Source organism: Streptomyces sp. NPDC005485 (assembly GCF_040606085.1).
Taxonomy (GTDB): Bacteria; Actinomycetota; Actinomycetes; order Streptomycetales; family Streptomycetaceae; genus Streptomyces.
The window spans coordinates 1-54,822 of the sequence record NZ_JBEXDZ010000008.1 but is presented as its reverse complement, the minus strand read 5'-3'; the positions used below and the strand labels follow the sequence as shown (position 1 = coordinate 54,822).

Below are 54,822 nucleotides of genomic sequence, written 5' to 3'. Positions count from 1 at the left end.
TCAGATCACCGATGTTGATGGTGAACGCCTCAGGGTCGAAGGGCGCGTCCTCCCAGCCGCCCTCGTCGGTGAAGACCTGCAGCCCGCCCTTGCCCGCCTGCCGGTCCAGGATCGTCACCGTGCCGAAGTCGGTGTGCGGGCCGATACGGAACTGGCCCTCCTGAGGCTCGCCGACGACCTCCGTACCCGGGTACCAGTTGATGTTGAAGCCGTACGTCGGGTGGGCCATGTGCTTCGTGAAGAAGTCCGGCTCCAGGCCCAGTGCCTCGCCGAGGAGCGCGAGGAGGTGGTTCTCCAGCTCGCCCATGCGCGCGAGGTACTCCTCGCAGAGCTCTTGCAGTCCGGGCGTCTCGGCGGGCCAGACGTTCGGCGCGTACCACTCCGCGTTGGTCTCCGGGTCCTCGAACGGCTCGTGCGTCGCGAACGTCAGCGACTCCTTGAGGTCCGGCGGGGTCTGCGTGCCCTCCGAGTAGCCGTTGGCCTCGGCGCCGGGGCCCAGCCAGCCGCGGCCGCCGACCCGGGCGGCGTACCGCTCCTTCGTCCCGGCGGGAAGCACGAAGAACGCGCGGGCGGCCTCGCGGACGCGGGCGCGCAGCGACGGGTCCACGCCGTGGCCGGTGACGAGGAGGAAACCGGCGGTCTGCAGGGCGCGGTCGACGGTGCCGGCGATCCCGGCGCGGGCGGCCTTGTCCCCCGACACCCAGGGCCGGAGGTCGATCGTCGGGATGCGGGGGGTCCGGGGGCTGCTCGCCGGGCTACTCACCGATGTCCTCGTTCCACAGTTCCGGGTTGTTCCTGATGAAGTCGCGCATCAGGGCGGTGCACTCGGCATCGTCGAGGAGCACGATCTCCACGCCGTGCTCCGCCAGCCAGTCGTGGCCGCCGTGGAAGGTCGCCGCCTCGCCGACCACGACCCGTGAGATGCCGAACTGCCGCACCAGGCCGGAGCAGTACCAGCACGGCGACAGGGTCGTCACCATCGTCGTACCGCGATACGTCCGCTGCCGTCCCGCCGCGCGGAAGGCCGCCGTCTCCGCGTGCATCGAGGGGTCGTCGTCCTGGACGCGGAGGTTGTGGCCGCGGCCGAGGAGCGCGCCGTCCCTCCCGTACAGCGCGGCCCCGATGGGGATGCCGCCCTCCGCGAGCCCGGCGCGGGCCTCCTCGACGGCAGTCGCCAGCCAGCTGCGGGCCTGCGCCTGATCGATGTGCTCCATGCCTCCCACTCTGGACGAAACACCGGAGCGACGCAGGCAACCTCGCACACGAGATCCGCGCCGCCCGCTACGAGACCCGGTCGACGATGACGAAGGCCCGCACGCACCGCGCTGCCCCTCGCCACCGAGGACCCCGCGGATAGGCTTCGACCCCGTAGAGCGTGTGTGTGAGTGGAAGCCGGGGGAGTGCTGGTGGCCGAGGAAGCGATTGATCTGATTCGTCTGGCGGGTGAGGGCAACAGTGTTGTCCTGCGTGTCAGCGGGAAGGAACAGCGGTCCGGACCGGACTCGGGCGGGGCGTTGGCCGGGGAGTTCCTGGTCGATACGCCGTTCGTACGGGGGAGTCTCGAGGTCCGGGTGTTCCCAGAGGAGCTGCGGGAGTGGCAGGAGGCGCTGGACGCGCTCGATGCCGGGCAGGACATCGCCTGGCGGGAGGGTGCGCGCGGTGCCGAGCTGCACATCGAGCGGGACGCGGACGGGGAACGGGTCCACGTCACCGTCAGGGACGACTCGATGTCCCTGACAGCCGTGACGGTGACCGTTGCGCTGTCCGACGCCTGGTTCGACGACGCCTACGGGCGGCTGGAACTGGCCTGGAAGACCTGGCCGCCGGCGGAGAGCTGAGACCTCGGGCCGGCAGGGCCCTCAGCCCTCCACCCTCAGCAGCAGCTTCCCCGTGCTCGTCCGCGTCCCCATCAGCCGGTGGGCATCCGCCGCGTCCTCAAGCCCGAACTCCGCCGTCACCGGCAGGGACACCGCGCCCTCGACCACGGCCTTGAAGGACTCCTCGGCGATCGCACGCAGCTCGGCGGGAGCCGTCTGGGCGAGGGTGAGGATGGAGAACCCGGCGACCGAGAGGCCGATGGGGTACAGCTCCGGCTGGCCCACCTGCCAGGGCGCCGCCGAGCTCGCGTTGCCGAAGGAGACCAGCCGCCCGAACGGGGCGAGGGAGGCGAGGCTGCCGCGCAGGGTCTCACCGCCCACCGGGTCCAGCGCCACGTCCACGCCCCGGCCGGACGTCGCGTCGCGCACCTCGTCCACGAAGAAGGCCTTGTCGGAGGGGCCGGCGAAGACCTCGTCGTAGCCGTGGTCGAGCGCGTACTTCGCCTTCGCCGCGCTCGACACGACGCCGTACACCGTCGCCGCGCCCGCCGCCTTCGCCAACTGCCCCACAACCGTGCCCACTCCGCCCGCCGCGCCCTGGACGAGGACCGTCTCGCCGGGCTGCAGGCGGCCCACCTTGTGCAGGAGGGCGTACGCCGTCGGCAGCACGGTCGGCAGGGTGGCGCCGGTGCGCAGGTCCACGCCGGCCGGGAGCGGGAAGACGGTCACGGCGTCGGCCACGGCCACGTCCGCGTAGGCGCCGCCCTCGGTCAGGGCCGCCACCTCCTGGCCGGGTGCGAGGCCCGCGACACCGGCACCGACCGCCCGTACCCGTCCGGAGACCTCAAGTCCCGGCCGGAACGGCAGACCCGGCACGCGATACCCCTCCGAACGCGCCTTCAGGTCCGCGAAGTTCACCCCGACGTAGGCCACGTCGATGCTCACCTGCCCGGGGCCCGGCTCGGGGGCCTCCGCCTCCACCGTCCTGAGGACCTCGGGACCGCCGTACTCCTGGAACTCGATCGCGCGCATGCCACACACCCCTGGCTCGGCTGTTCAATGAAAAGCGAACACTCAGGAGTGTATGGTTTTCATCGAACACTCGGCAAGCGGGTACGGGGTAAGGAGCACGGCGTGTCTCAGCGCACCGGCGCCGGCGGTCATCGAGCGGCCCCCGAGCACACCCACCCCGACGACGTGCCCGTCCTCACCGCCCTCGGTGCCCTCGCGGATCCCGTACGCCTCAAGCTCGTACGGGAGTTGGCGGGCTCGGCCGAGTGGTCGCGCAGCTGCGGCAGCTTCGACGTGCCCGTCGGGAAGGCGACGCTGAGCCATCACTTCGCCGTGCTGCGGGGCGCGGGGCTGGTGGAGCAGCGGGACGAGGGGCCCAAGCGGGTCAACCGCCTGCGGAAGGACGAGTTCGGTGCCCGTTTCCCGGGGCTGCTGGAGCTGGTCCTGCGGGACGACCCGACCGCCTGAACCCTTCCGGCCCCTCCGGCGTCACAGTGGTGGGCGAAACGGAGGAGGGGCATGAAGAGGTACCTGTGGGCCGCCGTTGCCGCCGCGATCGTGGCCATGGCCGTCGCGGTCGCCCTGGCGCTGCACGGCCTCAGGAACCTGGGCGCCGACTCCGGTACCGACGCCCGGCCGAAGGCCGACACCGGCACGGAATGCACCGGCACCCGCCCCGTCGACAGCCTCCCCGAGGCCGACGACGGCTCCCCACCGGAGCGCGTCGTCACCCACATCGACAAGCTGGCGCACGGCAAGCGCTACTCCGACGTCTTCACCGGCCTGGCGCTCGACGAGGACCAGCACGCCGCCGACGTCTGGCGCACCCCCTCCGCCGCCTTCGACGACGAAGTCTGCGGATCCGCCGTCAAGGGCGTGACCGTAAGGCTGCACGACACCCACGTCGGCCGCAGGACGCTGGACGCCCTGGCCGACAGGATCGGCGACGACATGCGACGCTGGGACGGCACCTTCGGGATGCGCGAAGTCGGCCCGGACGAGCGGGGGTTCGTGCACGTCGGGGTCGACGACCCCGACAAGGCCGGGCCGATCGTCGAGAAGGCGTACGGGGAGAAGAACAGCCGGTACATCAAGGTCGAGTACGCCGAACAGGCCGAGGCCGCCGTCGGCTGACCCTCACCCGACCGCACCCCGCCGGGACCAGGTGTCATCGGCGCGGCCGATGAGGCCATCGGCAGGACGCCCCACTGGCGCGTGGACCGGCCGCACCGCCCGCTCGTAGCGTCGACGCCATGACCACAGAGAACAAGGGCACAGCCCAGTTGACGGCCGCGATGGTGCTCTCCGGCACCCTCGGCGTCTTCGTCGTCGAGTCCGGCGCCTCCCCCTTCAACGTCGTCTTCTTCCGCGTCCTGTTCGGTGCGCTCGCCCTCGGCACGTACGTCGTCGCCCGCGGCTGGCTGCGCGGCCACGGCTTCACCCCGCGCACCCTCGCACTCGCCGTCCTCGGCGGGGTGTTCATCGTCTTCAACTGGGTCTTCCTCTTCCAGTCGTACGAGAACACCTCGATCTCCGTCGCGACGGTCGTCTACCACACCCAGCCGTTCTACGTGGTCCTGCTCGGGGCGCTGCTCTTCCGCGAGCGGCTCACCGCCGCCAAGGTCGGCTGGATCGTCGTCGCCTTCGCGGGGCTGATCCTGGTCTCGGGGGTCACACCCGGCGACTTCACCAGCGGCGACAGCAGCTACCTGACGGGCGTCGGCCAGGCCCTCCTCGCCGCGCTCCTGTACGGACTGTCCACCCTGGTCACCAAGCGCATCACCGGCGTCCGCCCGCACCTCATCGCCCTCGTCCAGGTCCTCGTCGGCATCCCGCTGCTGCTCCCCTTCGCCGACTTCGGCGCGATGCGCGGCACCGGCGCGGACTGGGGCTGGCTGGTCGGCCTCGGGCTCATCCACACCGGCCTGATGTACGTCCTCATGTACTCCGCGTACGCCAAGCTCCCGACCGCGAAGATCGCCGTACTCGCCTTCACCTACCCGGCGGTCGCGATGGTGATGGACTGGGTGGTCTACGGCCACCACATCGGCCTCGTCCAGGCGCTCGGCGTCCCGCTGATCGTGACGGCGAGCCTGCGCGTCACCCTTGCTCGGACACCAGCCGCCGCGCCTGCTCCACAAACAGCCGGACATGGGCCGGAAGCCGCTTCCCGGACCGCCACGCCAGTTGCGTCACAAGGGTGAACGGCGGCTCCCAGAGCAGCTGTTGGAGCGTCCCCTCGGCAAGTTCGGCGGCGACCGTCACCTCGGGAAGCAGGGCGATCCCGAGACCGGCCGCCGCCGCGCGTTTGGTGGCCTCGATCGTGCCGAACTCCATGAACTGCACCGGGGCCGGCGAGTTGAGCTCCCGCTCGAACAAGTCCCGGTAGGCGCAGCCGGGTTCGGTGGCCAGCAGCGGTTCCCGTACGAGATCGGCGGTGCCCGCGGGCTTCCCGGCGAGCCGGTGCCCGGGCGCCGCGACCAGCGCGAGGGGCTCCACCGCGAGGACCGCGACCTCAAGACCCGGATGCTCGGTCTCCGCCTCCATCAGGAACCCGACGTCATAGGTCCCCTGCCGCAGCGCCTGCCGCGTCTCGTCGCCCAGCGTCGGGCGCATGGACAGCCGTACGCCCGGATAGCGGTGGTGGAACAGCTCAAGGAGCGGCGGCAGCCGGTAGGACGTCAGCGACTCCATCGTGCCGACCGTCAGGGTCCCGGCGAGCTCCTCGGTGCCGGTGACGGCCGCCCGCGCCTCCTCGTTCAGCTCGATGATCTGCCGGGCGTAGGGCAGCAGCCGCTCGCCGGCCTCCGTCAGCCGGATTCGGCTGCCGAGCCGGTCGAAGAGCTCCGCGCCGAGCGAGGACTCCAGCGCGCGGATCTGGCTGGTGACGCTGGACTGCGCGTACTTCAGCTCCGCCGCGGCCTGAGTGAAGCTCAGGACGGACGCGACCTTCTCGAAGGTGACGAGCAGCCGCAGCTCCATGTCAGGACTCGTCGTCCGTGCGGCCCTCGCGCCGCCGCAGCTCCTCCTCGCGGCGCCGCAGATCGGCCTCCCAGTCCTTCAGCAGCGACTCGTCCTTCTTGGCCTCGGCCTTCAGGGACTTCAGGAACTCGGGGTTGTCGTCGGGCGCGACGAACTCGGAGCGGTGGTTGCGGTGCCACTCGGAGGGCGTCGAGCCGCCCGCCGGACCGCGCCGCGACCTGCCCGCCGCGAGCCAGGCGATCGGGCCGATCAGCACCTCGCCGAAGAGCAGCACGATGATCACCCACACCACCTTGGGCAGGTGCCTGACCTCGTTCTCCGGAGTGTTGAGGCAGTCGATGAACGCGTAGATCCACAGCGCCAGGACCAGCAAATACGGCAGATACCGAAGCATGCCCGAACGTTCCCCCAGTGAGCGACGGCGGGGCGGCGTAGGGCCCCGGTGACGGCCACAGGGTAGCGGGTGCCCGCTGCGTCTTCCCGGGGGACAACCCCCGGACCCCCGGCCGAACAGCGGGGCGGGCGCAAGTGGCGAGTACACCTCGGCGATACTTGACACATGGCTTACGACGATCTTCGCTCGCTGCTGCGGGCGCTGGAGCGCGAGGGCGACCTCAAGCGCATCAAGGCCGAGGTGGACCCGTACCTGGAGGTCGGGGAGATCGTCGACCGGGTGCAGAAGGCCGGCGGGCCCGCGCTGCTCTTCGAGAACGTGCGCGGCTCGGCGATGCCCCTCGCGATGAACGTCTTCGGGACCGACCGGCGGCTGCTGAAGGCGCTCGGCCTGAAGTCGTACGGCGACATCTCCGACAAGATCGGCGGGCTGCTGCGGCCCGAGCTGCCGCACGGGTTCGTCGGCGTGCGCGAGGCCTTCGGGAAGCTCGGCGCGATGACGCACGTACCGCCGAAGAAGGTGAAGTCCGACAACGCGCCCGTCCAGGAAGTGGTGCTGCACGGTGACGACGTCGACCTCGACGCCCTCCCCGCCCTCTTCACCTGGCCGCAGGACGGCGGCTCCTTCTTCAACCTGGGGCTGACCCACACCAAGGACCCGGAGAGCGGTATCCGCAACCTCGGGCTCTACCGCCTCCAGCGCCACGACAAGCGCACCATCGGCATGCACTGGCAGATCCACAAGGACAGCCGCAACCACTACCAGGTCGCCGCCCGGCGCGGGGAGCGGCTGCCCGTCGCCATCGCCTTCGGCTGTCCGCCCGCCGTGACGTACGCCTCCACCGCGCCGCTGCCCGGTGACATCGACGAGTACCTGTTCGCCGGGTTCATCCAGGGCAAGCGGATCGAGATGGTCGACTGCAAGACCGTCCCGCTCCAGGTCCCCGCCAACGCCGAGGTCGTCCTCGAAGGGTGGCTGGAGCCCGGCGAGATGCTCCCGGAGGGGCCGTTCGGCGACCACACCGGGTTCTACACCCCGCAGGAGCCCTTCCCGGCGCTCACCATCGACTGCGTCACCATGCGCAAGCGGCCGCTGATCCAGTCGATCGTGGTCGGCCGGCCGCCCACGGAGGACGGTCCGCTGGGCCGGGCGACGGAGCGGTTCTTCCTCCCGCTCCTCAAGATCATCGTGCCGGACATCGTCGACTACCACCTGCCCGAGGCGGGCGGTTTCCACAACTGCGCGATCGTCGCGATCGACAAGAAGTACCCCAAGCACGCCCAGAAGGTGATGCACGCCGTCTGGGGGGCACACATGATGTCCCTGACCAAGCTGATCGTGGTCGTCGACTCCGACTGCGACGTCCACGATCTGCACGAGGTCGCGTGGCGTGCCCTCGGCAACACGGACTACGCCCGCGACCTCACGGTCGTCGAAGGCCCGGTCGACCACCTCGACCACGCCTCCTACCAGCAGTTCTGGGGCGGCAAGGCGGGCATCGACGCGACGAGGAAGTGGCCCGAGGAGGGCTACACACGGGACGGCGGCTGGCCGGAGATGGTGCTGTCCGACCCGGAGACGGCGGCGACGGTCGACCGCCGCTGGAAGGAGTACGGCCTGTGAGCTCAGCCGCCGCCGCGATCCCGCAGCCGGGGCGCACCAAGGCGTTCCTCCGTCTCGTGATGATCGAGCACTCGGTGTTCGCGCTGCCCTTCGCCTACATCGCCGCGCTCACCGCGATGTTCGAGTGGGACGAGAACATCCACTGGGGGCGGCTGCTCCTGGTCACCGTCTGCATGGTGGGCCTGCGCACCTTCGCGATGGCGGTCAACCGGATCATCGACCGGGAGATCGACGCCCGTAACCCCCGCACGGCGCATCGCGAGCTGGTGACCGGCGCCATGTCGGTCCGGCACGCCTGGACGGGCGCACTGATCGCGCTGGTGGTCTTCCTGGGCTCGGCGGCCCTGCTGAACCCGCTGTGCCTGGCGCTCGCCCCCATCGCCGTCATCCCGATGGTCGTCTACCCCTACGGCAAGCGGTTCACGAACTTCCCGCAGGCCATCCTCGGTCTCGCCCAGGCGATGGGCCCGATCGGCGGCTGGCTGGCGATCAGCGGCGAGTGGTCGTGGGACGCGGTGATCCTGGGGCTCGCCGTGGGTGTGTGGATCGGCGGTTTCGACCTCATCTACGCCTGCCAGGACGTCGAGACCGACCGCGAGATCGGGGTCATGTCCGTCCCCGCCCGCTTCGGGATCCCGGCCGCGATCCGGGGCGCGCGCGTCTGCCACGCCGTCACCACGGGCCTGTTCGTCTGGTACGCCGTCGCCACCGGCGCGGGCGCGTTCTTCTGGCTGGGCCTGGTGATCGTCGCCGGTGCCTTCCTCTACGAACACTCCATCGTGAAGCCGCACGACCTGTCCCGCCTCAACCGCGCCTTCTTCCAAGTCAACGGTTTCATCGGCATCGCCCTCTTCGCGTGCGCGCTGCTCGATCTGCTCGTCCGCGGCCTCACGGTCTGATTCCCCACCGCTGCCGGATAGGCTCGACACCATGAAGCCAGGACAGACGCAGCGCCGGCCTTGGATCGTGGGGGTGTCGGGCGCCTCCGGTACGCCGTACGCCGCCGCTGTGCTGCGCGCGCTTCTGGAGGCGGGGGAGAGCGTCGACCTCGTCGTCTCGCGCGCCTCCCGGCTCACCCTGCTCGACGAGACCGGCATCCCCTACCGCGACGCCCACTGGCAGGAAGACCTCTACGAGTGGCTGGCGCGCGGCGCCGACGGAAAGCCCGACACCTTCGGCGCGTTCCGGGATCGGATGGACGCCGTACGGCACTGGAGCGCGGGTGACCTCGCGGCCGGGCCGTCCTCCGGCTCGTACCCCGCCAAGGGCATGCTGATCGTGCCCGCCTCCACGGCCTGCGTCGCCGGGGTCGCGCTCGGACTCTCCAAGGACCTGCTGCAGCGCGCCGCCAGTGTCACGCTCAAGGAGGGGCGCAAGCTGGTCGTCGCCGTGCGCGAGACCCCGCTCGGCGGTCAGACGCTGAAGCACCTGGTCGCACTGGACGAGGCCGGCGCGGTGGTGCTCCCCGCGTCACCGGCGTTCTACGCGGGGGCGACGCACATCCAGGACCTGGTGGACTTCGTCGCGGGACGGGTGCTGGACGCGGCGGGCGTCGAGCACCGGCTGTACCGGCGCTGGGAGGGCGAGCTCGGCGGGGGCTCGCGCGGCGCCGACTGAGCACCGAGCACCATCTGCAGGGCGCACGACCACTCACACATTCTTCAGCACTTTTCAGCGGAAGGCTTTCGATCGCATGGACGCGGTGGACAGGCAGCTCATCCAGGCCCTGAGGGAGAACGGCCGGGCCTCCTACGCGGAGCTGGGGCGCCTCGTCGGACTGTCGGGACCCAGTGTCACCGACCGCATCAACCGTCTGGAGGCGGCCGGAGTCATCACCGGCTACCGCGCGACGGTCGACTCCGCCTCGCTCGGTCTCGGCGTGATCGCCCTCATCGGCATCTCGCTCTCCGACGCCGCCGACCACGAGGACGTGGCGCGCCGCATGAAGGACCTCACCGAGATCGAGGACTGCTGGTTCATCGCGGGCGACGACTCGTTCATGCTCAAGGTGCGGGCGAGCGACGTGGACGGCCTGGAGAAGACCATCCGGCGCCTGTCGGGAACCAAGGGCGTCTCCCGGACCCGTACGACCATCGTGCTCTCCACCAAGTGGGAGAACCGGGTGGGTGAGCTGCCCGAAGAGGCATAGAGGCGCTGGCGTACGGTTTGACGAAGTCTGCTGAGGAAGAGGTATGGGCATGGATGTCGGGCTCAAGCGCGAGCTGGAGGACAAGGTCCGGGCCGGTGAGCGGCTGACCCGCGAGGACGGCATCGCGCTGTACGAGTCGGACGACCTGGCCTGGCTCGGCGGGCTCGCCCACGAGGTGCGCACGCGCAAGAACGGCGACGTCGTCCACTTCAACGTCAACCGCCACCTCAACATGACGAACGTGTGCACCGCCTCGTGCGCGTACTGCTCGTTCCAGCGCAAGCCGGGCGAGAAGGACGCGTACACGATGCGCATCGAGGAGGCCGTCCGCCTGGCCAAGACGATGGAGGGCGAGAACCTCACCGAGCTGCACATCGTCAACGGACTGCACCCGAACCTGCCGTGGCGGTACTACCCCCGCTCGCTCAGCGAGCTGAAGAAGGCCCTCCCGAACGTCTCGCTGAAGGCGTTCACGGCGACGGAGATCCACCACTTCGAGACGATCTCGGGCCTCACGGCGTCGGAGATCCTCGACGAGCTGATCGATGCCGGTCTGGAGTCCCTGACGGGCGGCGGCGCCGAGATCTTCGACTGGGAGGTCCGGCAGCACATCGTCGACCACCGCACCCACTGGGAGGACTGGTCGCGCATCCACCGCCTCGCGCACGAGAAGGGTCTCAAGACCCCGTGCACGATGCTGTACGGCCACATCGAGGAGCCCCGCCACCGCGTCGACCACGTGCTGCGGCTGCGTGAGCTCCAGGACGAGACCGGCGGCTTCCAGGTCTTCATCCCGCTGCGCTACCAGCACGACTTCGTGGACATGAAGGACGGCAAGATCCGCAACCGCCTCCAGGCGCGGACGCAGATGGCCACGGGCGCCGAGGCCCTGAAGACCTTCGCCGTCTCCCGGCTGCTCTTCGACAACGTGCCGCACGTGAAGGTCTTCTGGGTCATGCACGGCGTCCAGACCGCGCAGCTCGCCCTGCAGCACGGCGCCGACGACATGGACGGCTCGGTCGTCGAGTACAAGATCACGCACGACGCCGACAACTACGGCACCCCGAACAAGCTGGGCCGCGAGGACCTGCTCGACCTCATCCGGGACGCCGGCTTCCGGCCCGTCGAGCGGAACACGCGCTACGAGATCATCCGCGAGTACGACGGTCCGGACGCGGGCCGCCGCGACGAGCCCCAGCCGATGCGGCTCTGAGGTCCGAAGGCACCATGGCACTGACGTTTCGACTGGACCCGCCCGGCGGACCGCACCTGCGTGAGGGTGTGCTCGCGTTGTGGACCGACGTCTCCAACGCGGGCGGCTCCGTCGGGTTCGTCCCGCCGGTCACGGTCGAGGACATCCGGCCCGAGTGGCTCAAGCACCTCGCCGCGATGACCGAGGGGCGCACCCGCCTGCTCGTCGGCTACGACGAGGAGGGCGCCGTCGCCGCCACCGCGTTCCTCGCGTTCAACACCCACCGGCTGATGACGCACTGGCTGTGGCTCTACACGGTCATGGTGCATCCCAGGCACCACGGCAAGGGGTACGGCCGCGATCTGCTGGCCGCCGCGGAGGACGCCGCCCGCGGCTTCGACGGCATCCGGGCGATCCGGCTCACCTGCCGGGGCGGCGAGGGCCTGGAGCGGTTCTACGCCTCCTGCGGGTACAAGGAGGTGGGCCGGGTGCCCGACGCGATCCGGGTGGCGCCCGGTGACGAACGCGACGACATCACGATGCTGCTGCCGCTCGGCTGAGGCGGTCGTCGAGGCCCCCCTGCAAGATCGGTGCCTCGGCGTGCTTCACTGGACGGTGCCCTTTGGGATCGTTCGGGACCGTTCTGGATGGATCCGGTCCACTGTGGATCTCTACGGAAGACGGAAGAGTGAGTTGAGATGCTCCGCTACACGCTGATGCGCCTTGGGATCCTCGCGGGCTGCCTCGTGGTCGTCGGAGGCCTCGTCTACTCCGGCATCGCCCCGCGCGGCCTCGGCGACTCCAACTACATGTGGGTCGTCCTGCTCTCCCTGGTGATCTCCGCGCCGATCAGCTTCGTCGTCCTGCGCAAGGAGCGCGACCGCGCCTCCGCGACCGTCGTGGCGCGCGTCGACCGCATGAAGGCCAACCTGGAGCAGAACCGCAGCCAGGAGGACGCCGTCGTCGACGACGCGACGCGGGCTCACGGGCAGCCGTCCTAACCTCGTCCGCCGGCTGTCCCGGCCTCGTCCGCCGGATGTCGTAGCAGGTTGTCGGCCACCCGTCAGGTGGTCAGGGCGTCGGTGGACCTTACGCTTGCCCGCATGGGTGCTGTGAAGAGCAAGCGGATGCCGCGTGCGGTGCGGGAACAGCAGATGCTGGACGCCGCCGTACGGACCTTCGGGCAACGCGGGTACCGGGCCGCCTCCATGGACGAGATCGCCGAACTGGCGGGCGTGTCCAAGCCGTTGGTCTATCTGTACCTGAACTCCAAGGAAGACCTCTTCACCGCCTGCATCCGCCGCGAGGCGGCCGCCCTGACCGCCGCCGTGCGCGCGGGCGTCCAGCCCGGCCTGCCCGCCGACCGTCAACTCTGGGAAGGGCTGCGGGCGTTCTTCACGCACACCGCGCACAACCCCGACGGCTGGTCGGTGCTGCACCTCCAGGCCCGTACGCACGGCGAGCCGTTCGCCGCCGAGGTCACCGCGATGCGCGAGGAGATCGTCGCGTTCGTCACGCAACTGATCGTCGTCGCCGCTCGGGAGGCCCACCGGGACCCCTCGCTGCCCGAGCGCGAGGTCGCCGGACTGGCCGCGGCCCTTGTCGGCGCCGCCGAGTCGTTGGCGGCCTGGGCCAATGCGACACCCGGTGTCTCGGCCAAGCAGGCCGCGGCGACACTGATGAACTTCGCGTGGGCGGGGCTCGGCGATCTCATGGAGGGGAGACCCTGGTCGCCGTCGTCCCCGTCATCCCCATGATCCACGTGAGCCCGTGGCCTACGTGATCGCGCGCACTGTGCCGGAGAGGTGGACGCGGTTGCCGCTGCCGCCCTCGCGCAGCCGGAAGGCGGGCCCCTCGGCGGCGTAGGTCACCGTTCCCGGGAGCAGGACCGGGGCCTTGAACTCCGCCCGCACGTGGGCGGCCTCCGGCACTCCGTGCTCGGCCAGGCAGCGGGCCACGGTCCACATGCCGTGGGCGATCGCGCGGGGGAAGCCGAAGAGGCGGGCGGTGAGCGGGTGCAGGTGGATGGGGTTGCGGTCGCCCGACGCGGCTCCGTAGCGGCGCCCGACGTCCGCGCCGAGGCGCCACTCGGCGAGGGCGGGCAGGGGATGGTGTTCCCGCGCCTCGGGGGCGAGGGCGGGCGCGGGGCGGCTGCCGGTGGTCCGGTGGCGCGCGAGATACGTGCTCCTGGACTCCCATACGAGCCCGTCGGCCCCCCTCAGCTCGGTCACCACCGTCGCCTCGGTTCCCCGCCGGTGCGGTGCCAACCCCTCGACGTAGACGGTGAGTTCGTACTCGCCGGTGGCCGCCACTCCCTGTCGCTGGGTGATCACGACCGACGTGTGCACCAGCCCGAGCAGGGGGAGGGGAAACCCCCGTCCCGCCATGATCCGCATCGCCGCCGGGAACCCGAGCACATGCGGATACGTGACCGGCAGCGCATCGGCGCCGGTGGCGAAGCCGCACACCCGCTCGTACGCCGCCAGCCGCGCGAGATCGACCCGGACGCCGGGCAGGACGAGCCGGGTGCGGGGGAAGTCGGCGTCCGGGCGCGGCCGTTTGAAGGGGGAGAGCAGCGCGCCTCGGGCCAGCACGGTGGTGAGCGAGGGAGATGCGGTGAGCGTGCGCGTGTCCATGGGGGCTCCAGGTGCTGGTGCGTGCGGGGACGGGCGGCGCTACGCGCCCAGCAGGCTCTGGCCGCAGACGCGGACGACCTGGCCGTTGACCGCGCCGGAGGCGGGGTTCGTCAGCCATGCCGTGGTCTCGGCGACGTCGACGGGCAGGCCCCCTTGCCCGAGGGAGTTCATCCGGCGCCCCGCCTCCCGGATGAACAGCGGCACGGCGGCGGTCATCCTCGTCTCGATGAAGCCGGGGGCGACCGCGTTCACGGTGACCCCGTGCTCCGCCGACGCCCGGGGCGCGAGAGAGCGGACGAGCCCGACGACGCCGGCCTTGCTCGCGGCGTAGTTGGTCTGCCCGGCGTTGCCCGCGATCCCGGCGATGGACGCGGTCGCGACGATCCGCCCGCCCGCGCGCAGCGCCCCCGCTGCCAGCAGTGCGTCGGTCGTCCGCAGGACACTCGCGAGGTTCACGTCGAGCACCGAACTCCACCGCTCGGCGGGCATGTTGGCGAGTCTGCGGTCCCGGGTGATGCCCGCGTTGTGGACGAGGACGTCCAGCCCGTCGGGCAGCGCGGCGACGATCCGCGCGCCCGCGTCGTCGGCGGTGATGTCGAGCGGCAGGGCCGTCCCGCCGAGCCGCGCGGCGACCGCGTCGAGTTCGGCGCCGGCGCCCGGTATGTCGAGGCACACCACCCGCGCCCCGTCCCGGGCCAGTGTCTCGGCCACCGTCGCCCCGATGCCGCGCGCGGCCCCGGTGACCAGGGCCGTGCGCCCGGCGAGGGGGCGGTCCGGGTCGGTGGGCGTGGTCACCTCGGCGGCACCCACCTCGATCACCTGCCCGCTGACGTACGCCGACCTGGGCGAGAGCAGGAAGCGGAGGGTCGACTCGGCGCCGGACGCGTCGGTGAGTCGTAGGAGGTTCACGGTGCGGCCCCGCCCGATCTCCTTGCCCAGCGAGCGCACGAAGCCCTCCAGGGCCTGCTGCGCGGCCGACTGGTGGTGGTCGGCGGGGTCGAGCGGGGCGCCCAGCACCACCACGCGGCCGCTCGTGACGACCGACCGTACGACGGGATGCAGGGCGGCGTGCACCTCCGTGAGGGCGCCGACGTCCCGGATGCCGGTGGCGTCGAGGACGACCGCGGCGGGGTTCGCGTCCCCGGCGGGCAGTCCCGTGCGGGCCAGGACGGGGGCGAGGTCAAGGTCCGACTTACCCGCGGTGAGGTGCAGCAGTCCGCCGTCGAGGGACGGGTGCCGGGGTGACCAGCGGCTGAGGGGGGCCGGCTGGGGGAGCCCCAGGCGCCGGGTCAGGAAGCGTCCGGGGGCGGTGCCGGCGAAGCTCAGATAGCGGTCGGCCATGTCCCATCTCCCACGTGTTCTGTCGTGCTCACAATTGCTTACTCTGGAGTAAGGTTACCGGAGGTAAGCCTATGTCACGGTGAGGAGCAGGTCGAGATGAGTCCCCTTGAGCCCCCTCGGACCCGCCGGGTCGCGGTGGTCGGCGGCACCCGCATCCCCTTCGCCCGCTCCGACGGCCCCTACGCCACCGCCTCCAACCAGGAGATGCTGACCGCGGTGGTCGACGCACTCGCCGCGCGCTTCGGTCTCGAAGAGCCCGGCGCGGTGGGCGAGTTGGTCGCCGGAGCCGTCCTCAAGCACAGCCGCGACTTCAACCTCGCCCGCGAGACCGTCCTCGGCTCCCGGCTCGACGCCCGCACCCCCGCCTACGACATCCAGCAAGCCTGCGGCACCGGCCTCCAGGCCGTCATCGCCGCCGCCAACAAGATCGCGCTCGGCCAGACCGACTCCGCGATCGCGGGCGGGGCGGACACGGCCAGCGACGCCCCTCTCGGCGTCAACGACGAACTGCGCCGCATCCTGCTGGAGGTGCGCCGCGCCAAGTCACCGGCCGCACGCCTGAAGGCGCTGACCCGCGTCCGGCCCCGCCACCTCGTCCCCGACATCCCACGCAACGCCGAGCCCCGCACCGGCCTCTCGATGGGCGAGCACGCCGCCGTCACCGCCCGCGCCTGGGGCGTGACCCGCGCGGACCAGGACGAACTGGCGGCCGCCAGTCACCAGCGGCTGGCCGCCGCGTACGAACGCGGCTTCCTCGACGACCTCGTCGTCCCCTTCCGCGGCCTGACCCGCGACCAGAACCTGCGCCCGGGATCGACGGCCGGCAAACTCGCCACGCTCAAGCCGGTGTTCGGGACCGACGGCCCCGACCCGACGATGACCGCCGGGAATTCGACCCCGCTGACGGACGGCGCGGCGGTCGTGCTGCTCGCGAGCGAGGAGTGGGCCGAGGCGCGCGCTCTGACGCCCCTCGCGTACCTCACCGCGTACGAGACCGCGGCCGTGGACTTCGTCGAGGGCGACGTGGTGGGCGGCGAGGACGGACTGCTGATGGCCCCCGCGTACGCCGTCCCGCGCCTGCTGGAGCGCACCGGACTCACCCTGGACGACTTCGACTTCATCGAGATCCACGAGGCCTTCGCCTCCCAGGTCCTCGCCACCCTCGCGGCCTGGGAGAAGCGCGGCCTCGGCCCGGTGGACCGCGCCCGCCTCAACGTCGTGGGGTCCTCGCTCGCCACCGGTCACCCCTTCGCCACGACCGGTGCGCGCATCGTGGCGACTCTGGCCGCGCTCCTGGAGGAGCAGGGCGGCCCGGGCCGAGGCCTGATCTCCCTGTGCGCGGCGGGCGGCCAGGGAGTGACGGCGATCCTGGAACGCCGGTGAAGTGGCGTTTCGTTCCCACCGCCGCGGGGCGTGAGCGCGAGGGTTCGCCCAGCGGCAGCGAGGCGCGGCACTGCCGGGAGAAACCCCTTTCCGACCTGCACGGATACTCCCGGTAACCGCACCTCGCCCGCCCCAAAGCGACACAAACCCCACACCTCGGCGCCGTACGATCCCCGTCTCCCCTTCCATTGCACAGCCCGCTCATGAACCACCCACCTGTCAGGGCCGTATGAGGACGTGCGCCGCTCACCCGTCCCGGCCCGGCAGACAAGGAGCCGCCCCGTGTCCAGCCTCTATGCCTCCGAACTTCCTCTGGTGGAGCCCGAGATCAGGCGGCTGGACGGCGTCGTGCGCGAGGTGGCCGTGGCGCCGCTCGTCGGGCAGGTCACGCACGGCTCGCTCGCCGACATCCCCTTCGACAACGCGGACATCGCCCCGGCGGAGGCGGTCCTGAGCTGGAAGGGGCCCGACGGCGGGTGGACGGACGTGAGCGCGGCCGAGTTCGCGGCACAGGTGCTCGCGGTCGCGAAAGGGCTGATCGCCGAGGGTCTCGTCCCCGGGGACCGGATCGCCATCATGGCCCGTACGACGTACGAATGGACGCTCCTGGACTTCGCCGCCTGGGCCGCGGGTCTGGTCACCGTGCCGGTGTACCCGACCTCCTCGGTCTTCCAGGTCCGTTGGATCCTCCAGGACTCGGGCGCCGTGGCCCTCGCCACGGAAACGGCGTCGCAGGCCGCGGCACTCGGCCCCGAACTCGACCGGATACCCGACCTGCGGCACATGTGGGTCTTCGAGAAGGGGCACATGGAGCGGCTCGCCGAGCTGGGCCGGAACGTCTCCGACCAGGAAGTCGCCGTGCGCCGCGGGGTGCTGGGCCCCGGCACCCTCGCCACCCTCATCTACACCTCGGGCACCACCGGCCGCCCCAAGGGCTGCGCCCTCACCCACGGCAACTTCTTCGCCGAGATCGACAACGCCATCGAACTCCTCTACCCCATCTTCAAGTTGAAGACGACGGACGCCGCCTCCACCCTGCTCTTCCTCCCGCTCTCCCACGTCTTCGGCCGCATGGTCGCCATCGCCTGTCTGCGTGCCCGTGTGAAGCTCGGCCACGCGCCGAGCCTCGCGACCGAGGACCTGCTCGCCGACCTCGCGAGCTTCCGCCCGACCTTCCTGCTCGCCATCCCCTACGTCCTGGAGAAGGTCTTCAACACGGGCCGCGCCACGGCCGAGAAGATGGGCCGCGCCTCGTCCTTCGATCGCGCGGCCGGTATCGCCCAGCGGTACGGCGAGGCGTTGGAGGCCCGCCAGCACGGCACCGGGCCGGGCCCCTCGCGCTCACTGCGCGCGGCCCGCGCTCTCTACGACCCGCTGGTCTACCGACGCATCCGCAACGCCCTCGGCGGCCGGGTCCGCTACGCGATCTGCGGCGGTTCCCCGCTGGGCCGCCGGCTCGCCGCCTTCTACGCCGGCGCCGGCATCGAGATCTACGAGGGCTACGGCCTCACGGAGACGACCGCGGCCGCGACCGTGACCCCGCCGAACAAACCCCGTCTCGGCACGGTGGGCTGGCCGTTGCCCGGCACCCGGGTGCGCATCGCCGGCGACGGGGAGGTGCTGCTCAGCGGCGGCCAGCTCTTCCGCGGCTACTGGGACCCGAGCGCGGGCGGCGTCGTCCCCGCCACCCCGGACGGCTGGTTCGCCACCGGTGACCTCGGCGAACTCGACGACGAGGGCTACCTCACCATCACCGGCCGCAAGAAGGAGATCCTGATCACCGCCGGCGGCAAGAACGTCGCCCCGGCGCCGCTGGAGAACTGGCTCCGCTCCCACCCCCTGATCGCCCAGTGCATGGTCCTCGGCGACCGCCGCCCCTACGTCACGGCCCTCATCACCCTCGACCCCGAGGGCATCACGCACTGGCGTCACATGAACGGCAAGCACTCCGTCCCGCCCGAACTGCTCCTCGACGACCCGGAGTTGCACGCCGTCCTGCAGCGCGCCGTCGACGAGGCCAACAAGCTCGTCTCCCGCCCCGAGTCGATCCGCCGCTTCGCCGTCCTGCCCGTCGACTTCACCGAGGCGGCGGGTCATCTCACGCCGTCGATGAAGCTGAAGCGCGAGGCCGTCGCCCGGGACTTCTCCGTGCAGATCGAGGGGCTGTACGCGATGGAGAAATAGGCGCCCGCGCGGGCAGGAGGGCGTGGGGAGGGAAAAGGCAGGAGCCCCGATGCCAGAGACTGGCGCGGGGCTCCTTGGGTACTGCGTTAGTTCCTGATCACAGCAAGGGGCTCAGGTGAGCCGAAGCCTTAGATCGGGGTGACGTTCTCCGCCTGCGGGCCCTTCGGACCCTGCGTGACATCGAAGGAAACCGCCTGGTTCTCTTCGAGAGAGCGGAATCCGCTCGCGTTGATCGCGGAGTAGTGGACGAAGACGTCCGGGCCGCCGCCTTCTTGGGCGATGAAACCAAAGCCCTTTTCGGCGTTGAACCACTTCACGGTTCCGGTAGCCATAAGCCCTCCTTGGGCCCCAAAGGGTTGCCCTGCTCCAGAACCTGCAAGGTGTAAACAAAAGCTTGTAAACAACTGCATTCGTCTGAAAACGACGAGAGCCCGCGGTTACATGCTCCGCAGGCTCTGTACTGCAAGGGAAACCAAACTGCAACTTGCGGATGAGCCTACCCACGAGGGCAGCCGAAAGCAATAGAGGGCAAGATCACGTCACCCGGAGGTTTGACCTGCATCGGGTCGGGGTTGACGTTGCGCTGACGTGTCGTTGTCGTAGGGGTTGACACGCGAGGTTCCGAAGGTTTCTGAAGCCACTCCGGGACCCTGAGGCATGCACCGTACCGCATGGGGGCTAGCCTCGCGATGTGGACAATTCTCGCACCCGGCCGCGTGTCGGCCACATCCAGTTCCTGAACTGCCTGCCTCTGTACTGGGGGCTCGCGAGAACAGGAACGCTCCTCGATCTCGAGCTGACGAAGGACACCCCGGAGAAGCTCAGCGAGAGACTGGTCCAGGGCGATCTGGACATCGGGCCCATCACGCTCGTCGAGTTCCTCAAGCACGCCGATGAGCTGGTCGCCTTCCCCGACATCGCGGTCGGCTGCGACGGCCCCGTGATGTCCTGCGTGATCGTCTCGCAGGTCCCTCTCGACCAGCTGGACGGCGCCCGCGTCGCCCTCGGCTCCACCTCGCGCACCTCCGTGCGCCTGGCCCAGCTGCTGCTCGCCGAGCAGGTCGGCGTCCAGCCGTCGTACTACACGTGCCCACCCGACCTCCCCCTGATGATGCAGGAGGCGGACGCCGCCGTACTCATCGGAGACGCGGCCCTGCGCGCCAATCTGCACGAGGCCGAGCAGCTCGGTCTGCAGGTGCACGACCTCGGCACCCTGTGGAAGGAGTGGACGGGCCTGCCGTTCGTCTTCGCCGTCTGGGCCGTCCGGCGCGACTACCTGGAGCGCGAGCCCCTGGTCACCCGCAAGGTGCACGAGGCCTTCCTCTCCTCGCGCGACCTCTCCCTCGACGAGGTCGGCAAGGTCGCCGAGCAGGCGGCACGCTGGGAGGCTTTCGACGCGACGGTCCTGGAGAAGTACTTCACGACCCTCGACTTCCGCTTCGGCGGCCCCCAGTTGGCGGCCGTCGAGGAGTTCGCCCGCCGCGTCGGCGCGACGACCGGCTTCCCGGCGGACGTGAAGGTGGACCTGCTGGAGCCGTAAGGCCCGCTTTCCTTCGGAAGGCGGCACTACGCTGCTGTGAGCGCCACGAGGCAGTGCGGCGAGCCAGTGCCGCGAGGCGTGCGTACGGGGGAGGTGTGGACGCCATGCAACCGCTCGGAGCCGACGAACCCACGGTCGTGGGGCCCTACCGGCTGCTCGGCCGGCTGGGCTCCGGCGGAATGGGCCGCGTGTATCTCGGCCGCAGCGCCGGCGGCCGCACGGTCGCGGTCAAGATCGTGCACCCGCACTTCGCGCTCGACGAGGAGTTCCGCGCCCGCTTCCGCCGCGAGGTGGACGCGGCGCGCCGGGTGGGCGGCGCCTGGACGGCCCCCGTCCTGGACGCGGACCCCGAGGCGCCGGTCCCATGGGTCGCGACGGCGTACGCGGCCGGCCCCTCGCTGGCGGCGGCGATCGCGGACTCCGGCCCGCTTCCCGCCCATTCCGTACGGGTCCTCGGCGCGGGCCTGGCCGAGGCGCTCTCGGCGGTGCACGCGCTGGGTCTGGTCCACCGCGACGTGAAGCCCTCCAACGTGCTGCTGACCCTCGACGGCCCCCTCCTCATCGACTTCGGCATCGCCCGCGCGACGGACGGCACGGCCTCGCTCACCTCCACCGGCGTCTCGGTCGGCTCGCCCGGCTACATGTCGCCCGAGCAGATCCTCGGCAAGGGCGTCACGGGAGCGGCGGACATCTTCTCCCTCGGCGCGGTCCTCGTGTACGCGGCCACGGGCGAATCCCCGTTCCCCGGTGACTCCTCCGCCGCGCTGCTCTACAAGGTCGTCCACGAGGAGCCCCGGCTCGGGTCCCTGGAGGGCGAGTTGCGCGAGCTGGGCGCCCGGTGCCTGGCGAAGGACCCGGCCGACCGGCCCACCCCGGGCGAGATGTCCGGGCGGCTGGCCCCGCAGGGCGCGGCCCGGCTGGTGACGGCGGGCTGGCTGCCGGGCCGGATGGTGGAACAGGTCAGCCGAAGCGCCGTACAGCTGCTCAACCTCGAGGCCGCGGAGGTCGCACCCTCGGGGCCGGTGGGGTTCAGCAGCCCTTCGGTGGGGGCGCCTTCGGCGGCGCCCGGTCCTTCGGGAGTGCCTGTCGTGGAGGGCGGGGTCTTCGGACCGCCACCGCCGGGCTTCGGTCCCGCGATGCCCGTGGTGCCGATGCCGACGTATGTGCCGGGGCAGCGCGAGTCGCAGCCGGGCCCGCAGGACGCGGTGCCGGCGACCTCGGGCGGCCACCAGGACGCTCATCCCGGCAAGGTCTCCGTCAGCCTCGCCGCGACGTCGCTTCCCGGGGCGAACGGCCGTGGCCGCAGGCTGAGTTGCACGATCGCGCTGGCCGTCGCCGGTGCGCTGGCGGCGGTGACCGTCGGCTCGGCGTTCCTGTTCGACCTGATGCCGGGCAACGACTCGGGGGACAAGGGAAGCTCCGCGGGAGGCGCCGTGACTCCGGAGCCGACCGCCGGATCGGGCGACGCCGCGAGCACTCCTTCGCCGACGGCCGGCGCCTCGAATCCGGGCGACGCACAGTCCGCGATTCCCGCCTCATACCTCGGCACCTGGGAGGGCGACGGCATCGCCCTCGGCGGCGCCCTCCCCATGGGCACCTTCCGCGTCACCGTTCACCGGGCCGCCGTGGGCGAGCAGTTCGGCACCTTCCGCCAGACCGACCAGATCGGCGGCATCTGCGACGACGTACTCGTCCTCAGGAAGGTCACCAAAACCCAGCTCATCGCCACGAGCATCGCCAAGAAGTCCAACCGCAACGTCTGCACGAAGGGCTCGCACGTCGTCCGACTGACCCCCGTCGGCACCGACCTGAAGTACGAGACGGACAACGCGGACGCGGGGGATCCGGTGGCGCGGATGGCGAAGGTTTCCTGAGCGACGGACCTGCCCTCTGCGTCCGTCACGCCCGTCACTACTGTGTCTGCGATAGCGAACGCCATCAGACGCGACCGGCGTGAACAGCACGGGGAAGGCCCGACCATGGAGACGCTGCAGGCCGACGATCCACGGGAGTTGGGCAGCTACCGGTTGCTGCGGCGGCTGGGCGCGGGCGGTATGGGGCGTGTCTACCTGGCCCGTTCGCCCGGCGGCCGCACCGTCGCGGTGAAGGTCGTACGGCCCGACCTGGCGGCCGACGGCGACTTCCGGCGCCGCTTCGAGCACGAGGTCGCCATCGCGCGGGCGGTGTCCGGCCGTTACACCGCCCCGGTCGTCGACGCCGACCCGGCCGCCGCGCTGCCGTGGCTCGCGACGTCGTACGTCCTCGGGCCGGACCTCACGGACGTGGTGGAGACCCATGGCGCGCTGCCCGAGCGGACCGTACGCGCACTCGGCGCGGGCCTCGCCGCGGCCCTCCAGGAGATACACACCGCGGGACTGATCCACCGCGACCTGAAGCCCTCGAACGTCCTGCTGGCCGCCGACGGCCCCCGTGTCATCGACTTCGGCATCGCGCGGGCGGTGGACGGAAACCGTATGACGCAGACGGGAGTCGTCGTCGGCTCGCCCGGCTACATGCCGCCGGAACAGGCCCTCGGCCGGGACGTCGGCACGGCGGGCGACGTCTTCTCCCTCGGCGCCGTCCTCGCCTACGCGGCGACCGGACACGACGTCTTCGGCTCGGAGGCCGCGAACCACGCGGCCATGCTCTACCAGATCGTCTACGGCGAACCCGACCTCACCGGCGTACCGAAGCCGCTGCTGGGCCTGATCCGGGCGTGTCTGCTGAAGGACCCGGCGCTGCGCCCGGCCCCGGCGGAGATCGTGACGGCCCTCGCCCCGGCCGGCGCCGAGACCCTCCTCACGGACTGGCTCCCCTCGGCGGTCGCCTCCACCATCGCCACGCACGCGGCGGGAATCCTGGACCTGGAGATACCGGCCGCGACGACACCGGTCGCGACCGCACCGGCGGGCTTCGGCGGGCCGCCGGCCGTGCCCAACCCGCCGATGGGGTACGGGACTCCGCCCGGCGGTACGCCCGCGCCGGTGACCCCGGGATACGGGGCCGCGGAAACCCCGGGGTCTGCGGGCGCTCCCGGCTACGGGACCCCGCCGCCCGGCACGTTCCACCTCGGCGCACCGCCGGCCGCCGCCTCCGCGGACCCTCCCGCGGCCCCCTCCCGTCGCCGTCTCCTCAGCCGCGCGGCCGGTGCCGCCGCCGGTGTCGCCGTGCTCGGCGGGGGCACCGCCTGGTGGCTCTCGCGGGACACCCCCTCCCCCGCCTCGGCCGGGGCGGGGTCGGACGGTGGAAGGACGGAGCCCGCCGCGGAGACCTTCACGACGCCTCCGGCCGGTGTCGCGCCCCAGCCGCTGTGGCACGTGACGGTCGCCGAGGACGGCATCGAGACCGACCTTCCGCTGCTCACCCACGAGGGTCTGCTGCTGATCAGCGGTGAACCGCTGGTGGCGTACGACGTGAAGACCGGCAAGAAGCGGTGGACCCGCAAGGACGTGATCCAGCCCGGCGCCGCCCTTCTGTTCCACGACGGCAAGGTCTTCCTGTCCGACAGCCAGTACGACGGCGTACTCGTGGCGCTGGACGTGCAAACGGGCAAGGAGGCCTGGCGCAGCCGTCTCACCGGGGCGTTGCAGGTCGACAACACCATCGCCATCGACGACCAGCACGTCTACACCATGGTGACGGACTTCGACGACGCGCGCAGCGCCACCGACTACCGCAACGGCGTCGCCGCGATCAGCCACACCACCGGCAAGCAGGTGTGGGTGCAGATGCGCGACTGGGGCACCGGCAACTGGGACGCCGACGGCTCCGTCGACGGGAAGTACCTGGTGTACGCCGACTCCAAGCACAACCTCACGGTGCGCGACACGGCGACCGGTGAGCAGTTGTGGACCAGGAAGTGGGGTGACCACGACCTGGGGTGGAAGCCCCTCGTCGCGGCCGGCCTGGTCTTCCTGCCGGGTGACGAGCTGATCGCCTTGGACGCGGACACCGGGAAGACCAGCTGGACGCTGTCCCCCAACGGCCGCCGCGGCTTCAACGACCCCACCGTCATCGACGGCGTGCTCTATGCGAGCGACCACGACGGGGGCGTCTGGGCCGTCGAGGTCAAGACCGGCAAGAAGCTCTGGCTGTGCGAGGACCCCGGTGCCACACGGCCCCCCGAGCGGTTCATCCGCGTGGGGCAGACCCTCTACGGGGCGTCGTACTGGGGCAGTGGCGGCATCTTCGCGATGAAGGCCAAAACCGGCGAGAAGCGCTGGGTCTACAACGACAACCAGTCCGGTGACGGTGCCTCGGACCCATGGCAGGTCGCCATCTCCGGCAACCGCCTTCTCGTGACGCACGGTTGGTCGATCTACGCGCTGCCCGCGGTGTGAGCGCACGGTGGGCCCCGGCCTCAGGGGCCCACCGCGGGCGCGTCACAGCGGCGTCGTGACCGTGAGCGGCTCCCCGCTGCCGAGGTGCAGCAGGCCCTTGCCCGGCGCGACCGGTCCGCCGACCATGCTGCGGTTGGTGCGGATACCGATCAGCTCGCCCGCGGAGGAGTCCTGCGGGGAGAGCAGGATGCCGCGGCGGCCCTTCTTCATCTCGACCTGCCAGCCGGAGAAGCCGCTGCACACGTCGTCCTCGTCACCGGCGATGACGAGACCGAGACCGCGCTCGGTGCCGCGCTGGACGATGCGCTTGAGAACGGTCGCGGCGTCGCAGTCCTCCAGGACCTCGCCGTCGTCGACCAGCACCACGATCGGCTCCTCGGGCGTGGCCGACTCGATCACCTCGTCGAGGTCGTCGCTCTCGATGTCGTCCTCGTCGAAGACCTTCAACACGCCGTCCTGGCCGTCGAGTTCACGCAACGGCGACGGACGCGGCGCGGCGACGACGATACGGACGCCCTGCGCAAGGTAGGACCGGGCCAGGTTCAACAGCGTCGTACTGCGGCCCGACTTGGCGGGACCGGCGATGACGAACGTCGGCACGCCCTGCGAGAGGTCGGGGCCGAAGCCCATGATGTCGTCGCCGCCGATGCCCACCAGGCCCCACAGCTTCGAGCGGGAGGCATCCGGGTCGCGCATCTCCCAGGCGTCGGCGAAGTTGATGCGGGTGGGCAGCACGTCGACACGGAACGGGCGTCGGCTGCGCGGGAGTTGGGCGTCGCGTGCGGCGGCGGCCTCGCCGATGGCGGCGAGCGCGGCGGCCTGTCCCTGACCCGTGGAGTCCTCGGTGAGCAGCGCGAACTGCGTCTCGGTGCCCTGCTCGTTGCGGTAGCCGCGGCCCGGCGGGATCTCCTCGGGGACCTTGCGGGCGTTGATGCCGAGCAGCGAGAAGTCGGAACGGTCCGCGAGCCGCAGTCCGTACTTGTCCTCGGTGAGCGAGCCGATCCGGGTGGAGAGGATCTGCCGGTCACCGGTCATGATCACGTGGATGCCGACGCTCGCACCCTCGCGCATCATCGCCTGGATCTGGTCGGTCAGATCACCGTGGTCGTACTCGCCGAGCGTCGGCAGCCAGCCCTCCCACCGGTCGAGCAGCACGACGAGATGCGGCAGCCGCTCCTCGTCCGTCGACGCGGCCCGCTGCTCACCGATGTCGGCGAAGCCCTTGTCCGCCAACAGGTCCTGGCGGCGCGTGAGTTCACCCTTCAGGCGGGCGATGAGCCGGACCACGCGCTCGGTCTGGTTGCGGCTGACGACCGCGCCGCAGTGCGGCAGCCGGGTCAGCGCGTTGAGCGCGCCGTTGCCGCAGTCGATGCCGTAGAGGTGGACGTCCGCGGCGGAGTGCGTGCGCGCCAGCGAGCCCGCGATGGTCCGCAGGATCTGCGAACGGCCGCTGCGCGGGGCACCGCCGATGAGCAGATGCCCGAAGGAACGGAAGTCGATGACGACCGGACGGCGCGCCTGGTCGGCGGGCAGGTCCTCGACGCCGTACGGGGCGGGCGGCAGCTTGCCCGGTCCGCCGGCGAAGGCGGGCAGCGGGATCTCGTCGAGCAGCAGCGTCTCGGAGAGCGCGGGCAGCCACGGACTGTGCTGCGGCGGGATGCCGAGCACCTGGTTGGCCGCGCGCACCGCGTCCACCAGCACCTTGAGGTCGGTGATCTCCTCCTCCTCGCGCGCGGCGGCCTTCGGCTTCACGAGAGCGGCCCGGCCGAGGTCCTCCCAGTCGAGGGGGCCGGCCCACGGAGCGAGCAGCGCCGGGTCGGCGGCACCCGGGCGGCGGCCACCGACCCGGCCGGACTGGAACGGTACGAGCGAGGCGTGCCCGAGGCGGACGTACGCGCGGCCGGGAGTGTTCTTGGAGATGTGCCCCGCCTCGGGCGAGTCGATGACATCGCTGGACTCGCCGCCGTCGGTCACGCGCAGCGCGATACGGAGGTTGGTGTTGGCGCGGATCTCGGGTGACACGACGCCGCTCGGCCGCTGGGTGGCGAGCAGCAGGTGGATGCCGAGCGACCGGCCTCGCTGGGCGATGTTGACCAGACCCGTCACGAAGTCGGGCAGGTCGCGCACCATGGACGCGAACTCGTCGATGACGATGAGGAGTCGGGGCACGGACGGGTGCGCGGGATCACGGCGTACGAGGTCCTGGTAGTCCTCGATGTCCTTGGCGTCGGCGGCGGCGAGGATGTGCTCGCGCCGCTTCAGCTCCGCGCCGAGCGATTCGAGGGCGCGCTCGACGAGATGGGCGTCGAGGTCGGTCACCATGCCGACGGTGTGCGGGAGTTTGACGCAGTCCTTGAACGCCGAGCCGCCCTTGTAGTCGACGAGGACGAACGTCATGTTCTCGGGGGTGTTGGCCACGGCCAGCGACGCCACGATGGTCTGCAGCAGCTCCGACTTTCCGGAACCCGTCGTACCGGCGATGAGTCCGTGCGGCCCGTCCCGCCGCATGTCGATGCCGAACGGCCCGTCGTACGACTCACCGATGACCGCCATCGTCGACTGCCCGCCCATCCGCCAGCGCGCCGTGATGGCGTCACTGCTCGGCGGCTCCAACTGCAGCACGTCCAGCAGCCGGCTGGCCCCGGGCAGCGCCGAGTCCTCGGTCTCGCCGCTGATGTCGCGGAGAGGGGAGAGCGCGCGGGACAGTCGTGCGCACCAGGCCGCGGAGACGAAGTCCGGCCGTACGTTCCGTACGCGGGCGACGCCCGTCTGCTGGACGCGCAGCCGCAGTTCGAGCGGCTTGTGCGAGCCGGAGTGCGCGTCGTCGGTCTCGGTGGCGTGCCAGGCGTGGAAGGAGGGGAAGCCGCCGGGGGCGGCGGGAGCGGCCGCTGTGGTCCGCTGAGCGGTGTGCTCCTCGGGCTTGGGCTCGGCGATCACGATGGCCTGGCACTCACCGGGCAGGAACCGCTCCTCCGCGTCGAGGCAGATCGCGTACATCGACATCGCGGGGCCCTCGCGCAGCAGCCGTACGACGCCCGGCATGGACCGCAGCCGCCGTGAGCCGTCCCAGACCACGACGATGTCCGGGTCGCCGAAGGCGGCCTTGTTGCCGTTCTGCCGGGCGGCTTTCTGGCGGGCGTCGAGCAGCTGGGTCAGCTCGCCGATGCGGGCGCCGACGGTCTCGGCGTCCGTACCGATGAGGACGTTGGAGTCCTGGCCGCCGCCGGGCCGGCTGTGCGGCAGCCAGCGCACCCAGTCCCAGCTCTCCCGGCCGCTGTTCTCGGTCAGGACGTAGAACTGGACGTCGAGCGGGCTGTGCAGCACGGCGGCCTGCGCGACGACCCAACGCCCCAGCGCCTGCGCGGAGTCACCAGGTCCCGCGATGCCGACGACACCGCGCTCGCACAGCGGCAGCGCGACCGGTGCGTCCTCGATGGTCCAGGTCACCTGGCGCTTGTGGTCGTCCTGCTCGGGGTCGTCGAGGACGACCTCGGAGGGCAGCTGCCCGGTCCCGACGCGCAGCAGCAGATGATCGGGGTCGGTGCGCCGCCGCTCCCACAGCCGCGTCCGCGGCCCGGTGCTCAGCGACAGCACGGCCGCCGGGTCGGGAACGGCCTGCCGCCGGTCGAGCCGCTCGGCAACAAGCGCCTCCTGCGCCTCCTTCTCGATGCGCTCCTTGTGCTCCTTGTACTCCTTGACCTGCTTCGCATGGGACTTGCGCCCCTGCTTCTTGTCGTTGAAGTAGTTGGCGATCATGATCATCGGGCTCAGGGCCGCCATGATCAGGTAGTAGTAACGCTTGAAGATCACCACGGACACGATGGCGCCGACCAGCGGCATGAGCGCCATCAGCCAGGGCAGCGGCCGGGCTTCGTAGTCGCGTACGGGGCTGGGCAGCCGGAACTTCGTCTCGCGCTCCGGCGGGTGCAGTCGCGGCGGCCGGTTGTAGTCGAGCCCGGCGCCGTCGTCGGACCACTTGAGGGCGGCGTTGGGCGGGGAGTACCGGTCGAGCTCAAGGAGGGTGTTGCCGACGGCGATCTGACTGCCGAGCGGCCAGGTGTCGTCGTCCTCTCCGTCCTTCTTTCTGTCCTTGAGGCTCTCCCCGTCGAGAGTGACGCCTTCTCCGTCCTCGTCCCCGCGCCCGTGAACGGTGAACCGGCAGGTTCCATCGGTTGCAACTGACAACGTCAGCGCTCGCTCGGGCAGTTCCGGATCGTCGATGCGCAGATACGACGCCGCCCCGCTCCCGATGTCGTAGCGCCCGATCCCGAGCCGGTGCACGGCTCCGGCGGCCGGCCCCCCGGCGACCCGCAGCTCGACGAGCCCGGTCGGCTCGCCCGGCAGGCACCCGGCGGGGTCGTACAGACTGACGACCGCGCCCTCGCGCAGGGGCGAGGTCCCGATGGTGGCGGAGGGGTCGACGGGAAACCCGTCGACGTAGGCGATCGGAGCACCGCCCTGACCGCCCGGCTGCTGCGCGTGCTGCCCGATGGGGATGATCCGGGCACCGCTGCTGTAACCGACATGAGTCGCCAGCTCTTTGGCGATGTCCCCGACCGAGGACTCAGGATCCGCATCAAGCACCACGTCGGCGGAAGCCCCGCCGAGCGGATCGACGACGGTCAGAGTCAGGCGCACGCTCGTCCTCCCCAGCCACCTGAGGCCGCTTCCCTCCCGCGGGCCACAGTAGGACCGACGATATCCGCTCCCCCCTTCCCGCAGGCAACGGCCTGTGTGCGGGGTCCCTGGAGGGGGTGAGCAGATCCGGCGTACCGCCCGCCCCGCCGGATCCCGGCCCGCCGCGAACCGGGCCCCGCATCCCACGCTTTCACAGCGCGCTCGTGACAAAGCCGGGGTGTGCTCCTGCAAGCGTCCTGGATAGGCTGCTGACTCAGCGGACGATCGCATCATCCGCATCAGCAGCCACGGGGGCTGGCCCTGCGGCGAGTTGGAACCTGGAGGCGCCACATGGCCAAAGACGCAGATATCACATACGAGAAGATGCGCACCGCCGCGAAGAAGCTCGGCCATGAGAAAGAGAAGATGGACGAGAAGCTCCACGGCCTGGACAGCTACATCGACAACCTCGTAGCCGACGGCTACACCACCTCCAAGGGCTCCTCCGCCTTCGACGACTCCTTCAAGGAGTTCACCAAGGGCATGAAGGACACCCTCGAGGGCCTCAAGGGCATGGCCAAGTTCCTCGACGACGCCGCAAAGGCCTACGAGGACCTGGACCAGCAGCTGGCCAATGGGGTCAAGGGCTAGTCGGTCCCGCGCAACGACTTGTAGGCGTAGCGGCCGCTTTGGCCGCTACGCCTGCTATGCGCAAAAGAGGCTTTTCGTCGAGCGGAGAGTCTTCATCAGGGGAACTCATGTCGGATCGGATCACAGAGGGACCCTCGGCGGCAGGACAGCCCAGCGAGCACTTCAGGGCGCGAGACGGGTTCGTGATCGCCGCCGTCATCGCTCTGATGGCGGCCCTGACAGGGGCGATCGTGTTCACGGTGGGCACCTGGCGGTTGTTCGCGCGCCGGACGGTCCCGGAGTTGTTGGACCTCCCGGGCGGGCCGTGGGTGGTGGGCTGCGCGCTCGGCCTGCTCACTGTCTCCGGAGGGTTCGGCATCGTCTGGTGCCTGACCGGAGTCCTCGAGGCGACAAACCTGCCGCGTGCCCTGCGCAAAGCAGCGACCGCCGCACTCTGGACAGCCACCTTCGCGCCGCTCCTCTACCTCTTGAGCAGCCTCCCTGGCAAGAACTGCCCTTCGTACAAGACGAGTTGCGCCTATATCCCCGGCACTGGAAGCGCCCTCCTCGCGTACGCGCTGAGTACTGCCCTGACCGGCTGGCTCCTCCTGCGTTGGAAGAGGTCAGCTGCCGAGGCACAGCAGGCACGGGAGCGGGAGCGCCTGCGCAGACTCCGCAAGAGGGGCAAGGGGAAGAGCCGACGGGCATGAAGCGCTCCTGAGCGCACGGGCCATGACCTGACCGATGAGGGGCCTCCCATGAGCCCCTGACGAGCCACGTCACGCCCCGTCTCTGCGCGTCACACCGGCTGGACGTGTACGTCCGCCGGGCTGAGCGCCGTGAGATACGCCTCGATGTCCTCCGGGTCGCTCGTGAAGATCACGGCGCTGCCGTGTTTCACGGCGGACAGGGCGACCCAGGCGTCCACAGTGTCCGGCTTCTTCTTGAGGGCAGTTTTGCCTCTCCCAGGGCTGTGCCGATGCGGCGCCAGTCGGTGAGGTCGGGGCCGGTGACGCAGGCGATGCACTCCGGTCGACCGGCGTTCGTGGTGCTCCCGCCGCTCCTGCTCCGTCAACTCCTGGGCGGCCGAATCCGGTTCGACCGGCAGGGCCGCTGCTTCCGCCTCTGCCGCCGCGATGACGGCGTCGATTCCCGAGAACTGTTCCTCTATGGCCTCGGTCTCCGCCATCTGCCGTGGCGCGGCGTGCACGAGGTACGCCGAGACGTCCAGGCCGGCCCGTTCGGCGTGCTGCCTGATGCGCGCGGACTGCTCCTCTTCAAGGCTGATGCTGATCCTGGGGTCCTCGCCATGAGACGAGTGTGTGACGCGTATTACGCCCTGTTCAAGCGGGCTCGGCTATTGCCGGGCCGTTGGCGGTCTGGCGGCGGTGAAGGACACCGTTTGGAGGATTGCTGTGGTCATGTCGCAGAACTCGCCCCAGTAGTCCACGGCGGCCGTGTCGATGGTGAAGACGGCTGTGTACGGGCCTGTGGGGAAGGGGACGTGGATCTGGATCTGTCCGGTCAGCAGCTTTTCCCGCTCGGCGGTGGCGGTGACGTCGGGGCTGAGCGTGATCTCTCGCATGATGATGCTGGAGACGGCGGGGCCGCAGGGCAGGTCGAGCCAGCGCGCGTCGTTGAACGGGTCGGCGGCGAGGACGGCCAGGATGCCGTGCGCGGCTATGTCCGGATCCGCGTGGTCGGACTCGTAGGCGGCGACGGAGAAGGAGCAGTGCGCCACGCCGCCTGTCTCCAGGCCGAAGAGACCGAAGGCGGAGTAGGCGAGGCCCGCTGTCGCCATCGCTTCCGTGACGAGTTCGTAGAACGGGGCCGCCGACTGCCAGAGTTCACCGTCCCCGCCGGGATACAGACCGCGGACGAACTCGGCCGTGGCGGTGGAGCGTTCGTCCGCCGTGGCGTCGACCGGGAGGGCGTGGAAGCCGTCCGGCATGACGAACGACATGGGCGGGATGTTCCGGGCGTCGAACGTCGCGATCAGCTGAGCCAGATCGGTCACGGCGCCGTCCCTTCGGTCGTCGGCGCCGTCCTCTCGGCAACGGGTGCCGTCCCTTCGGCAAGCGGCGCCGTTCCTTCGGCAACGACCGGGACGTTCCGTTCAGGCGCCACTGGGCCGTTGCCCTGAGGCGCCGTTGCGCGGTTGCCCTGAGACGCCGGCGCGCCGTTCCCCTCAGGCATCACTGGGCCGTGCCCTTCGGGAAGACGTCCGTGCCGGCGGGGTCCACATAGCGGGTGAGGCTCTGCTCGGTGCCGTTCGACAGGGGTACGCGCAGGTGTACGGCGACCGTGCCGTCGGTGAGCTGCTCCAGCTGCGGAGGTTCCGTGACCGGCAGCACCTCGCCCACCGCGCGGGACACCTGGAGCGGCGGGTCCGCCACGAGCTCGGCGATCCGGTCCCGCTGTTGCGGCGTGACGTCGTCCCCGGACACGGGGCGTCGCTCTCCGCGCAGTTGGCCCACCAGCTTGGCGGCGTCCCCCACCTTCCAACGCGTCCAGGAACCGTCGGCGAACCGGATCCTCACGTCGGAGCCGTTCTCGGAGAAGTGCATCCGCTCCGCTTCGGCGACGGTATCTCGGGGTGTCTCCCACAGCTCGTCGGCGGGCGCCAGGCCGGCCGCGGCGCTCACTCCGAGGACGAGAAGACGACGATCGGTGAGTACGAGCTCGGTCCGGTACCCCTTGGGCCTGCGCGCCGGGTCCAACTGCCAGGGAAGGGTGCGCGCGAGGGTGCCCGCGGCGGCCCACATCACCGGGAAGTCCTCGACCTCGTTCTCGGGTTCCCGGGGCTTTCCGGGGCCATGGGGTTCGCCGAAGGGCGAGCCGCTGGGGGCCGCGGCGTTCGCGGCCATGTTCAGCAGGCGGGGAATGCCGAGCAGCGCGATGTCCAGAGCGCGTACGCCCGCCCGGTCGGCCTTTCCCCGTGGGCTGAACCCCGGCCCGGCCGGCCAGCCGCTCAGCTCTTCTTCGATATCCCGCCGTTCGGTGTCCCTGAACGAACGCAGGCCCGCGACCCGCGGTGCCGATCCGGTCGCGAAGGAGGCGTTGACCCGCATCAGCAGGGCTTCTCCCGGGGGCGGATACCAGTCCACGGCCCTGTGTCCTCTCCGTGCTCACCAGGCAGTGCTTGGTGTGCTGGGTGTGCGTAGTGCTTGGCGTGCGTTGTGCTTGACGTGCCGGGTGCTTCCGGCCGGCCGCTTCCGACGGGGCGCGCTTCCGACGATGCGCGTTGCGCTCAGTGCGCCGCCGCGGAGTCATGGAATCGGTCCCCCGGGTGCATCATCTCTCCGATGTGCGAGGGAATGGACCATGCTTTGGGGGCGATTTTGATCGCCGCGTCGATTCCGCGTCCCAGATTGCTCATGGAATCGATCTTGTTCAGGCCCGGAATTCCCCGGGTGCCGATCCACTGCCCGTTGCGGACGTTCTGTTCGGCGACCAGGCTGATGCGGTTCATGATTCCGCCCTCGGTCGAGATGAAGCCCCCGGCCTTGAGGCCCCAGAGGCCGACCGTCTTGCCCTTGACCGTGAAACTCACCGCGCCCGCGACGTTGTCACCGACGCCGATGATGTTCCGGCCGATGGTGGTCACGCCCTTGAAGCCCTCGCCGAGTTCCGCGGCGCGTGAGGCGGCGACGGCTCCGTCGGCGACCTTGACTCCCTTGGCGAACGCGCCGATACCCGGGAGTGCGCCGAGCGCGTCGAAACCGATGCTGACCCAGCTGACGTCGGCACCGGCCGCCATCGCCACAAGATGGGACACCAGGGCCAGGCCACTGGTGACGACGGCCGCGGCGGCGAAGATGGCACCGATCGGCTCGAAGGGGGCGGTGAGGATGGCCAGCATCCCAAGGACGCCGCTCAGGTCGCTGAGCAGGTCACCGACCGTCTTGATCAGATCGGCGTGGTCCTCCAGCCACTTGCCGGTCGCGTCCCACGCGTCCGCGATCCCGCTCCCCAGTTTGTCCCAGAAGCCGGGCTCGTCCGGCGCGATGTCCGCCGCCTTGTCGAGGTCCTTGCCGATGAGGGCGGCGGCCTTCTTGTAGCGGTCCTCCAGGTCGTGCACCTTCTGCGTGACGTCGTTGACGTCACTGGACGTCTTGCTCTGGTCCTTGTCCTTCGCCTTGGCGTCGGCCTCGGCGTCGAGGACCTCCCCGGCCCGCTTCTCCAGCCGGTCGGCCTCCTCCTGGAAGTGGACGAGCTCGCCGGCCCACCGGTGCAGGGCGCGCGAGGCCTTGTCGAAGGAGTCGTGGCTCTTCCTGATGAGCGGAGTGATGTCGGTGGAGACGTGCTCACTGAAGGCGACGGCGGTCCTGCCCTTCCAGGCGCCTTCCTTGATCTGCTCCAACTCCTGTACGGCCGTGCCCAGCTCGCTCGCCAGGCCGCCGAGCTTCTTCGCGAGTTCCCGTGTCTGCTCCACGTCGCCGGGGGTGGGATCCCAGCCGATGTGCGGGAAGGAGGGGCGACTCATGCCTGTCTCAGTGCCCCTTCTTCTCGGGGGCCTTCATGGACTCGGCGAGCTTCAGGTCCAGGTCGTCGAAGGACTTCCCGATCTTGTCGATCATCTTGACGGCGCCCTGGGTGTGCTTGCCGAGCTGCTTGATGCCGTAGCCCCAGTCGTCGGCGAAATCGTGTACGTCGTCCACGAGTGCCGCGGCGCCCACGACCGAGCCGTCGGTGCCGCGCAGGGTGCGGCGGGCGGTGTCCATGCGGTCGCTGACCGTGGAGAACGTCTTCCGCAGGTCTTCGAAGATGGTGCCGTCGAGTCGGAGATCACTCACGTTTCACTCACGATGCGTTCCGGTTGGGCTCGGGTGTTGCTGACGGATGGGGAGGATTGGAACGATTTCCCCCTTCACGTACGTGAAGGAACGGTGAAGCGGAAGCCGGAGCGTGTGGCATCACACCCTGGCGCTGGAAATCGCCCGATCGAGTGATCCTACGCAGTAGACAGGGCGACGGCCTGGAGCAGCATGGCGGGTGGCGTTGTTTGAGGGGGCTTTGGGGTCGAGTTTGCCGCTCCTTGGCGGGGCTGTGATGTTTCCGCGATCCCCGAGGTGCGGCGTTGCTGGAGCGAAGTCGGACGGGGCCCCGGGTCGTGACGAGCTCTCCCGCGCGCGGCACCTCGTACGCTGGCCGCGACGCAAGCAGAGGTCGAAGGACACGGGCAGAGAACGAAACGAGCCCCGGACCCGGAGTGAGCCGGGGAGCGGGGGAGCAGGGGGAAACGAACCATGGCCCGCTACATCGAGACGCTCACCATCGAGCGCGGCGGATTCCGGATCAAGGTGCCCGAGTCGTGGTGGGAGTTCGACGTACGGCCCGAGTCGCGTGACGACTCCATCCGGCGCATGGTGAACGAGCGGGTCGAGCAGCGGCCGGAGTTGGCGCAGTACCGGGACACGTACACCGCCTTCCTGCGGAAGTCCGCGGCCGACGCCTGGAAGTCCGGCGCCCTGTACTGCGGCTGCATGGCGGAGAGCTTCGGCGGGGACACCCCGATCACCGGCTCCGTCACCGTCTCGATCGTCGGCGGCCGTACGCAGTCCGGCGAGGCCCTCTCCACCGACCCGCAGGTGATCGCGAGCCAACTCGCCGTGCGCGAGGCGAAGAAGGAGGGCGACGCCTGGCGGAAGGTGACGACCGTCGACATCCCCGGCGTCGGCCCGGCCGCGCGCACGTACGGCATCGAGGACATCGTCGTACCCGACGACACCCTCAAGCGCACCATCCGTGCCGTACTCATGCAGACGTTCATCCCCGTGCCGGGGCAGGAGGGCAAGGTCGCCCTGGTCGCCGGGAGCAGCCAGGTCCTCGACCTCGCGGACTCCTTTTTCGACATCTTCGACGCGATCACGTCGACGTTCCGCTTCGCGACCTGAGTCCGTCACGCGAACACCGCACCCCCGTACCGCCGTCACCCCCGCGGCTGAAAGACCCCGCCGCCCCGCCGCCCCGCCGCCTCGTGAACACCTCGTGCAGACCTGGCACACTCCCCGTGACGAACCCCACGCCCCACCCCGGTGTCGGGTTCGCGGCTGCACAGGGGTGACCTGGCACGAATCCCTGTGCTCAACGGGGAACCGGACACCCTCAGTTGCGCGTGGATAACGTCGAGCGCCGTGAGGTTCGCGATCCATAACGCGCCTTGAGGGGCTTATGTGCGGCTGATACGGTGCCATGGCTTGACACTCGCTCCAGCGCTGGCTATTCGGCCAGGTCGCACGGTACGCGCAGTACAGGTGTGCGCGGGCGAAGTGTCCTAATTGGTCGGCAATTTGGCAGAGTTATCTTGGGTGTGCGGGGAGCGGTTGCGTGAAGATCCAAGAGCGTACGGGGGCGGGCAACCAGCGCTCCGCTGCGCCGGCTCAGCCGGCGATGGGTGAGCGCCTTCCCGCGCCGCCTCGCGAGCGCAAACCCGCGCTCGCCGCGCTCGCCGTACTCCTCATCCTCGTGGGCGCGCTGGGCGCCACGATGCTGGTGCTGCGGGCCGGGGACCGGGTCGAGGTCGTCCAGGTGACCGGCGACATCCAGGCCGGGGAGTCGGTGGGCAAGAGCGTGACCTCCGTGCTGGTCGCGGACGACGCGAGCATCAACTACGTGAAGTGGTCGCAGGTGGACACCCTCAAGACCCTCAAGGCCAAGTCCACGATCTACAAGGGAACCGTCGTCATCGGCGACATGTTCGCCAGCAAGACGACCCTCCCCGCGGGCAAGGCCTCGGTCGGCCTCGCCCTGAAGGAGGGCCAGTACCCCGCCAACATCAAGGAAGGCGACGTCGTGGCCGCCTACCGCGTCGGCAACGACAGCGGCAGCAGCTCCAGCCGGAACAGTTCGTCCGGTTCGTCGAGTTCGTCGAGCAGCAACTCCCTGATCGTCGACAACGCGCGCGTGGACACCAAGAGCGACGACAGCGACGCGACGATCAGCACGGGCAACCTCTCCATCACCCTGCTCGTCGACCAGAGCGACGCCCCCGCCCTGACGCAGGCCGCCGCGGGCGGCGACGTCGCCGTCGTTCTCGTCCCCGGCAACGGCAACTAGAGGCGAGTGGGTACAGAGACATGGCGCTCATCGCCCTCGCCGCCGACAAGGGTTCCCCCGGCGTCACCACCGCCGCGGTGGCCCTGTCGGCGGTCTGGCCCCGCAGGGTCCTGCTCGCCGAGACCGACCCGGCCGGCGGAGACCTCGTCTACCGCAGCGCCGCGGCTCACGGTGGGCCGCTCAACCCCAACACCGGCATGCTGTCGATAGCGGCGACCGCCCGCCGCGGCCTTGTGCCGGACCAACTCTGGGACCACGTACAGCCGTTGAGCGGAGGCCTGGAAGTCCTGGTCGGACTCGGTGTCGCCGAGCAGGCGACCGGTCTCGCCGGACTGTGGCCCACCCTCGGCCGGGCCTTCGCCCAGCTCGCCGACTCCCCGCACGCACCCGCCGACGTGATCGCGGACTGCGGACGGATCAGCGGGGACACCCCGGCCGTCGAGATGTTCTCGCAGGCCGCCCTCGTCCTCCTTCTCTCGCGCACCGAGCCCGAGTCCATCGCCCGCGTCCGTGACCGGGCGGCGGCGCTCAGCGCCAAGCTGCACGGCGGCCCGCGCGGCGCGGCCGCCCTCGCCACGCCCCTCATCGGCGTCATCCTCATCACCGACCCGGGCGACTCCGCCAAGCTCGTCCACCAGGTCAACGACATGCTGGTGGCCGCCCAGACGGGCGCCCGCGTCGTCGGCACGCTCGCCGACGACCCGGCCGGCGCCGACCAGTTGGCCGGCCGCAGGCGCGGGCGCCTCGACAAGTCGCTGCTCATCCGCTCGGCCCGCAAGGTCACCGCGGACCTGTATCAGCAGTACGGCGCCGCCTGGGCCGTACCGGCCGGTGGGCCCCATGGGCAGCCGCACGCCGGAGCCGGCCGATGACAGCCGTCGACCATCAGCTGGTCAAGCGGTTCCGGCAGGAGGCCGGCGACCGGATCGCCGAACAGCGGCGCCTCGACCAGGTCTCCGGCGTCACGCCGATGTCCAGCGAGGACGAGCGGCAGTACGCGCGCGCGGTCATCGCCCAGATCCTGGAGGACTACGCCCGCACGGAGATCAACTCCGGGCGTACGCCGCTGGACGCAGAGACCGAGGAGCAGTACGCGGCCGCCGTGCACGCCGCGCTCTTCGGCGTCGGCCGCCTCCAGCCGCTGCTCGACAACCCGGACGTCGAGAACATCGACATCAACGGGTACGACCACGTCTTCATCGGGTACGCGGACGGGCGTGAGGTCACCGGTGACCCGGTCGCAGAGAACGACGAGGAGCTGATCGAGCTCATCCAGGTGCTCGGCGCCTACTCGGGTCTCTCCTCCCGGCCCTTCGACTCCGCCAACCCGCAGCTCGACCTGCGGCTGCCGGACGGGTCCCGGCTCTCCGCCGTCATGGACGTCACGCGGCGCCCCGCGCTCTCCATCCGCCGCGCCCGCATGGGCAAGGTCTTCGTCTCCGACCTGGTCGGGAACGGGACGATCACGCCCGAGGTCGCGCACTTCCTGGCCTGCGCGGTCCGCGCCCGCAAGAACATCATGATCGCGGGCGCCACCAACGCCGGCAAGACGACACTGCTGCGCGCCCTCGCCAACGAGATCCCGCCGCACGAGCGCCTCATCACCGTCGAGCGCGCCATGGAACTCGGCCTCGACACCTTCGCCGACCTCCACCCGAACGTGGTGGCCTTCGAGGAGCGCCTGCCCAACTCCGAGGGCCAGGGCGCCATCACCATGGCCGAGCTGGTCCGCCGGTCGCTGCGAATGAACCCCTCCCGCGTCATCGTCGGTGAGGTCCTCGGCGACGAGATCGTGACCATGCTCAACGCGATGTCGCAGGGCAACGACGGTTCGCTGTCCACGATCCACGCGAACAGCTCCAGCGAGGTCTTCAACCGTATTTCCACGTACGCGCTCCAGGCGACCGAGCGACTGCCCATCGAGGCAAGCCAGATGCTCGTCGCGGGCGCGGTGAACTTCGTCGTCTTCATCCAGCGGCGCAACGACTACGAGTCGGGCGGCCGCCTCCAGCGCATGGTCACCTCCGTCCGTGAGGTCAACGGCGTCGACGGCCGTGTGCTGTCCAGCGAGGTCTTCGCGGAGGCCCCGGACGGCCGGATCGTGCCGCACGCCCCCCTCTCCTGTCTCGATGAACTCGTCGCGCACGGCTACCGGTTGCCCGGTGGCGGAAGCTGGGGGTGATCACCGTATGACGTCCACGTCCCTCACCGATCTCGCGGCACTCGACTCGCTCGGCTCCATGGGCGGGCTGTTCTCGACGACCGTGCTGTACGCGCTCGCCTCCGGCATCGCCGTCGGCGGCGGCCTCGCGCTGTTCGCCGTCGCGGTGCGCGGCCTGCCCGCCAAGCCCGAGCACGAGAAGCAGAAGGCGAACCAACGGGCCGGTGAACTGGTGCGGTTCGCCGGGCAGCGCGGCTCGATCGCCGCCGGTGCCGGCCTTGTCGTACTGCTTCTCACCCGCTGGGCCGTGGCCGGTATCGCCGCCGGTGTCCTCGTCTTCTTCTGGGACAAGCTCTTCGGCGGCGCCTCCGAGGAGCGGTCCGCCATGCGCCGGGTGGAGGCGCTGGCCTCCTGGACCGAGTCGCTGCGCGACACGATCGCGGGTGCGGTCGGCCTGGAGCAGGCGATCCCGGCGTCCGCCCGCGCGTCCGCCCCCGTACTGCGGCCCCATCTCGACGCGCTCGTCGACCGGTTGCGCTCCCGCACACCGCTGCCCGAGGCCCTCCAGCACCTCGCCGACGAGATCAACGACGCCTCCGCCGACATCATCGTCGCCGCCCTCATCCTCAACGCCCGCCTGCGCGGCCCGGGTCTGCGCCAGGTTCTCGGCGCGCTGGCCAAGTCGGCGCGCGAGGAGGTCGACATGCGGCAGCGGGTCATGGCGCAGCGCGCATCCACCCGCCGGTCCGTGCAGATCGTCGTGGCGGTCTCGATCGCGTTCGTGCTCGGCCTGTCCATCTTCAACCGCGAGTTCGTCGAGCCGTACGGCACGGCGGTCGGACAGCTCGTACTCGCCTGCGTCTGCGGCCTGTTCGCGCTCGGCTTCTGGTGGCTGCGCAAGCTGTCCACGATCGAGACACCCGAACGCTTCCTGGTGCGCGACGAGTCGTCGGTGCAGTTCGTCCGTCCCCGGATGCCGGCCCAGCAGGAAGAGGGGGTACGGCGATGAGCGACGTGACCATGCCGATCCTGGTCGGCGCCGTCATCGGCCTCGGCCTCTACACCCTCGTACGCGCCCTCATGCCGTCCAAGCGCAGCGCGGTCGCGCAGGTCGCCCGCATCGACGCGATGCGGGCGCGCGGAGCGGCGTACGAGTCCGTGCAGCGCGGCGGGCAGGACGCGGGTCGGCTCGGGACCGTACGGGCCCAAGTGGGCCGTCGCGTCGCCGAGTTCTACATGCAGCAGGGCTGGGAACTGCGGTCGCTGCGGGCGGATCTCGCGGTGCTGGACCGGAGTTGGGAGAAGTTCCTCGCGACGAAGGTCCTGCTGGCCACGGCGGGGCTCTTCTTCGGCCCGTTCCTCTTCGCCATCGTCTGGACGCTCGGCGTCGGCCGCAGCCCGATCATCCCGGTGTGGCTGGCGCTGCTCTTCGCGGCGGTGTTCTTCATCCTCCCGGACGTGGAGGTACGGCGCGACGCGGCCGAGAAGCGCCGTGACCTGCGGCGGGTCATCGGCGCGTACCTGGACCTGGTGTCCATGAGCCTGGCCGGCGGCCGCGGTCTGCCCGAGGCGCTGATGGCGGCGGCCGAGGTCTCCGACGGCTGGGCCACCCAGCGGATCCGCAACGCGCTGGCCGATGCCCGCATCACCGGCATCAGCCAGTGGCAGGCCCTCGGTTCGCTCGGCGAGCAGCTCGGCGTCGAGGAACTGAAGGACCTGTCGGCCTCGTTGGCGCTGGTCGCGGACGACGGCGCGAAGGTACGCGAGTCGCTCGCCTCGCGTGCCGAGACCATGCGGCACCGCGAACTCGCCGAGATCGAGGGCAGCGCGGGCGAGAAGTCGCAGTCGATGCTTGTCGCGCAGCTGCTGCTGTGCGCGGGATTCCTGGTGTTCCTGATCTTTCCGGCCGCCATGCGCGTGTTCCAGGTCTGACGTCGATCACCTTTTTTGAGAGGACAACTCACCATGAACGGACGGAACTTCAGCACCGGGATCCCGGGGGTGGACTTCCTCGTCACCTTCCTGCAGGGCCGGGTGCAGCGCGCCCGCTCCGGGGAGCTCGACCGCGGTGCGTCCGCGGTGGAGTGGGTCATCATCTCGGCGGTCGTCGTCGCGATCGTCGGCGTGGTCGCCGCGATCATCAACGCCGCGCTGAGCGACGGCGCCAACAAGGTGGGCGACTGCATCAAGGGTGCGGACGCGGGCAAGACCTGCTGACCACCGCTGCAGTGGGCAAGACCTGCTGACCATCACTACACACGTCTACGGGGTTACTGGTGCGCGTACGTCGCTGGGTACGCCGTCGGGTGGAGGCCGCCTCCGCCCGCGGTGACTCCGGCATGACCGCGATCGAGTTCGTGCTGCTCACGCCGGTGCTCTTCTTCATGATCTTCGCGACGGTGCAGTTCGCGCTGTACTTCTTCGCCGATCATGTGGCCCAGGCGGCCGCCCAGGCAGGCGCGCGCAAGGCCCGCGCCCTGGCCGACGAACGGCCCGGCGCGTGGCGCGGCGAGGCACGGGACGTCGTCGACAGCTACATCCAGCAGCTCGGCCCGCAGCTCGTGCTGTCCCCGGACGTGAAGATGCTCCAGCCGGAGCAGAACAAGGTCGGGGTGGAGATCACGGCCCGGGTGCCCACGGTGTTCCCGGGGCTGGACCTGACGGTGCACGCGCAGTCCGTGGGCCCGGTGGAGAGGTTCGTGAAGGAGGGGGAGAACTAGATGCCCCTCGCTTCCTTTCCGAGGTCCAGGGCCGCGGCCCTTCTGAGGTCGAGAGTCGCGGCCGGCCGTGACACCGGCCTGTCCACGATCGAGGTCGTGATCCTCGCCCCCGTGATGATCCTCTTCATCCTCGTGCTGGTGGCCTTCGGGCAACTGGTGGACGGACGGGGCGCGATCGACGGCGCGGCGCGCGACGCCGCCCGTGCCGGGTCCCTCCAACGCGAGGAGGGGACCGCCATGTCCGAGGCCCAGAACGCAGCGGACGCCGACCTGTCGGACGTCTGCTCGGGCCCGGTGACGGTGACCAAGACCAGCGCCGGTTTCGCCGACGCCGATCTCTTCACGGTCGAGGTCAGCTGCGAGGTGCGGGGCCTGGCGATGCTCGGCCTGGATGTGCCCACGCGCCTGACGGGGACGTTCACCTCGCCGCTCGACCCGTTCAAGAGGAAGGCGTGATGGGGGACATGAGGCTGCGGTCCCGGGTCCGGGAGTGGGCCGGGGCCCGCCGCGCCCGCTTGGACGACCGCGGCTCGGGTGCAGGCGCGGTCATCATCTTCGCCCTTGTCTTCCTCTCCCTCTCCGCGTTCGTCATCGACGGCGGCCTGTCCATCTCCAAGCGCGAGCGCGCCGCGGACATCGCGGAACAGGCCGCCCGGTACGCCGCTCAGGACGTCGACAAGGAAGCCCTGTACGAGAACCGGGGCAGGGACGGGGCGCCCATCCGCTTCGAGAACTGCGGCGCCCGCGTGAAGGCCTTCGCCCGCGAAATGGGCATGTCCGGCGCCGACATCGCCGCGACCCACTGCGTCGCGGCGAACGCCGACGAGGTCGAGGTCGAGGTACAGCTGACGTACTCACCCGTCTTCTCCGGCATGTTCTACGGCGGCGATGTCGTCGTCCACGGGCGGGCGGTGGCGGAGAACGAGGTCGGCTGAGCCACGGGATGTCAGTGGAGGGTGGGCCGGTAGATCAGCTCTTGGATGCGACCGTCGAGCGTGCGGTTCTCGAGCAGCTCCAGGTCGAAGTCGGCCGCACCCTGGAAGATCGGTTCCAGCCCGGTCCGACCGGTGATGACGGGGAAGAGCGTCACCTGTACGCGGTCGACGAGGCCGGCGGCCATCAGCGCCCGGTTCATCGACAGGCTGCCGTGCGAGCGCAACGGCACCTCGGACTCCTTCTTGAGGCGGGCGACGACGTCGACGGCGTCACCGCTCACGACGGTCGCGTCCGGCCAGTCGAGGGGGCCTTCCAGCGTCGTCGACACCACCGTCGCCGGCAGGCTCCTCATCTGCGTGACCCAGGGGTCCCGCACGTCGGACTCCTCGGTGCTCGACGCCAGCATCTGCGCGAACGCCCGGTACGTGTTGGCCCCGAAGACCATCCGCTGCTCCGCGCCGTACAGGGCGAGGCGGTGGTCGAGCAGCTCCGGGCCCTGCTTGCCCCAGTAGCCGGTCCAGTCGCCGCCGGCGGCGCCGAAGCCGTCGAGGCTGCAGAAGACGTCGAAGGTGTAGGTGGCGGTCATGTCGTTCTCCTCGGATGCGGGTGATCGGTGCGGTCGATCGATGTGGTTGATCGGTGCGGGTGATCGGTGCGGTCGATCGGTGTGGTTGATCGGTGCGGGTGGAGGCCGGTGATCGTGTCCGGGCGGGTGCCGTAGCCCGTCGCATTCATTGACCCAGGACGCTTCCGAAACTCATCGCTACGCCGATCACCACGGGCCCCGACCACTCGAATGGCACGCGAACGAAGACCGAGTCCAGGTCCCGGGGAGCGGGGTCTCGGGGACGGGTGGTGGAAAGGCGGTGGACAAAGATCGCGCGGACGGCAGACTGGCCCCATGACCGCATCGGATACCAAGGCTGACCTTCACTACTACTTGCAGTCCGCCCGAGACGCCATGCTGTGGAAGCTCGAAGGGCTCTCGGAGTACGACATACGCCGCCCGCTGACGCCGACCGGCACGAACCTCCTGGGCCTGGTGAAACACGTGGCCGGCGTGGAGCTGGGCTACCTCGGCGACACCTTCGGACGGCCGTCCGGCGAGCCCCTGCCCTGGCTCGACGACGGTGGCGAGACCAACGCGGACATGTGGGTCACCGCCGATGAGTCACGCGAGTACATAGTGGAGCTCTACCGCCGGGCATGGGCGCACGCGGACGCGACCATCGACGCGTTGCCGCTCGAAACGACCGGCAGGGTGCCGTGGTGGTCCGAGGGCAAGGACGAGGTGACGTTGCATCATGCCGTGGTGCGAGTGATCGCCGACACGCAACGGCACGCCGGGCACGCCGATGTTCTCCGGGAGCTCGTGGACGGTGCCGTCGGGATGAACAAGAGCAACGACGCCATGCCGCCGGTCGACTCGGCATGGTGGGAGAACCATCGAAGCCGACTGGAGCGTGCGGCTCAGGAGGCCGCCGGCCGACACGCCTGACGGCACGACCAGGGGCAATGGCCGACGGTGCGACCGGCTCGGGTCCCCCTAGTCGCCGGCGCTGTGGCCCTTGCCGCCTGCGACCTTCTTCTCCGTCTTCGTGCCTTCGGAGACGTTCTTGGCGAGGTCGTCGTCGAGCTTCTTGAACTCGCGGACGACGGCGTCGGACATACCGGCGAGGGCATCGAGTGCCTGCCCGATGTCCTCGCGACCGTCCTCCCAGCCGGACTCGAAGTCGTCGAGGGCGTCGTAGACCGTGTGGTCGCCGAGGTCGTCCTTGAAGGACTCGAAGAGCTTCTTGGTGTGGTTCAGCCGCGTCTTGATGTCACGCAGCCGACCGCCGTAGTCCTCCAGCTCACTGAGCGGGAGCGCGAGGTCGCTCTTGCCACTGCCCATGTCCCATCCCCTCCTTCAGCTTCGGCAGAACGGGCTTGCGAACCTATCGCACAGCTGTTGCTGGTGAGACGCCTGTCGTGGCCGGGGTGGTTCCGTCGCACTCGCTATGCGGGGGTGGAGACGAGGGCTCCGGAGCGTATGTGGCGGAGGAGGTGCGCGAGGGGGAGTGTGGTGGTGGTGAGGGTGGTGTGGAGGGTGGTGGGGGTGGAGGCGAGTTCGATGCAGTTGTTGCCGTCGCCGCTTCCTGAGAAGGACGACTTCTGCCAGTTGCCGGGGGCAGCCATGGTGCGCCTCACAGTTCCTTCGCCAGCCGGTGGATGAAGTCGCGCGAACGCTCGGGTTCGAGTGACACAGCCTCCACTTTACGGAAGAGCGTTCGAAATGCGCCGAGTTGGGCTTCGGAGTCGATGAAGGCCGCGCCATGGGGCGCGTCGCGTACCGCTGTGTCCAGCTTGGGCACTTCACCGCTCGCGTACATCATGGCGTTCGTGGCTCCGGCGAAGTCGTCCAGGTCGAAGGGGATGACCCGCACGGTGATATGGCCCGCTGTGGAGAGCTCCAGGATGAGGGAGAGCTGACGCCGTGCTGTTGCCCGGCCGCCCACTCTGATGCGCAGCGCCGCTTCATGGATCACCACCTCATACGGAATGGGGGCCGCCCCCTCGATGATCGCTTTGCGTTCCATTCGGTGGCGGACGCGGAGCCCGAGGTCGGTCTCGAGGAGTTCGGGGACTCCTCCCACCAACCGCGTGTCCGATCGGTCGCCATCGCCACCAACGCGTTGATCAACTCGTCGTCCGTGCAGGAGTAGTGAGCTGCGAGCTGCCGTACGCGCTCCTCGCTCACGCCTGCCGTGCCGAACTCGATCTGACTCATCTGAGCTGAGTCCGTCCCGAGCAGCGCGGCGGCCTCGCGTCCTTTGAGCCCTGCGGCCTCGCGTAGTTTCCGCAGTTCAGCACCTAGGCGCTCCTGGCGGGCGGTGGGCCGCTTCCTGCGCGCCATTCTCTCGCACGTAACGCCGGAGTCGGGCCTCGATGTGCTCCATCCACTGCCAAGCAGTCATCCCCTTCGGGGTGAGAAGGCCGTGGCCGATACCTCGGAGGGCCCACTCCAGATCGTCATCGGTCGGAGCGATGACCCTCAGGTCGTCGATGTCGCTCAACATCTCCTCGATGTGCTCGACCTGCTCGCCGTGGATGTGGTCCTCCAGGACCGCATCACGGTCGGGAAAGTCGTAGAGGCAATCCACATGGAATGCTCCGGCCATCAGCCCACGGATGGCGCCGTACCTTTCTCGCCACTCCCATCCCGACTCCGGAACAGCGTCCTCGATATGCTCGCCCGCCGCGATGAATGCCCGCAAATGAACGAGCATCAACTCAAAGAACTCGTCGGGGTCCTTGCCGTCCGACGGCCTCAACTGCTCCGGTTCGACACCGACGTCGTCCAGAGCTTCCAGGACATCGTCCTCCGGACCGCGCTCCAGCAGGAGCTCCAGCTCAGCAACCACGCGCGCCGCGCTCCCCGGGGTGCGTGCTGCCATGCGCAGGTATGTGCGCATGGCACGGGACGGGGAGTCCGGGGTATCCAGATCTCCGGGCGGCAGCAACGAGCCATCGCGTGCGTGATTCACGCCGCGCGTCCACTCGTATGCCTGCAACAGTTTCCAGATCTCCTGGAACTCGAGCTTCTCGCCCATTTCTCGATGGGGCGACGAATCACGATCTTCGGCCATCAGGTGAATCCTATTTCGCTGAATATCGGTCAGGTTGCCGGGCCGGAAAGGATGTCAATTCGGCACCACGGCGGAGCAACCAGATCTCCTCGAACTGGAAATGCAGGACCGTGTCGCCGTCGATCCGGTCCAGCAGCGGCACGACCAGCCGGAGCATGTCGTCCTGTTGGTCGCTCACGTCGGCACCCTTGGCCATACGGAAACCCACGCCGACCGTCGGAGTGAAGCCGAGCCCGGAGACGATGGGATGGCACGGCTGCGGCGGACGTTCCGTCATCACGCGCAGTTGCGTGCCCAGCCGGGTGAGCGCCCCGTCCATGAGCCGATTGGATGTAATCGGCGCGTCGAACACCCCGGAGTCCTTGCCGACTTCTTCCAACTGAGCCGCCACCCCGTTCGCGGACAACATAGTCGCGCAATCAAGGTAATAATCGATGGCCATACAGTTGTTTACCTTGGGTCCCTTGATTACTGTGAGAAAGAAATGGCATGCCTGGGCTAATCGATTTTATAAGTGGCGCGATCGTACTCTTGTGAGATCAGTGCGAGGCGATTTGGCGTCCACAACTCTGCGTCATCACTCAGGCTCGTTTTTCCAGCGCGGCGGACGAGTTTGGCACTCTCGTAGTCAAGATGCAGCACGGCATCTCCTGGTACCTGTTCAAGCAGCCGGGATGCGAGGAAAGCGACGTCATCGTCCTGCTCCTGCGCATAAACGTTCTTCTTGTACCTGAAGATCACCGTCATTGAGGGGGAGATTCCCAAATTCTTGACGAGTGGGTCATCAGGATCTGGTTCATCTTCCTCCTCGATAACCCGAAGCCAGGTGCCATGCACCGTAACGGCTCCCTCGGCGAGGAGATCTTCGGGGGAGGGGGCAGGCTGCAGCAGCTGCGCATCGCTTGCTGTGTGGACGAGTCTTTCCGCCACATCTAGGGCCGACATTGATGTCGCGATATCCAGAGTATACGAAAAAGCCATGTCGAAAGTTCTCCCACACTAAGGGTAGAAAGGGATTACATTTCCGCTTTTGTCGACTATCAAAATCTCCTTGAGCCCCTCTATTGGGCGGCGTTCCAGCCGCGCACGGAGAACTGCTGGATCGACCGGAGTGTCGGCAAGGTTCAATACGATCCGATCGGCCTGCCCCTCTCTGACCTTCTTCTTTACTTCCTTGGCTACCGCGTCATCGTTTCCGGTCTTGGGCGAGTATGCATCGAAAATCTTTCCTTCGACGCGATAGTCGGGCTCCTTTGGTCCCGGAACCTCAGGGTTTTGCTCTACGTCGTAGCCCGACTTGGCCAGTTGGTCGGCCGCCTCATTCTCGCGCGTTAAACCGCGCCTCTTCTCGGTGGAGCCGTCGAGTTCGGTGCGTCTCCCGCCTGGCTTCGCGTCGTCGCTCGGGTCCTTTGAAGGCCTTGTTCTTTCGCCTCGGGCAGCAGTGTCCCAATCGCCGTCGGTTCCTCCGCCCGATCCGTCAGACGTCATATCGACCCGGTCCGGCCCCGCCGCGTCGTGCATGATGTTGGCCGCTCCGACGCCGGCGATGGACAACCCGGTGGCTATCTGGGCCGCAGCAGCGATGTTGATCGGGATACCTAGGGCCGCACCGATGCCGGTGGCGTCCAGCAGGATGCCGCCCACCTCCTCGCCGGCCCCCATGGCTGCCAGCCCGAGTCCGCCGAGGACCGCCATCGTCGATCCGAGATCGTCCGCCATGGCCTGGCCGATGGATGCCAGATCCGAGACCAGGACCTCGCCCACCTCCTTCAGGATCTCCCCTGCGTCGGACACGATGGAGTCGACCGTGTTGCCGAACTTGTCCCATCGGGAGTCATGCATGCCGTCGTGGGTGATGGCGCGGTGGATGACCTTGGCGGCCTGGTCCGCGGCGTCGTCCCGCACGTCCTTCGCGTGCTGCAGTGCGGACTTCGCGGCACCGAGGTCGTCGGCGGCCGTGTCTCGCTTCTTCTTCAGCCGCACCAGTTCGGGATCGTCGTCTTGGGTATGCGGCGGCAGGCCTTTGATGCCCTTCGTGGCCGACTGATGCTCGCGGTCCGCGACCTGGGCCGCCTTCAACGCCTTGTCGGCCAGGTGCTGCACATGTTCGAGAGCGGAGGCCCAGTCGGCGGTGCTCTCCTGGCGGACCCGAGTGCCCATCGCACTCGCGGCCTTGTCGTAGCGGTGGTACGCCTTCCGCAGCGGCTTGAGTGTCTCCTTCGCCGTGTCCCGGAACGCATCGGCTGCCTTGGATTTCCAGGATTCGACACCGCAGAGCGCCTCGACGTCACCCGCTTCACGCTGGATGTCGTTCGCCACCTCGCGGAGCGACTGGCCGAGCAGGGCGATGGCGTCCGGGTCCCCCGGTACCGGGTCGCTGCCCTCGCCGAGCACGGACCATTCGTGGACCGGAGGACGCCTCACTTGGTTCCCTTGCCCTGCTTGGCCTTCGCGTCCTGCCTTCGCAGGGCGGCGGCGAGCTCCGAATCGACGGTGTCATAGCTCTTGGCGGCCTCCCAGGTGATCGTGCCGAGCGTCTTGATCTGTTCGGCGAGATCCTTTCGATGGATCTTCCAATTGCTCGCGAATTCATCGAACGCGTCAACGACGCGCTTGTTCCCCAGCTCGGCTGCCGAGAAGTCTTCGGCCGGATTGGCCCGGTCGGTGAAGGAGTGGTAGATCCTCTGCAAGGCGCGCGAGCACTCGCGTATGCGCTTGGTGTCCGCTTTCAGATCACTCATCGATGCCCCGTATCCGACGTGCGGCTCTGCCCCGTGTACCAGTCTGTGTACATGCCAACAATGCACTGTAGTGGGGACGCGTTTGAGTCAGGTATGGCAAGCATCAAAGACGGGCAAAGAACGCTGACCTGCTTCTTTGCGCAGGTCTGTGCCGTGGGATGCGCAGCCTTCCGCATGGGAGGGTGCGGAATGCCGGACCGTTCGTTTCGTGCGGAACGGTGCCGGCTTCGGCGGAGCGTGTTATCGGTTGACCGACTGGATCTCCTGGACGTTCACGTCCTGGGTGGTCTCGAAGGTGCCGTTCGGGAGGTCGCCGTTCGCGCCGCCTGTGCCTTCCCAGGTGATCTGCCAGGTGACGGAGGCCTTCAGGGGGTACGGCTCGCCGTTCGTGGCGCGGAGGTAGGTGATCCCGCAGGGCGGGGTCCGGTCGGCGTCGCCCTTCTTGTACGGGGTGCCGATGGAGCCGTCGTCGTTGATCTCGCACTCGCCGGAGGCGGGGTAGGTGTCGGCGTCGTCCGTGCCGGGTTCGAGGTGAAGGCTCACGGGCTTGGCCGTCGTTTCCGCCCACAGCCCCGTGTTCGGGAGCTCGGCGCGGACCTTGACTTCCTTGAAGGTGCCCTTGTCCAGCCATATCCAAGTGGGCAGGTTGACCGTGGACTTGCCCTCGGGCCTCAGCTCGACCTTCGTCTCCGGGACCTGGATCTTGTCGTACGCGTACGCCGCCAAGGTCTCCGGAGTGGGGGCGTGCTTGTCGTCGGGGATCGTGCCGGCGTCCTGCCAGAACATGATGCGGCCGCAGTCCCAGGCCTTTGTGTCGCTTTCATGCCCCTTGCGGACGACGCTGCGCCAGAACATGCCCTTTTTACCGACGTTGTAGTTCTTATAGCCGTCGGCTGTGCTGTTCTTGGCGCTGCTCAGGTCGAAGTTGTCCTCCGGCTCACCCTTGTCGTAGTGGTCGACGAAGATGCCGTTGCTCCACCACTCGTGGGCGTTGACCGCGCCGCTCTCGCCGGACTCGACGGCCTTCTTGAGTGCTTCGGGCGTGAACACCGGCTCGTACCAGCACACCGGCGGTTCCCAGTTCGGATCCACCGAGGTGAGGTCGTCCAGGGAACCCTTCTCCGTGTGCCCGCCGGGGTAGGTGACCTGGATGCTCGAGTGGGTCACGGACGCCATGAGGTTCCGTCCGTCGGCGTCACCTGTGGGTTTGTCTTTGTGAGGCGGGGTCGTGGTGTTCCCTGGCGTGCCGTTGGCGAGAGCCGGGCCCGCGCTCCACAGCAGCGCGGCCGCGGTGGCGGCGGAGGTCCAGCCCAGGAGGCGTCGGTTGACCGTCATCCCTTGCACTCCTTCACCCTTCCCTGGACGTCGACCTGACGCGCCTGCCAGACCTGCGAGGACGTGGTGGAAGGACTCATGAGGAGGCTGAACTTCTGGTAACTGTCCAGGTTCTCCTCGGTGCGGTTCACCGTCCCGGTCTTGATCTTCTTGCTGAAGAACTTGGCCTGGTTCCGGCAGAAGGTGACCAGGACGGGCTTGCCGTCCCCCACGGGGGCGACATCGGCCTTGAAGTACCGGTCCGTTCCGTAGACGGTCCAGCCGCCCTTCACCCAGGCCTGGATCTGGGACTTGGCGTACTTCGCGGCGCCGCCTGTCGAGTAGAACTGGTATGCCGCGTCATTGGCGTCCTGCTGAGCGATGCCGTGGTCAAGGGCTCTGACGTAGTTCTCCGCATCCGCCAGCGCCGCTGCGTGATCGGCGGCCGACGGTTTGTCGAAGTCGAAGACCAGACTCAGATCCTTCGGCACGCTCACGTCGGGCCGCTTCACGCCGGACGCGCCGGAGGCGGATGCCGAGGCCGACCCCACCCCCGTATCCGCCCCCTTGATGTCGTCCGGCGACGAGTCGTCGCTGTTGCCGCACGCGGTGAGCAGTAGGGCCGCTGTGGCGGCGAGTGCGGTGGCGGTGGGCAGGGTGCGGCGGGACATGGTCGGATCTCCCCCTGTGTAAGGCAATGTGCAGCAGAGAACGAAGCTACCAGGGGCGCGTAAAGGGGAGCGGGGCGGCAATGGGGGATTGTGTGGGGACTGTGAGAACTGTGACATGACAGTTGCGAACGGGGCGGAGGCTGGACGTCGCGGGGGTGACGGCGGGCCGGTGGTCCAGCAAAGCCTCGGGCGGCAACTCCGGCTTAGGGGGCGGATGGTGAGGAAACGGGCGCACGGTCCGGCGGCACTCCCTGTCCGCCCTTCGACGACCTCCGTACGATCTCGGTAGGCTCAGCACACCCCCCAGGCGCACCCCCGGCACACATACATGCAGCAGTCACTCTCTCCCCACACGACCCCAGACCCCAGGACACCCGCCATGGCGCGACGCACCACTTCCAGCTCGACGGGAAGCTCGCCGGGTCCGAGGAATCGGACGCCGCAGCCCCTGCCCCGGCGTCGTCGGACGTTCGGGGACTTCGTGAAGGCGTTCCTGGCCTTCGTGGCGCTTGTCGTGCTCGTGGTCGGGGTGCCGGGAGCGCTTGCCGTGGCGATCGGCTGGCCGCTGCCGGGCGGGGCGCCGACGCTGGACTGGCTGCAGCGGCCGATCACCGTCGACACGTTCATCAACGTGCTGACCGTGGTCGTCTGGCTGGCCTGGGCGCAGTTCACGGCCTGTGTGCTGGTGGAAGTGAAGGCCGCGCTGTCGGGCGTCGGACTGCCGGGGCGGGTGCCCGGCGCCGGGCCGAGTCAGCTGCTGGCCCGGCAGCTCGTCGCCGCGCTGCTGCTCGTCGGCGCCACCGCGGCCAGCCTCACACCCGGGCTCTCGCAGCTCGGGCACAGCATGGAGGGCAACCAGAAGGGGACCATCGCCGCGGCGCAGCAGACGCCGGGCGGGCTGTTCGGCCAGCAGCAGGAGCAGGCCGCGTCCAGTGCGGCCGCCGCGATCGCCGAGCAGGCCGCCAACGCCGCGTCCCACGCCGAGGCCGGCACCGGTGGCAGCACGGCCGAGGAGGGCAGCACCAAGTACTACCGGATCCAGCCGCCCGAGGGGCGCCATCACGACTCCCTCTGGGAGGTCGCGCAGCGGCACCTCGGCGACGGCCGCAGGTACAAGGAGATCTACCAGCTCAACAAGGACCGTACGCAGCCCGACGGTTCCAAGCTCTCCGAGGCCAGTCTCATCCGGCCCGGGTGGATCCTGGAGATGCCCGGCGACGCCCACGGCGGCGAACTCGTCGAGCTGCCCGACGAGTCGCCCAAGGTGTCGGAGGAGGTCCAGCAGCAGATCTCCCAGTACGCCCGAACCGGCGATCACCAGCAGGGCGGCAACCAGCAGCAGGGCGGCAACACCCACCAGGGTTCCGGCGACCGGGACACCGCCCACATCACCCTTCCCGAGCAGCGGCCCGGCGGCGACCAGCGGAACAACCAGCAGGACGATCGGCAGGGCAGTCAACAAGGAAGCCAAGAAAGCCAAGGAAGCCAAGGCGGCCAGGGCAGCCAGGGCAGCCGACAGAGCAACCAGCAACAGCAGCAGGCCGGTTCGCAGAGTGAGCACGGCGGGTTCTCCTTCGGGCTGCCCGAGGCCCTCGTCGGCGCACCCCTCCTCGCCGCCGGGCTCCTCGGCGCCCTCGGCCGCCGTCGCCGTCAGGCGCTGTGGCAGTCGGCGCTCGGTGCCGTCGGCGGACGGCGCGGTATGGAGCCGCCCACCCCGACCGGGGCCGCGGCCGACGCGCACGACGCGCTGCTCGTGGGGGCCGACCCCGAGGGCGTACGGCTCCTCGACCTCTCGCTGCGCGGGCTCGCCGCGGCGCTGGCCGCCGAGTCCCGGCCCCTGCCGACCGTGTACGCGACGTGGATGAGCGGCAACGGCGATCTGCACCTCCAGCTCGCCCAGCCCGCCGGGAAGCCGCCCGCGCCGTGGCAGCTCGGACAGGACCAGACGTTCTGGATGCTCGCGCGGACCGACGCCGAGCGGTACGAGGACGTCGACACGGCCGCGCCGTACCCCGGTCTCGTCAGCCTCGGCACCATGGACGACTCCCGGCTGCTGCTCAACCTGGAGGCCGTTCCCGGAATCGTGTCCCTCAGCGGCCGCGAGGCCGACCGCGCGAGCGTCTTCGCCTCGGTCGCCGCCGAGTTGGCGACCAACGGCTGGTCCGACCGCATGACGATCACGCTCGTCGGCTTCGGCGAGGACCTCACCCCCCTCGCCCCCAACCGGCTCCGCCACCTCGACGACGTCGAGGCGCTCGTGGAGACCATGGAGGCGGAGACCCGGCAGCGGCGCGGCGCGCTCGGCGCCGCCGGCCACGACTCGGTGCTCACCGGGCGTACCGGCCCTGCCCAGCACACCCGTTGGGCCCCGCACCTCGTACTGCTCGCCGCCGAGCCGTCCCCCGACGACGCGGTCAAGCTGGCCGAACTCGCCTCCGACGCAAGCCGGTTGGGCATCGGCTACCTCGTCGGCACCGAGAGCGGCGATCTGCCGGGCGCCGCCTGGGAGATGGAGATCACCGGCGAGGGCAAACTCCTCGCACCGCTGCTCGGACTCGAACTCGACGCGCAGGTACTGCCGGTGGCCCAGCAGCGCGCGGTCGTCGAGCTGTTCGTGGAGGCCGACCCCGAGCGCGACGACACCAACGCCACCGCCCCGCCGTTCCTCGTCGACATCAGCGAACAGGGGCGGCCCGCCGTGTACGCGCGGCTCGTCGGCCCGTACGAGATCATCGGCCTGGAGACGCCCGACGGCGAGCGCAGCCCGCTGATGCACGAGGCGCTCGCGCTGCTCCTCCTGCACCGCGAGGGCGTCCACCCCCGGGTGCTCTCCTCGGCCCTGTGGCCCCGCGGCGCCGGCGACGACGTACGCGACGCGCTCGTCGAGCGGCTGCGCGGCTGGCTCGGAACCGACCCGGACGGCACGCCGCGGCTCGGCGTCGACGCGGCCGGGCGGCTCACGCTCGCCAAGTCCGTCGTGTCCGACCTGGACGTGCTGCGGTCGCTCTACCACGAGGCCACGCAGGGCAAGGGCGTCAACTCCCGCGTAGTGCGCGGGCGGTTGCTCACCGACGCGCTCGTCCTCGTCCGCGGTCCGCTGCTCGCCGACCGCCCGCAGGACCGTTACAACTGGCTCACGCACGAGATCATCGACGCCCAACTCCCGCTGCTCGTCGCGGACATCGGGCTCGCGCTCTCCGCGTTCCACCTGGAGAAGGACCGCGCGGAGAAGGCCATCGAGGCGCTGAACGCGGCGCTGGGCTCCGCCCCGGGCGACGAGCGGCTGTGGAACGAGCTGCTGCGCGCCACGCACGCCACGGGCGACAGCGACCGGTTGAAGAGGGTCGCCGCCGACCTGGTGTCCCGCAGCGGGGCCCGCGGGGTGCCGCCGCGGACCGAGGCGCTGCTCGACGAACTGCTGCCGTCCTGGCGCAGCGGCGTGGCGGCGGTGGGATGAGTGCCGACCCCCGTCTTGGACGGAGCGACTGCCTTCGAGCTGTTGCGGCCCGGGATGAGCGGCTGCCCGCGTGCTGTTGCGGCCCGGATGAGCCGCTGCCCGCGCGCTGTTGTGACCTGGGATGACTGAGGATCTCGTACTCGCCGCCGTCGCCGCCCTGTGGGGTGCGGCGGCCGGCCTGCTCGTGCCGCGCGCCGCCTACCGTTTCTCCGTCGAGCCGGAGCAGCCATGGCAGGACGCGTGCCCCGACGGGCACCCGATCGCCGGGTTCGCGGGCGGCTGGCTCGGGCGCGCC

55 protein-coding genes and 2 pseudogenes (1 of these 57 only partly in view) are annotated in these 54,822 nt (G+C 69.8%); 32 read left to right on the top strand and 25 right to left on the bottom strand.

Translation table 11 applies throughout. From position 1 onward, the window contains the following. Both ABZS97_RS05130 and ABZS97_RS05125 read right to left on the bottom strand, forming a co-directional pair. A protein-coding gene (locus ABZS97_RS05130) for a 2-oxoglutarate and iron-dependent oxygenase domain-containing protein (protein WP_356133694.1) crosses the window boundary here: on the bottom strand, nt 1-763 show its 5' portion. It extends 224 nt beyond the left edge of the window; 763 of the gene's 987 nt are visible here — the first part of the coding sequence; the start codon lies at nt 761-763; its stop codon lies beyond the left edge, outside the window. After that, nucleotides 756-1,214, bottom strand: a complete 459-nt coding sequence (locus ABZS97_RS05125; RefSeq protein ID WP_356133692.1) for a nucleoside deaminase — start codon at nt 1,212-1,214, stop codon at nt 756-758. Before ABZS97_RS05125 ends, ABZS97_RS05130 begins: the two co-directional genes overlap by 8 nt. Nucleotides 1,215-1,406: 192 nt before the next feature. Here ABZS97_RS05125 and ABZS97_RS05120 point away from each other — a divergent pair, with 192 nt between their 5' ends. Continuing rightward, on the top strand, nt 1,407-1,838 hold the full coding sequence (locus ABZS97_RS05120) for a DUF5959 family protein (RefSeq protein WP_356133690.1): 432 nt from the start codon (nt 1,407-1,409) through the stop codon (nt 1,836-1,838). 21 nt (nt 1,839-1,859) lie between these two features. On the opposite strand, the gene ABZS97_RS05115 is transcribed toward ABZS97_RS05120, so the two are convergent. After that, nucleotides 1,860-2,849 carry a zinc-binding dehydrogenase gene (locus tag ABZS97_RS05115; protein WP_356133688.1) on the bottom strand — a complete coding sequence of 330 codons (990 nt, stop codon included), beginning with the start codon at nt 2,847-2,849 and terminating at the stop codon, nt 1,860-1,862. Nucleotides 2,850-2,951: 102 nt separating this feature from the next. On the opposite strand from ABZS97_RS05115, the gene ABZS97_RS05110 reads away from it, so the two are divergent. The 3 genes from ABZS97_RS05110 (at nt 2,952) to ABZS97_RS05100 (ending at nt 5,032) form a co-directional block, all read left to right on the top strand. Then, nucleotides 2,952-3,296, top strand: a complete 345-nt coding sequence (locus ABZS97_RS05110) for a helix-turn-helix transcriptional regulator (RefSeq protein ID WP_356133686.1) — start codon at nt 2,952-2,954, stop codon at nt 3,294-3,296. A 51-nt stretch (nt 3,297-3,347) separates the two neighbouring features. Beyond that, nucleotides 3,348-3,962: a hypothetical protein gene (locus tag ABZS97_RS05105; protein ID WP_356133683.1), complete on the top strand. Its 615-nt coding sequence runs from the start codon at nt 3,348-3,350 to the stop codon at nt 3,960-3,962. A gap of 119 nt (nt 3,963-4,081) precedes the next feature. Continuing rightward, the gene (locus tag ABZS97_RS05100; protein WP_356133681.1) at nt 4,082-5,032 is read left to right on the top strand and encodes a DMT family transporter; all 951 of its coding nucleotides are present in this window, start codon (nt 4,082-4,084) and stop codon (nt 5,030-5,032) included. On the opposite strand, the gene ABZS97_RS05095 is transcribed toward ABZS97_RS05100, so the two are convergent. Further along, on the bottom strand, nt 4,929-5,810 hold the full coding sequence (locus ABZS97_RS05095; RefSeq protein ID WP_356133679.1) for a LysR family transcriptional regulator: 882 nt from the start codon (nt 5,808-5,810) through the stop codon (nt 4,929-4,931). The genes ABZS97_RS05100 and ABZS97_RS05095 overlap by 104 nt on opposite strands. Nucleotide 5,811: 1 nt before the next feature. Then, a complete protein-coding gene (locus ABZS97_RS05090; protein ID WP_356133677.1) occupies nt 5,812-6,204 on the bottom strand; it encodes a PLD nuclease N-terminal domain-containing protein in 393 nt (130 codons plus the stop codon). Between the two features lie 165 nt (nt 6,205-6,369). On the opposite strand from ABZS97_RS05090, the gene ABZS97_RS05085 reads away from it, so the two are divergent. The 8 genes from ABZS97_RS05085 to ABZS97_RS05050 all read left to right on the top strand — a co-directional run bounded on the left by ABZS97_RS05085 (nt 6,370) and on the right by ABZS97_RS05050 (nt 12,925). Further along, nucleotides 6,370-7,827, top strand: a complete 1,458-nt coding sequence (locus ABZS97_RS05085) for a menaquinone biosynthesis decarboxylase (RefSeq protein ID WP_356133675.1) — start codon at nt 6,370-6,372, stop codon at nt 7,825-7,827. After that, the gene (gene mqnP, locus ABZS97_RS05080) at nt 7,824-8,726 is read left to right on the top strand and encodes a menaquinone biosynthesis prenyltransferase MqnP (protein ID WP_356133673.1); all 903 of its coding nucleotides are present in this window, start codon (nt 7,824-7,826) and stop codon (nt 8,724-8,726) included. The genes ABZS97_RS05085 and mqnP overlap by 4 nt, the downstream gene beginning before the upstream one ends. A 31-nt stretch (nt 8,727-8,757) precedes the next feature. After that, nucleotides 8,758-9,444: a UbiX family flavin prenyltransferase gene (locus ABZS97_RS05075; protein ID WP_356133671.1), complete on the top strand. Its 687-nt coding sequence runs from the start codon at nt 8,758-8,760 to the stop codon at nt 9,442-9,444. 76 nt (nt 9,445-9,520) lie between these two features. After that, nucleotides 9,521-9,976, top strand: coding sequence for an Lrp/AsnC family transcriptional regulator (locus tag ABZS97_RS05070; protein ID WP_356133669.1), 456 nt, complete (start codon nt 9,521-9,523; stop codon nt 9,974-9,976). A 49-nt stretch (nt 9,977-10,025) separates the two neighbouring features. Then, nucleotides 10,026-11,189, top strand: a complete 1,164-nt coding sequence (gene mqnE / locus ABZS97_RS05065; RefSeq protein ID WP_356133775.1) for an aminofutalosine synthase MqnE — start codon at nt 10,026-10,028, stop codon at nt 11,187-11,189. A gap of 14 nt (nt 11,190-11,203) precedes the next feature. Then, nucleotides 11,204-11,728, top strand: coding sequence for a GNAT family N-acetyltransferase (locus tag ABZS97_RS05060; protein ID WP_356133667.1), 525 nt, complete (start codon nt 11,204-11,206; stop codon nt 11,726-11,728). Between the two features lie 138 nt (nt 11,729-11,866). Beyond that, entirely contained in the window at nt 11,867-12,169 is a 303-nt protein-coding gene (locus ABZS97_RS05055; protein ID WP_356133665.1) for a DUF4229 domain-containing protein, read from the top strand. A gap of 102 nt (nt 12,170-12,271) precedes the next feature. Continuing rightward, on the top strand, nt 12,272-12,925 hold the full coding sequence (locus ABZS97_RS05050) for a TetR/AcrR family transcriptional regulator (RefSeq protein ID WP_356133663.1): 654 nt from the start codon (nt 12,272-12,274) through the stop codon (nt 12,923-12,925). Nucleotides 12,926-12,943: 18 nt separating this feature from the next. On the opposite strand, the gene ABZS97_RS05045 is transcribed toward ABZS97_RS05050, so the two are convergent. After that, nucleotides 12,944-13,804, bottom strand: coding sequence for a MaoC/PaaZ C-terminal domain-containing protein (locus tag ABZS97_RS05045; protein WP_356133661.1), 861 nt, complete (start codon nt 13,802-13,804; stop codon nt 12,944-12,946). Nucleotides 13,805-13,843: 39 nt separating this feature from the next. After that, a complete protein-coding gene (locus tag ABZS97_RS05040) occupies nt 13,844-15,145 on the bottom strand; it encodes a 3-oxoacyl-ACP reductase (protein WP_356133659.1) in 1,302 nt (433 codons plus the stop codon). A 96-nt stretch (nt 15,146-15,241) separates the two neighbouring features. Between ABZS97_RS05040 and ABZS97_RS05035 the strand changes: the two genes are divergently transcribed. Continuing rightward, nucleotides 15,242-16,528 carry an acetyl-CoA C-acetyltransferase gene (locus tag ABZS97_RS05035; protein WP_356133657.1) on the top strand — a complete coding sequence of 429 codons (1,287 nt, stop codon included), beginning with the start codon at nt 15,242-15,244 and terminating at the stop codon, nt 16,526-16,528. A gap of 282 nt (nt 16,529-16,810) precedes the next feature. Further along, nucleotides 16,811-18,712, top strand: a complete 1,902-nt coding sequence (locus ABZS97_RS05030) for an AMP-dependent synthetase/ligase (protein WP_356133655.1) — start codon at nt 16,811-16,813, stop codon at nt 18,710-18,712. A gap of 128 nt (nt 18,713-18,840) precedes the next feature. Here the strand turns inward: ABZS97_RS05030 and ABZS97_RS05025 are convergent, their stop codons facing one another. Further along, nucleotides 18,841-19,044, bottom strand: a complete 204-nt coding sequence (locus ABZS97_RS05025) for a cold-shock protein (protein WP_053740801.1) — start codon at nt 19,042-19,044, stop codon at nt 18,841-18,843. Nucleotides 19,045-19,403: 359 nt separating this feature from the next. Here ABZS97_RS05025 and ABZS97_RS05020 point away from each other — a divergent pair, with 359 nt between their 5' ends. From ABZS97_RS05020 to ABZS97_RS05010, 3 genes are all read left to right on the top strand, one after another. Next, complete coding sequence (locus ABZS97_RS05020; RefSeq protein WP_356133652.1) at nt 19,404-20,252, top strand: menaquinone biosynthesis protein; 849 nt, start codon at nt 19,404-19,406, stop codon at nt 20,250-20,252. A 104-nt stretch (nt 20,253-20,356) separates the two neighbouring features. Next, entirely contained in the window at nt 20,357-22,126 is a 1,770-nt protein-coding gene (locus ABZS97_RS05015; protein ID WP_356133650.1) for a serine/threonine-protein kinase, read from the top strand. A 105-nt stretch (nt 22,127-22,231) separates the two neighbouring features. Continuing rightward, entirely contained in the window at nt 22,232-24,592 is a 2,361-nt protein-coding gene (locus tag ABZS97_RS05010) for a PQQ-binding-like beta-propeller repeat protein (protein WP_356133648.1), read from the top strand. 42 nt (nt 24,593-24,634) lie between these two features. Here the strand turns inward: ABZS97_RS05010 and ABZS97_RS05005 are convergent, their stop codons facing one another. Continuing rightward, complete coding sequence (locus ABZS97_RS05005) at nt 24,635-29,230, bottom strand: FtsK/SpoIIIE domain-containing protein (protein ID WP_356133646.1); 4,596 nt, start codon at nt 29,228-29,230, stop codon at nt 24,635-24,637. A 330-nt stretch (nt 29,231-29,560) separates the two neighbouring features. Between ABZS97_RS05005 and ABZS97_RS05000 the strand changes: the two genes are divergently transcribed. Then, entirely contained in the window at nt 29,561-29,860 is a 300-nt protein-coding gene (locus ABZS97_RS05000; protein ID WP_356133643.1) for a WXG100 family type VII secretion target, read from the top strand. Between the two features lie 107 nt (nt 29,861-29,967). Next, a complete protein-coding gene (locus ABZS97_RS04995) occupies nt 29,968-30,549 on the top strand; it encodes a hypothetical protein (RefSeq protein WP_356133641.1) in 582 nt (193 codons plus the stop codon). An 89-nt stretch (nt 30,550-30,638) separates the two neighbouring features. Here the strand turns inward: ABZS97_RS04995 and ABZS97_RS04990 are convergent, their stop codons facing one another. The 5 genes from ABZS97_RS04990 to ABZS97_RS04970 form a co-directional block, all read right to left on the bottom strand. After that, nucleotides 30,639-31,028 (bottom strand): hypothetical protein, encoded by a 390-nt coding sequence (locus ABZS97_RS04990; RefSeq protein ID WP_356133639.1) that lies wholly within the window; start codon nt 31,026-31,028, stop codon nt 30,639-30,641. A 168-nt stretch (nt 31,029-31,196) separates the two neighbouring features. After that, nucleotides 31,197-31,856, bottom strand: a complete 660-nt coding sequence (locus ABZS97_RS04985; RefSeq protein WP_356133637.1) for a hypothetical protein — start codon at nt 31,854-31,856, stop codon at nt 31,197-31,199. Between the two features lie 178 nt (nt 31,857-32,034). Further along, nucleotides 32,035-32,946: a hypothetical protein gene (locus ABZS97_RS04980; protein ID WP_356133635.1), complete on the bottom strand. Its 912-nt coding sequence runs from the start codon at nt 32,944-32,946 to the stop codon at nt 32,035-32,037. Between the two features lie 143 nt (nt 32,947-33,089). Further along, entirely contained in the window at nt 33,090-34,325 is a 1,236-nt protein-coding gene (locus tag ABZS97_RS04975) for an enoyl-CoA hydratase/isomerase family protein (protein ID WP_356133633.1), read from the bottom strand. 7 nt (nt 34,326-34,332) lie between these two features. Next, a complete protein-coding gene (locus ABZS97_RS04970; RefSeq protein ID WP_356133631.1) occupies nt 34,333-34,635 on the bottom strand; it encodes a hypothetical protein in 303 nt (100 codons plus the stop codon). A 453-nt stretch (nt 34,636-35,088) separates the two neighbouring features. On the opposite strand from ABZS97_RS04970, the gene ABZS97_RS04965 reads away from it, so the two are divergent. From ABZS97_RS04965 to ABZS97_RS04920, 10 genes are all read left to right on the top strand, one after another. Continuing rightward, the gene (locus ABZS97_RS04965) at nt 35,089-35,736 is read left to right on the top strand and encodes a hypothetical protein (RefSeq protein ID WP_356133629.1); all 648 of its coding nucleotides are present in this window, start codon (nt 35,089-35,091) and stop codon (nt 35,734-35,736) included. A gap of 433 nt (nt 35,737-36,169) precedes the next feature. Continuing rightward, a complete protein-coding gene (locus tag ABZS97_RS04960; RefSeq protein ID WP_356133627.1) occupies nt 36,170-36,898 on the top strand; it encodes a hypothetical protein in 729 nt (242 codons plus the stop codon). 20 nt (nt 36,899-36,918) lie between these two features. Next, a complete protein-coding gene (locus ABZS97_RS04955; protein WP_356133625.1) occupies nt 36,919-37,770 on the top strand; it encodes a hypothetical protein in 852 nt (283 codons plus the stop codon). Next, nucleotides 37,767-39,080: an ATPase, T2SS/T4P/T4SS family gene (locus ABZS97_RS04950; RefSeq protein WP_356133623.1), complete on the top strand. Its 1,314-nt coding sequence runs from the start codon at nt 37,767-37,769 to the stop codon at nt 39,078-39,080. Before ABZS97_RS04955 ends, ABZS97_RS04950 begins: the two co-directional genes overlap by 4 nt. 7 nt (nt 39,081-39,087) lie before the next feature. Beyond that, the gene (locus ABZS97_RS04945) at nt 39,088-40,068 is read left to right on the top strand and encodes a type II secretion system F family protein (protein WP_356133621.1); all 981 of its coding nucleotides are present in this window, start codon (nt 39,088-39,090) and stop codon (nt 40,066-40,068) included. After that, complete coding sequence (locus tag ABZS97_RS04940; RefSeq protein WP_356133619.1) at nt 40,065-40,991, top strand: type II secretion system F family protein; 927 nt, start codon at nt 40,065-40,067, stop codon at nt 40,989-40,991. The genes ABZS97_RS04945 and ABZS97_RS04940 overlap by 4 nt, the downstream gene beginning before the upstream one ends. 33 nt (nt 40,992-41,024) lie before the next feature. Continuing rightward, entirely contained in the window at nt 41,025-41,276 is a 252-nt protein-coding gene (locus tag ABZS97_RS04935) for a hypothetical protein (RefSeq protein WP_356133617.1), read from the top strand. Nucleotides 41,277-41,398: 122 nt separating this feature from the next. Further along, nucleotides 41,399-41,779: a TadE family protein gene (locus tag ABZS97_RS04930; RefSeq protein WP_356133773.1), complete on the top strand. Its 381-nt coding sequence runs from the start codon at nt 41,399-41,401 to the stop codon at nt 41,777-41,779. Next, on the top strand, nt 41,780-42,235 hold the full coding sequence (locus tag ABZS97_RS04925) for a TadE/TadG family type IV pilus assembly protein (protein ID WP_356133615.1): 456 nt from the start codon (nt 41,780-41,782) through the stop codon (nt 42,233-42,235). Continuing rightward, nucleotides 42,235-42,714 (top strand): pilus assembly protein TadG-related protein, encoded by a 480-nt coding sequence (locus ABZS97_RS04920; RefSeq protein ID WP_356133613.1) that lies wholly within the window; start codon nt 42,235-42,237, stop codon nt 42,712-42,714. Before ABZS97_RS04925 ends, ABZS97_RS04920 begins: the two co-directional genes overlap by 1 nt. Before the next feature lie 11 nt (nt 42,715-42,725). Here the strand turns inward: ABZS97_RS04920 and ABZS97_RS04915 are convergent, their stop codons facing one another. Beyond that, nucleotides 42,726-43,301 carry a dihydrofolate reductase family protein gene (locus ABZS97_RS04915; RefSeq protein WP_356133610.1) on the bottom strand — a complete coding sequence of 192 codons (576 nt, stop codon included), beginning with the start codon at nt 43,299-43,301 and terminating at the stop codon, nt 42,726-42,728. A gap of 315 nt (nt 43,302-43,616) precedes the next feature. Here ABZS97_RS04915 and ABZS97_RS04910 point away from each other — a divergent pair, with 315 nt between their 5' ends. After that, entirely contained in the window at nt 43,617-44,213 is a 597-nt protein-coding gene (locus ABZS97_RS04910) for a DinB family protein (RefSeq protein WP_356133607.1), read from the top strand. A 48-nt stretch (nt 44,214-44,261) separates the two neighbouring features. On the opposite strand, the gene ABZS97_RS04905 is transcribed toward ABZS97_RS04910, so the two are convergent. The 10 genes and pseudogenes from ABZS97_RS04905 to ABZS97_RS04860 all read right to left on the bottom strand — a co-directional run bounded on the left by ABZS97_RS04905 (nt 44,262) and on the right by ABZS97_RS04860 (nt 51,070). After that, entirely contained in the window at nt 44,262-44,609 is a 348-nt protein-coding gene (locus ABZS97_RS04905; protein WP_356133605.1) for a hypothetical protein, read from the bottom strand. A 104-nt stretch (nt 44,610-44,713) separates the two neighbouring features. Next, on the bottom strand, nt 44,714-44,893 hold the full coding sequence (locus tag ABZS97_RS04900) for a DUF397 domain-containing protein (protein WP_356133603.1): 180 nt from the start codon (nt 44,891-44,893) through the stop codon (nt 44,714-44,716). 8 nt (nt 44,894-44,901) lie between these two features. Then, nucleotides 44,902-45,611 (bottom strand): annotated as a pseudogene (locus ABZS97_RS04895) (helix-turn-helix transcriptional regulator). After that, nucleotides 45,562-46,344 (bottom strand): contact-dependent growth inhibition system immunity protein, encoded by a 783-nt coding sequence (locus ABZS97_RS04890; RefSeq protein ID WP_356133601.1) that lies wholly within the window; start codon nt 46,342-46,344, stop codon nt 45,562-45,564. Before ABZS97_RS04890 ends, ABZS97_RS04895 begins: the two are co-directional and overlap by 50 nt. A gap of 10 nt (nt 46,345-46,354) precedes the next feature. Continuing rightward, nucleotides 46,355-46,786: a SitI3 family protein gene (locus tag ABZS97_RS04885; protein ID WP_356133599.1), complete on the bottom strand. Its 432-nt coding sequence runs from the start codon at nt 46,784-46,786 to the stop codon at nt 46,355-46,357. Between the two features lie 56 nt (nt 46,787-46,842). Continuing rightward, nucleotides 46,843-47,325, bottom strand: a complete 483-nt coding sequence (locus tag ABZS97_RS04880) for a SitI3 family protein (RefSeq protein WP_356133597.1) — start codon at nt 47,323-47,325, stop codon at nt 46,843-46,845. Nucleotides 47,326-47,343: 18 nt separating this feature from the next. Continuing rightward, complete coding sequence (locus ABZS97_RS04875) at nt 47,344-48,738, bottom strand: putative T7SS-secreted protein (protein WP_356133595.1); 1,395 nt, start codon at nt 48,736-48,738, stop codon at nt 47,344-47,346. A 26-nt stretch (nt 48,739-48,764) separates the two neighbouring features. Next, nucleotides 48,765-49,085 (bottom strand): hypothetical protein, encoded by a 321-nt coding sequence (locus ABZS97_RS04870; protein ID WP_356133593.1) that lies wholly within the window; start codon nt 49,083-49,085, stop codon nt 48,765-48,767. Nucleotides 49,086-49,325: 240 nt separating this feature from the next. Beyond that, entirely contained in the window at nt 49,326-50,420 is a 1,095-nt protein-coding gene (locus ABZS97_RS04865; RefSeq protein ID WP_356133591.1) for a hypothetical protein, read from the bottom strand. After that, complete coding sequence (locus ABZS97_RS04860) at nt 50,417-51,070, bottom strand: hypothetical protein (protein WP_356133589.1); 654 nt, start codon at nt 51,068-51,070, stop codon at nt 50,417-50,419. The genes ABZS97_RS04865 and ABZS97_RS04860 overlap by 4 nt, the downstream gene beginning before the upstream one ends. A gap of 379 nt (nt 51,071-51,449) precedes the next feature. Here ABZS97_RS04860 and ABZS97_RS04855 point away from each other — a divergent pair, with 379 nt between their 5' ends. Beyond that, nucleotides 51,450-54,527 (top strand): BTAD domain-containing putative transcriptional regulator, encoded by a 3,078-nt coding sequence (locus ABZS97_RS04855; protein WP_356133587.1) that lies wholly within the window; start codon nt 51,450-51,452, stop codon nt 54,525-54,527. A gap of 121 nt (nt 54,528-54,648) precedes the next feature. After that, nucleotides 54,649-54,822: pseudogene (locus tag ABZS97_RS04850) on the top strand (prepilin peptidase); the annotation flags it as partial.

What these genes read in the sequence shown, in the direction of transcription:
- ABZS97_RS05095 (WP_356133679.1), bottom strand. Translation starts at nt 5,810, where the DNA reads ATGGAGCTGCGGCTGCTCGTCACCTTCGAGAAGGTCGCGTCCGTCCTG.
- mqnE (WP_356133775.1), top strand. Translation starts at nt 10,026, where the DNA reads ATGGATGTCGGGCTCAAGCGCGAGCTGGAGGACAAGGTCCGGGCCGGT.
- ABZS97_RS05090 (WP_356133677.1), bottom strand. Translation starts at nt 6,204, where the DNA reads ATGCTTCGGTATCTGCCGTATTTGCTGGTCCTGGCGCTGTGGATCTAC.
- ABZS97_RS05050 (WP_356133663.1), top strand. Translation starts at nt 12,272, where the DNA reads ATGGGTGCTGTGAAGAGCAAGCGGATGCCGCGTGCGGTGCGGGAACAG.
- ABZS97_RS04965 (WP_356133629.1), top strand. Translation starts at nt 35,089, where the DNA reads ATGGCCCGCTACATCGAGACGCTCACCATCGAGCGCGGCGGATTCCGG.
- ABZS97_RS04920 (WP_356133613.1), top strand. Translation starts at nt 42,235, where the DNA reads ATGGGGGACATGAGGCTGCGGTCCCGGGTCCGGGAGTGGGCCGGGGCC.
- ABZS97_RS04855 (WP_356133587.1), top strand. Translation starts at nt 51,450, where the DNA reads ATGGCGCGACGCACCACTTCCAGCTCGACGGGAAGCTCGCCGGGTCCG.
- ABZS97_RS05025 (WP_053740801.1), bottom strand. Translation starts at nt 19,044, where the DNA reads ATGGCTACCGGAACCGTGAAGTGGTTCAACGCCGAAAAGGGCTTTGGT.
- ABZS97_RS05075 (WP_356133671.1), top strand. Translation starts at nt 8,758, where the DNA reads ATGAAGCCAGGACAGACGCAGCGCCGGCCTTGGATCGTGGGGGTGTCG.
- ABZS97_RS04865 (WP_356133591.1), bottom strand. Translation starts at nt 50,420, where the DNA reads ATGACGGTCAACCGACGCCTCCTGGGCTGGACCTCCGCCGCCACCGCG.
- ABZS97_RS04870 (WP_356133593.1), bottom strand. Translation starts at nt 49,085, where the DNA reads ATGAGTGATCTGAAAGCGGACACCAAGCGCATACGCGAGTGCTCGCGC.
- ABZS97_RS05070 (WP_356133669.1), top strand. Translation starts at nt 9,521, where the DNA reads ATGGACGCGGTGGACAGGCAGCTCATCCAGGCCCTGAGGGAGAACGGC.
- ABZS97_RS05045 (WP_356133661.1), bottom strand. Translation starts at nt 13,804, where the DNA reads ATGGACACGCGCACGCTCACCGCATCTCCCTCGCTCACCACCGTGCTG.
- ABZS97_RS05105 (WP_356133683.1), top strand. Translation starts at nt 3,348, where the DNA reads ATGAAGAGGTACCTGTGGGCCGCCGTTGCCGCCGCGATCGTGGCCATG.
- ABZS97_RS04935 (WP_356133617.1), top strand. Translation starts at nt 41,025, where the DNA reads ATGAACGGACGGAACTTCAGCACCGGGATCCCGGGGGTGGACTTCCTC.
- ABZS97_RS05055 (WP_356133665.1), top strand. Translation starts at nt 11,867, where the DNA reads ATGCTCCGCTACACGCTGATGCGCCTTGGGATCCTCGCGGGCTGCCTC.
- ABZS97_RS05040 (WP_356133659.1), bottom strand. Translation starts at nt 15,145, where the DNA reads ATGGCCGACCGCTATCTGAGCTTCGCCGGCACCGCCCCCGGACGCTTC.
- ABZS97_RS05000 (WP_356133643.1), top strand. Translation starts at nt 29,561, where the DNA reads ATGGCCAAAGACGCAGATATCACATACGAGAAGATGCGCACCGCCGCG.
- ABZS97_RS04990 (WP_356133639.1), bottom strand. Translation starts at nt 31,028, where the DNA reads ATGGCGGAGACCGAGGCCATAGAGGAACAGTTCTCGGGAATCGACGCC.
- ABZS97_RS04890 (WP_356133601.1), bottom strand. Translation starts at nt 46,344, where the DNA reads ATGGCCGAAGATCGTGATTCGTCGCCCCATCGAGAAATGGGCGAGAAG.
- ABZS97_RS05125 (WP_356133692.1), bottom strand. Translation starts at nt 1,214, where the DNA reads ATGGAGCACATCGATCAGGCGCAGGCCCGCAGCTGGCTGGCGACTGCC.
- ABZS97_RS04930 (WP_356133773.1), top strand. Translation starts at nt 41,399, where the DNA reads ATGACCGCGATCGAGTTCGTGCTGCTCACGCCGGTGCTCTTCTTCATG.
- ABZS97_RS04880 (WP_356133597.1), bottom strand. Translation starts at nt 47,325, where the DNA reads ATGGCTTTTTCGTATACTCTGGATATCGCGACATCAATGTCGGCCCTA.
- ABZS97_RS05115 (WP_356133688.1), bottom strand. Translation starts at nt 2,849, where the DNA reads ATGCGCGCGATCGAGTTCCAGGAGTACGGCGGTCCCGAGGTCCTCAGG.
- ABZS97_RS04900 (WP_356133603.1), bottom strand. Translation starts at nt 44,893, where the DNA reads ATGGCTGCCCCCGGCAACTGGCAGAAGTCGTCCTTCTCAGGAAGCGGC.
- ABZS97_RS04905 (WP_356133605.1), bottom strand. Translation starts at nt 44,609, where the DNA reads ATGGGCAGTGGCAAGAGCGACCTCGCGCTCCCGCTCAGTGAGCTGGAG.
- ABZS97_RS04925 (WP_356133615.1), top strand. Translation starts at nt 41,780, where the DNA reads ATGCCCCTCGCTTCCTTTCCGAGGTCCAGGGCCGCGGCCCTTCTGAGG.
- ABZS97_RS05010 (WP_356133648.1), top strand. Translation starts at nt 22,232, where the DNA reads ATGGAGACGCTGCAGGCCGACGATCCACGGGAGTTGGGCAGCTACCGG.
- ABZS97_RS04955 (WP_356133625.1), top strand. Translation starts at nt 36,919, where the DNA reads ATGGCGCTCATCGCCCTCGCCGCCGACAAGGGTTCCCCCGGCGTCACC.
- ABZS97_RS04945 (WP_356133621.1), top strand. Translation starts at nt 39,088, where the DNA reads ATGACGTCCACGTCCCTCACCGATCTCGCGGCACTCGACTCGCTCGGC.
- ABZS97_RS05100 (WP_356133681.1), top strand. Translation starts at nt 4,082, where the DNA reads ATGACCACAGAGAACAAGGGCACAGCCCAGTTGACGGCCGCGATGGTG.
- ABZS97_RS05035 (WP_356133657.1), top strand. Translation starts at nt 15,242, where the DNA reads ATGAGTCCCCTTGAGCCCCCTCGGACCCGCCGGGTCGCGGTGGTCGGC.
- ABZS97_RS05015 (WP_356133650.1), top strand. Translation starts at nt 20,357, where the DNA reads ATGCAACCGCTCGGAGCCGACGAACCCACGGTCGTGGGGCCCTACCGG.
- ABZS97_RS04975 (WP_356133633.1), bottom strand. Translation starts at nt 34,325, where the DNA reads ATGAGTCGCCCCTCCTTCCCGCACATCGGCTGGGATCCCACCCCCGGC.
- ABZS97_RS04950 (WP_356133623.1), top strand. Translation starts at nt 37,767, where the DNA reads ATGACAGCCGTCGACCATCAGCTGGTCAAGCGGTTCCGGCAGGAGGCC.
- ABZS97_RS04940 (WP_356133619.1), top strand. Translation starts at nt 40,065, where the DNA reads ATGAGCGACGTGACCATGCCGATCCTGGTCGGCGCCGTCATCGGCCTC.
- ABZS97_RS04910 (WP_356133607.1), top strand. Translation starts at nt 43,617, where the DNA reads ATGACCGCATCGGATACCAAGGCTGACCTTCACTACTACTTGCAGTCC.
- ABZS97_RS04885 (WP_356133599.1), bottom strand. Translation starts at nt 46,786, where the DNA reads ATGGCCATCGATTATTACCTTGATTGCGCGACTATGTTGTCCGCGAAC.
- ABZS97_RS04860 (WP_356133589.1), bottom strand. Translation starts at nt 51,070, where the DNA reads ATGTCCCGCCGCACCCTGCCCACCGCCACCGCACTCGCCGCCACAGCG.
- ABZS97_RS04995 (WP_356133641.1), top strand. Translation starts at nt 29,968, where the DNA reads ATGTCGGATCGGATCACAGAGGGACCCTCGGCGGCAGGACAGCCCAGC.
- ABZS97_RS04915 (WP_356133610.1), bottom strand. Translation starts at nt 43,301, where the DNA reads ATGACCGCCACCTACACCTTCGACGTCTTCTGCAGCCTCGACGGCTTC.
- ABZS97_RS05060 (WP_356133667.1), top strand. Translation starts at nt 11,204, where the DNA reads ATGGCACTGACGTTTCGACTGGACCCGCCCGGCGGACCGCACCTGCGT.
- ABZS97_RS05085 (WP_356133675.1), top strand. Translation starts at nt 6,370, where the DNA reads ATGGCTTACGACGATCTTCGCTCGCTGCTGCGGGCGCTGGAGCGCGAG.